The following is a 57,671-nucleotide window of genomic DNA, read 5'->3' on the forward strand; positions in this document are numbered from 1 at the left end:
TTTCGACCAGCCGCGTCATTTCAGCGAGCCGCGCGCCAAAACGCGCGAACACGAATTCGGAAAACGCCCCGGAGTCGCGCATCAGCCGCTTGAACAGCGGCGGCGGGATCACGACCAGGCGCAAATCGGCTTCGGCGACGCCCTCGGCGGTATAATCGAGCGCGCCCATCAGGCACAGAGTGGTCTGCACGCAAGTCTCGCCCGGCGCGATCCGGTAGAGCACGAGACGGCGGCCATTTTCGCCGGTGACGCCAACGCGCACACAGCCTTCGAGCAGGATGACAAAGCCCTGGCAGGGCGAGCCCGCCGAAAACAGGATCTTGCCCTTAGGAATCTTAACCTCGGGCAGCCGCGCCAGGTTTTCGCGCGCGAACAGGTCAAGGGCTTGAAAGGGCGCAAAATCGTCAAGCCACATGGGTCACACAGACGCGTTGGCGACCAAAAAGTCCCGAAAAGCCTGGATGCGCGCGACATTCTTCATTTCGCCGGGATAGGCCAGCCAGCAGTCGAACACCGGCATATCGAGATGCAGGTCGAGCCGGGTCAACGGCGAGGAGGCGTCGATGACATAATCGGGCAGGATGGCGACGCCGGCGCCGCGCTCCACCGCCTGGCGCACGGCGAACAGATTGTTGATCGAAATCGAGGGCTCGCGCGGCTTTTTCGCGTCGCGGCCGGCATAGAGCAGCAGGTTGAGATTGTTGAGATAGGCCGGGCCGGAGACGCCGAAGGCGAGGATGCGGTGGCCGTCGAGATCGGCGGCGCTCTGCGGCTGGCCGAAGCGCTGGATATAGGCCCGCGACGCATAGGCCGAATAGGTCAGCGAAAACAGTTTTCGGCGAATCAGGTCGCTCTGGGTGGGCTCGCGCAGGCGCAAGGCGACATCGGCCTCGCGCATCGACAGGTCGAGTTCGTCGTCGCTGAGGATCACGGTGACGGTGATGTCGGGGTAAAGCTCGCGGAATTCGGCGAGGCGCGGGGCGAGCCAGGAGGCGCCAAACCCGGTATTGGCGGTGACGCGCAACTCGCCGCGCGGTTTTTCGCGCGAATCGGAGAGGCGCAGACGCGCGCCCTCGAGCTTGGCCAAAACCTCCTGAACCGTGCGGTACAGCATCTCGCCCTGTTCGGTGAGCAGCAGGCCGCGCGCGTGGCGGTGAAACAGCGTGGTCTTGAGATCGTATTCGAGAGCGCTTACCTGACGGCTGACGGCGGACTGGCTCAGATGCAACGCTTCACCCGCATGGGTGAATGAGCCGGCCGAGGCGGCGGCGTGAAAGATGCGTAGCTTGTCCCAGTCCATAGGTCCGCCCCGTCATGACGCCCCAGCATGGGAGTCATGCGTTCATTGCAGTCCGGTAACGCTATAGGAGGCGTCGATGTTTGCCTACGGAAAAAAGCTGAAACTGCCCAGCGCAGCGGAGGCGCTTCCGGGCCGTGCGCAAGCGATAGACCCGGGCCCGCGACATTTTGTCTTGGGGATGCCGCTGCAGCCGCCCTATCCCAGGGACACGCAGATCATCCAGTTTGGTTTGGGCTGTTTTTGGGGCGCCGAGCGCAAGTTCTGGCAGGCCCGGGGCGTCCATGTCACCGCGGTCGGCTATTCCGGCGGTCACACGCCGAACCCCACCTATGAGGAGGTCTGTTCCGGCATGACCGGCCATGCGGAGACCGTGCAGGTGGTGTTCGACCCCGAACGAATCTCCCTGGCGCAGCTGCTGAAGATTTTTTGGGAATCCCACGACCCCACCCAGGGCATGCGCCAGGGCAATGACATGGGAACGCAATATCGCTCGGCCATCTATTACACCAGCGAGGCGCAGCACGTCGCGGCGGAAGCCTCGAAGGCGGCCTATCAGTCGGCTCTGTCGCGGCACGGCTACGGGCCGATCACCACGGAGATCGCGGCGGCGGGGCCGTTCTATTTCGCGGAGGACTATCATCAGCAATATCTCGCCAAAAATCCCAGCGGCTATTGCGGCCTGGGCGGCAGCGGGGTTTCCTGCCCGATTGGGCTTGAGGCCTGAACAAAAATCCGAATAGATACGGGCGGGCGACCGCCCGCTGAATTTCGTCGAAGACGTTTTCGAAAGGTTTGGGCATGAGTTTTGGCAAGGTTGAGAAGGCGCTCGAAACGCTGCTGTTTGCCAGCCGCTGGCTGCTGGCGCCCTTCTTCCTGGCGCTGATTCTCTGCCTGCTGGCGCTGCTGGTCCAGGCCGAGATGCATGTCTATCATGTCGTCTCGACGGTGTTCCGCGCCACCGAAACCTCGGTGGTGCTCGATTCGCTCAGCCTGATCGACCTGACCTTCACCGGCGCCCTGGTGGTGCTGGTGATCTTCGCCGGCTACGAGAATTTCGTCTCCCGCATCGACCACCTCGACGAGCCCGACGGCGGCGCCGAAGCCACCAAACAACAGGCCTCCTGGCCGACATGGATGCGCACCATCGATTTCAACGGGCTCAAACTCAAGCTCATGTCGTCGATCGTCGCCATTTCGGCGATCCAGACCCTGCGCGTGCTGCTCGACATGAACAACCGCACCAACCAGGAACTGGCCTGGACGGTGGGCATCCACATGACCTTCGTGCTCTCTGCGGTGCTGCTGGCCTGGATGGATCGGATTTCCAGCCACGGCGAAGGGCATTGACCTTTACGCGCGCCTTGGTCTATCGCCGACCCGATAGATCAAGGAGAATTCCATGAGCCTGAAAAGACTTCACCCTGGCAAGCGCATGAGCCAGGGCGTTGCGCGCAGCGACATCGTTTACCTCGCGGGCCAGGTGGCGGAAACCAAGGCGGGCTCCTCCGTCGCGGAGCAGACCAAGGAAATTTTGGGCCAGATCGACAAGCTGCTCGCCGAGGCCGGCACCGACAAGACCAAGATCATGATGGCGACGATCTATCTCGCCGACATCAAGACCTTCGCCGACATGAATCTGGCCTGGGACGCCTGGGTGGCCGAAGGCGCCACGCCGGCCCGCGCCACGGTCGAGGCCAAGCTGGTCGCGCCGGAATACAAGGTCGAAATCGCGGTGGTCGCGTCGATCTGAGCGGAACAAGCAGCGGGGCCTCTCCTTCTCCCTTGCGGGAGAAGGTGGCCCCGAAGGGGCCGGATGAGGGGTTCGTCCCTGCGACCGGCGCCCCCTCATCCGGCGCTACGCGCCACCTTCTCCCGCAAGGGGAGAAGGGCGCGTCCCGTTCAGCGGGTTGTCCTCGTCCCAGCCATAGCTCAGCGTCTCGAAACGCATATTGGCGAGGTCGAACAAGGCCAGACGCCCCACCATCGAGCGGCCGAAGCCGACAATCTCCCGGATCACCTCCAGCGCCATCAGCGCCCCGACCATGCCAGTGAGCGCGCCCAGCACCCCGGCTTCGGCGCAGCTCGGAATCGCGCCCGGCGGCGGCTTTTGCGGGAACAGGCAGCGATAGGTCGGATTCGGCGTCCCGTCCGGCCCCGTCTCGAACGGACGCAAGGTGGTGAGCGACCCGTCGAACTGCCCGACCGCCGCGGTCACCAGCGGCTTTTTCGCGTAAAAACAGGCGTCCGACACGAGATAGCGCGTGTCAAAATTATCGGAGCCGTCGGCAACAATGTCGCAGTCTTCGATCAGCGCGCCCGCGTTCAACGCGGTCAGCCTGACGGCCTCGACCTCGCAGGCGACATTGGGATTGAGCCGCTTCACCGCCTCCGCGGCCAACAAAGCCTTGCCCGCGCCGACATCCTCGTCGGCGAACAGGATTTGCCGTTGCAGGTTGGACAGCGACACCTTGTCGTCGTCGATGATTTTCAGCCGCCCGATCCCCGCCGCCGCAAGATAGAGCAAAAGCGGCGCGCCGAGTCCGCCCGCGCCGATGACGGCGACCTTCGCCGCCTTGAGCTTGCGCTGACCCGGGCTGCCGACATCGCGCAACAAGATGTGGCGCGCATAGCGTTCGATTTCCTCGGGCGTGAGTTCCGGCAACGGCATTATGGGCGTTCCAAAGAGAGCTTGCCGAAACCAAGCATGAATTCCTTGACGAATCCATTCCGGGCGTTCACGCCCGGCCGCGCCAGTCCAGCGCCTGTTCCAGCCGGTCGTCGCCCCAAAAAATCTCTCCGTCCGCCGCGACAAAACTCGGCGCGCCGAACAGGCCGATTTTCTTGGCCGTTTCGGTCTCCTCGCGCAGCAGCGCGCGAATGGGGTCGGATTTGGACTTTTCCAGCAGATCGGCGGGCAAGTCGAGCTCGGCGAGAACGCCAGCGAGCAAAGTCTCGTCGGAAATCACTTTGCCGAACCCGAATTGCGCAACAAAAACCGCGCGGGAGAAATCGGGACGGCGCGCCTCGGGCACGGCCAGCGCCAGACGCGCCGCATGCAACGAATTCTGCGGAAACCCGGGCGGGCGCGTGAACGGCTGCCCCCGCGCGGCGCAGATGCGTTCGAGATCGCGCCACATGTAACGGCCCTTGGCGGGATAAAGGTTGAAGGGGGAGTTCAGCCAGCCCTGGGCGGAAAAAATCGGACCGAGCAGGAACGGCCGCCAACGCAGCGCGACGCCCGCCTCGCGCGCCAGCGCCTCGATCCGTAGAACCGCAAGATAGGAATAAGTGCTCGCAAATTCGTACCAAAAATCCAGGTGGCGCAATTTCAACTCCTCTCAAGGGGTTACGAAGATTTGCGTCTCCAAGGGTGGAACTTGACCTAAAACACGGCTAGAGGCTAGTCGTTCCAAAAGAGGGGAAGACGTGCCGCCGCCATCGACGAACCGCCTCGTCATCATCCTCACGCTCGTTTGCATGGGACTGTTCGCGTTCGCGCCGGAGCTGGACCTGTCGGTCTCCCGGATGTTTTTTCGCGACGGCGGCTTTGTCGGCGCCGCCACCGCGACCGGAGACGCCGCGCGGCGCTTGTTCTGGGACGCGCCCTATCTCGTTCTCGCCGGCTTCCTGGTCGCCTACGCCCTGCGGCGCCTGGGGCGCCTCCGCAGGGGGCCCGACGGCCGCGCGATCGTCTTTCTCGTCGCCACCCTGGCGCTCGGCCCGGGGCTGCTGCTCAATGGCGCGCTCAAGGAGAATTCGGGCCGCCCGCGCCCGGTGCTGAGCAAAGAGTTCGGCGGCGCCTGGGACTTCCGCCCCTGGTACGATTTCCGCGGCCAATGCGAGACCAATTGCTCCTTCGCCTCGGGCGAAGCCGGCGCCTCCGCCTGGACGCTCGCGCCCGCCCTGCTGGCGCCGCCGCCGGCGCGCCCTTACGCGGTCGCCGCGGCGCTGCTGCTCACCGCCGCGACCGCCGCATTGCGCATCGCCTATGGCGGACACTATCTGTCCGACGTCACGCTCGCCGCGCTGTTCACCATTCTGGTCGTGCTCGCGGGCTATCGCTGGTATTCTCGCGGGTCCAAAACCTGGATCTGACGCATGTTTTTCGACCTGCTGCTCGATGACGCCGCCTTTTTGTTGCGCTGGCTGCATGTGGTCGCCGCCATGGTCTGGGTGGGCTCGGCCTTCGCCCTGCTGCGGCTCGATCTGGCGCTGCGAAAGGGCGAGGGCGCGCTGTTCCTCAACGGCGGCGCCTCCTTCCGCCTGTCGCGCACGACGCAGGCCGAGGCGGACGAGCCGGCGCTCACCTTCAAATTCGAGGCCTATGCCACCTGGTTCAGCGGTTTCGCGCTGATCTGCATGATTTTTTGTGCGGAGCCACGGCTCTATCTGATCGACCCGCAACTCTGGGACGCCGCGCCCTGGGCGGCGATCACCGTCGCGCTGGCCATGCTGCCGGCGGTCCTGCTCGTCTATGAACTCTTTTTCCGGCTGACGCGGCTCGAGGGCGACGCCGGGCTTTTCGCTTTGTTCGGATTTTGCGCGGCGCTCTGCGCGCTGATGTGCCTGCTGTTCGCCGGACGCGCCGCCTTCCCGCTGATCGGCGCGAATCTGGCCACTCTGATGGCCGGCAACATCGCCCATATCATCGCCCCGGCGCAGCGCCGCCGATTGAAGGCGCTGCGCGCCGGCGAGGCGCCCGACGAGTCCGAGGCGAAAAAGGCGGGCGCGCGCGCCCTGCACAACCAATATCTGGCGCTGCCCGTCGTCTTCTTCATGCTCGCGGGCCATGCGCCGCTGCTGTTTTCCGGGCCGCATCGCATCGGCGTCGCGATCTTCGCGCTCGCCGCCGGTTTCTTGGCGCGCCGGTTTTTCCTCAAGCGCGCGCGGCGCCGGCGCCGATTGGGCGCTCGCGGCGGCCGCCACCCTGGCGCTGGCGGCGCTGCTGGCGCTGGCCTGGCCCAGGGCGCCCGAGGAAAAGACGGCGCTCTCGGCGGGACAGGCGATCTCGCAACTGGTTCGCCCCGGCCCCGCGGCGGCGCATAGCCTGATCGAAGAGAAATGCGGCTGGTGCCATTCCGCGACGCCCGCCTGGCCCGGCCTGTCGCGGCCTCCCGCCGGCCTGGATTTTTCCGATCGCGCCACGGTCGAAAAAAACGCCGCCGCGATTCTTCGCGCTGCGGTGCTGACCTCGACCATGCCGCCGCCCGGCGCGGCCGCGCCGCTGGACGACGAGGACAAGCTTTTGCTGTGGCGGGCGCTGGGGAAATAAGCCCCCTCATCCGTCTCGGCGCTTCGCGCCGATCCACCTTCTCCCGCAAGGGGAGAAGGGTTCGCCTCCGCAGAGCGCGATTCAATAAAAAGCTCAAGGATTCAGCCTCTTCCCTTCTCCCCTTGCGGGAGAAGGTGGCCGCGCAGCGGCCGGATGAGGGGTTCTTCGCGCGACCGGCGCTAGAACTCGACGTCGAGCTCTTCCATCTCCTCGGGCTCGACCCGCGCGCCTTCGGCCCATTCGATCATCGGCGCCCAGTTCAAAATATGGTCGCGATAGCCGGCCGCATCGGAATCCAGCGCCACATGATAGGTGGCGAAGCGCGAGCACACCGGCGCGAACATGGCGTCGGCGACCGTCGGCTTGGCGCCGAACAGGAACGGGCCGCCATACTGGTCGAGGCATTCGTGGAAAATCTGCGTGATGCGGGCGATATCGGGCTTGGCGCCCGACCAGATGCGGAAATTGGGGAAATCCCCCTTGATGTTCATCGGCAGGGCCGAGCGCAGATTGGCGAAGCCGGAATGCATTTCGCCCGACACCGAGCGATTGTGGCTGCGCGCGGCGCGGTCCGCGGGCAGCAGGCCGGCCTTGGGGCGAACCTCCACCAGATATTCGGCGATGGCCAGGGTGTCCCAGACATGCACGCCGTCATGGTCGAGCGCCGGCGTGCGGAACGAGGGCGACAGCAACAACAATTCGGCGCGCGCGTCGGCGTCGTCGATCGGCACGCGCCGCTCCTCGACCTCGAGCCCGGCGATCTTGCACAGAAGCCATCCCCGCAGCGACCAGGACGAATAATTCTTGCTGCTGATGGTCAGGACCGGTTTGGCCATTGTCACGCTCCCTGCCCCAGCGAAGTTAAAGCAGGCGTTCCCGGCAAGCAATGTGCAAATTGCCGGACAGTGCTGGACCCGGCGGTCCGGGAAGACCGCAAGCCCTTGAGGCTTCGCCATTAGCCATTGGTATGCGACGATCTGTCAATTGTGACGCTTTTGCCCTGCAACAAAGATGTTAAGCTCCCGGTTCTCGGGATCGAGAGAAAGGGAAAAGTCCGCAAATGCTGTATCGCGCTTATCAAGCCCAGTCCGACCTCATGGCGCCGGTCAAGGCCTATGCGCGTATGGCCCTGGGGATGCTCAACGGGCATGCGGACGCCAATCCCCTGCTGCGCAACATCACGGCCGCCTATGAAATGGTGGAGCGCGCCGGCCTCACCCACGAGCGCCCGCCCTATGGCGTGCACAGCGTGACCGTCGGCAATGCCGAGGTGGAGATCGTCGAGGAGGCGGCGCTGGTCACCCCTTTCGCCACCCTGCTGCATTTTCGCAAGGATGTGGCGACGCCGCAGCCCCGGGTGCTGGTGATCGCGCCGCTGTCGGGCCATTTCGCCACGCTGCTGCGCTCGACCGTGCGCACGCTGCTGTCCGACCATGACGTCTACATCACCGACTGGCACAACGCCCGCGACGTGAGCGTCGACGACGGCCGGTTCGGCTTCGACGATTACGTCGCCCATGTGATCCGCTTCCTCGAACATATCGGCCCCGGCGCCCATATTGTCGCGGTGTGCCAGCCCTGCGTGCAGGCCATGGTCGCGGCCTCCGTGATGGCGGAGGACGACAATCCGGCCCAGCCGGCGTCGATGACGCTGATGGCCGGCCCGATCGACACGCGCATCGCCCCGACCAAGGTCAACGACCTCGCCCGGGAAAAGCCGATGTCCTGGTTCGAGAACAATCTCATCGCCCGCGTGCCCTGGCGCTACAAGGGCGCGCGCCGGCGCGTCTATCCCGGTTTCGTCCAGCTCTCCGCCTTCATGGCGATGAACATCGACCGCCATGTGAAGGCCCATGTCGACCTGTTCCACCATCTCGCCGGCGGCGAGGTGGAAAAGGCCAACCAGACCAAGGCGTTCTACGACGAATATTTCGCCGTGCTCGATCTGCCCGCAGAATTCTACCTGGAAACCGTGCAATGGGTGTTCCAGGACCACCAATTGCCGCTGGGAACGCTGCAATATAAGGGTCGGACGGTGAACCCGAAGGCGATCCGCAAGACCGCGCTGCTGACGGTCGAAGGCGAGCGCGACGACATTTGCGCGGTGGGCCAGACCATGGCGGCCCATGATCTCGCCTCGACGCTCAAACCGTTCCGCAAGCGGCACCACCTCCAGGCCGGCGTCGGGCATTACGGCGTCTTCAGCGGCAAGAGGTGGGAAAATCAGGTTTATCCGATCGTCCGCAACATGATTTTGCAGAACGATTGAGGCGCGCCGCCCGGGCGGCGCGCTGATCACCCGCATCGCTACGCCGCGCGCACCGAGGTCAGGAATTTCTGCACTTCCTCTTGGAGTTCCTCGGACTGTGCGGCGAGCCGCCCCGCCGCGTCCAGCACTTGCATCGAGGCTTCCGAGGAATTGGACGCCGCCTGCGCCACCCCGGCGATATTGTTCGACACATCCGCCGTGCCGGCCGACGCCTGGGAGACGCTGTGGGCGATTTCGTTGGTCGCCGCGCCCTGCTGCTCGACCGCCGTGGCGATGGAGGCGGAAATCTGGTCCATCCGCTGGATCGTGTCGGTGATGGCGCCGATCGCCTGGGTGGAGTCCGCGGTGGCGCCCTGAATCTGCTCGACCTGGGCTGAAATCTCCGCGGCGGCTTTGGCCGTCTGCTCGGCGAGCGTCTTCACCTCGTTGGCGACCACCGCAAACCCCTTGCCCGCGTCGCCCGCGCGCGCCGCCTCGATGGTGGCGTTGAGCGCCAGCAGGTTGGTTTGGCCGGCGATGCTGGTGATCAGCCCGACGAAATCGCCGATATTCCTGGCGCCCTCCGACAGGCGCGACACTTTTGTGGCGGCGCCCTCGGCGTCGCGCGCCGCCGAAGCCGCGATGGTCGCGGATTCATTGACGCGTTGACCGATCTCGGCCACCGAGGCGGACAGCTCCTCGGCCGCCGAAGCCGCGGTCTGGACATTGGCGGAGGCCTGCTCGGAGGCCGAGGCCACCGCCAGAGATTGCTGGCTGGTCTGTTCGGCGGCGGCGGACATGGTTTGCGCGGCGTCCTGCAACTGGGTCGCCGCCGATGAAACAGCGCCGATCGCGCCCTCGGTCACGCGCTCGAAAGCCTGGATCAAGCCTTCGATCCGCTCGGCGCGCTGCCGGCGCAGCGCCTCCTGCTCGGCATGAGCCTGCTCCAGCTTGCGGCGCTCGACGGCATGCTCTTGAAACACGCTCAGGGCGCGGGCGAGATCGCCGATATCGTCGCTGAGGGTGGTGTGGGGAATCGCGACATCCAGTCGATCGTCCGCGAGCAAGGCGACGCTCTTGTTGACGTCGCCCAGCGGCTTGAACAGCCGGTTGAAGGCGATCGCGCCGATCAGGGACAGGATGACCAAGGTCAAGGTCGCGGCGACGACCATTCCCATCATCAGGCTCTGGCGCGTCTCCACAAAATATTTTTTCTCGACGCCGACGAAGAGAACCCCGATGACCTTGCCGCCCGGGCCGAACACGGGGTCGTATTGGGTGTAATAAGGCCGCCCGAACAGCGTCGCCTCGCCGCGGAACATCCGCCCGGCCATCAATGCGGCGAAGGCCGGATGGTCTTTGCCGAGCGTCGTGCCGATGGCGCGCTCGCCCTTTTCGTTGGTGATCGAGGTCGTGCGCCGGACGAAATCGCCCTGGGCCTCATCCCAGAGGAAAACGGTGGCGACGCCGCCCGTCACCGTCGAAACCTTGTCGACGACATCGTGGCCGTTGAATTCCGGGATCCGCTGCGTCTGAACCTTGCGCACCACGCCATCCGTGATTTCAACGGTTTCATGGGTGTCCACGTCCGCGAATGCGGTTGCGATCACCCGCGCTTGCAGCTTGAGGTCCTCGTTCAGCTTGGCGTCGAGGCTTTCGGACGCGAGCCACATGACGGAAGCCGTCACCGCGGCCGCGACCAGGACGAGGCCAGGAACAAAAAGCGCCAGCGCCTTGCCGCGCAGGTGAAGTTTTGGAAGGGTCATGGAGAATGTCTCGGGTGTCGTCGCAAGGTTGTGCGAAACAGCCAGCACAACCTAAGCGAGAGACTTGAATCGACTCTTAAAATCGTGTCCCCATCCGCTCGCCCAGCATCGCCCGGACACCCTCGCTGGTGACGCCGGCGTCGCGCAGCGCCTGAAGGCTTGTGGACCCCTTGCTCTTCGCCAGTTTTTTGCCGTCCTCGTCCAGCACCAGCCGGTGATGGCGATAGTCGGGGGTGGGCAGACCCAGCAGGGCCTGGAGCAGCACATGCAGGCCGGTCGCGGCTTCAAGGTCGGCGCCGCGCATCACATCCGTCACCCCCTGCGCGGAATCGTCGTGGACGCAGGCCAGATGATAGGAGGCGGGAATGTCGCGGCGCCCGATCAAGGCGTCGCCCCAAAGCTCCGGCCGCGCCGCCATCCCCTGCGGCGTCTCGCCTTCGTAAAACTCGCGATAGCTCAGCGGACGGTCGATCTCCGCCAGCGCCCGCGCCATGTCGAGCCGCACGGCGAATTTTTCCCCGGCCGCGATTTTTTGCGCACGCAAACCGGGCGACATATCCCGACAGGAGCCGGGATAGAGCGGGGAGCCATCGGGATCGCGCGCGCCATCGGCCACCACCTTTGCGGCGATGGCGCCGCGCGTGCAAAAACAGGGATAGGCCAGCCCGCGCGCCAGCAACTTTTCCAGCAACGCGCGGTAGGCGTCAAAAAACTCCGATTGCCGGCGCTCGGGCCGCGGCCAGTCCAGGCCGAGCCAGGCGAGGTCTTCGCGCATCGCCTGCTCGAACTCAGGCTTTGAACGCTCGCGGTCGATATCTTCGATCCGCAGCAACAAGAGCCCGCCGTGAGCGCGCGCCAGCCGCGCGTTCATCAAGGCGGAATAGGCGTGCCCCAGATGCAAAAAACCATTGGGCGAGGGCGCGAAGCGACAGATCAAGTCAAAAATCGCTGGCTATGCCCTTGCGCTCCCAATCGCCGTAGCGCACCGGCTCGGGCCCGGACGGCCCCCAGAATTCCTGGGGGCGCTCCGGCGCAGGCGGGGCGGCGCGGCGGCGCGCCTCGGCCTCGGCGAGCGCGCGCTGCGCCTCGGGCGAGAGTTTCTTCGCCGGGACGGGCTTTTCGTCACTTGCTGGCCGCGCATCGCTCATTTTATTCAACCCATCGCTGTGATAGACAGAATTTCGGCCGATTCATAATGGAAACCCGCCGGCGCGCAACTCCCACCACCACGAGCGCATGAACAAAGACAAGGCAAGTTTCGGCCGATCGAAACCGGGTCCGGGAAAGACGGGCAGGGCCAAACCGCAAACCGCCGAACAGGCCGCCGCCGAGGCGCTGGCCCATCCCGGCCTCGCCGCGCGCGTCGCGGCGGCCGCGATCATCGGCGACGTCATCCAGGGCGGCCACACCCTGGACGAGAAATTCGCCGCCGAGGCCGCGCCGTCGCGGCTCGCCGGCCTCGCCGAGCGCGACAGGGGCCTCGCCCGCTCCATCGCCACCGCCGCCCTGCGCCGCCTCGGCACCATCCGGCTGGCGCTGAGCCAATTGGTGGAAAAGGGCCTGCCGCGCAATTGCGGCTCGCTCGAATGGATTCTGATCGCCGGCGCCGCGCAAATCCTGTTCCTCGACATTCCCGACCATGCCGCGGTCGATCTCGCCGTCCGCGCCGCGCGCCTCGATCCGAAAAGCGCCGGATTCGCCAATCTGGTCAACGGCGTGCTGCGCAATCTGATCCGCCGGCGCGAGGAATTTCTGGAACAGTCCGACCCGCTGGAAGACGACACCCCGCATTGGCTGGCGGCGCGCTGGCGGCGCGTCTATGGCGAGGAGCGGGCGCAGATGATCGCCGCCGCGCATCGCGACGAGCCGACGCTCGACCTCACCGTGAAGAGCGACGCGCAAGCCTGGGCGGAAAAGCTCGGCGGCCGCGTGCTGCCCACGGGCTCGGTGCGGCTGGCGGCGCATACGCCGATCCCCGAGCTGCCGGGGTTTTCGGAGGGCGAATGGTGGGTGCAGGACGCCTCCGCCGCCCTCCCCGCCCGCGTGCTCGATGTAAAGCCCGGCGAACGCGTCCTCGATCTCTGCGCCGCGCCCGGCGGCAAGACCGCGCAACTCGCCAGCGCCGGCGGAAAAGTGACCGCGCTCGACCGCTCCGCCGAGCGTCTCAAAATTCTCGCGGCCAATCTGGCCCGCCTGCGCCTGGAAGCCTCCATCGCCGTGGGCGACGCCGCGCAATTCAAGGCCGAGCCGTTCGACGCCATTCTGGTCGACGCCCCCTGCTCCGCCACCGGCACCGCCCGGCGCTGTCCCGACGTGCCCTGGATCAAGAAGCCGGGGGACATTGCGGCGCTCGCCGCCATCCAGGCGCGCATTCTCGACCACGCCTTGACCCTGCTGAAACGCGGCGGGCGGCTGGTCTATTGCACCTGCTCGCTGGAGCCCGAGGAGGGCGAAGCCCAGATCGCGGCCTTGCTGCGGCGCAATCCCGACGTCTCCCACGAAAAGATCGATCCGATCGCGCTCGGCCTGCCCCCGCAAGCCGCGACGCCGGACGGCGACCTGCGCCTGCTGCCGGACTTGTTGCCGGATCCCGATCCGCGCCAGCGCGGGCTCGACGGATTCTTCATCGCCAGCCTGAAGAAGCTCGGCTAGCGGCCTCACGCAAAAGGCTGAATCATGAAGGTGTTGGCCATCCAACGCTTTCATGATTAACGACTCCTTAACATTGATCGGCGAACGTGTGGCGTTGGGCAAACCAGTCCTACGTCTTGAGTTCAATAGCCTTTGACGCAAACGAGCGCCCCCGCCCCCCTTGTCCTTCTGCGCCTGCTCGCCGGGCGCGGCGTCAGGACCGCGCGCGCCGGGCTGATGGCGCCCCTGCATCTGGTGTCGCGCTGGGGCGCGCCGGCCCCGGAACGGCTGCTCATCGCCCCGCAGGACCTGCGCACCGGCGACGCCACCATCGCCGCCGACATTTACGCCGGCTTCTTCACCTTTGCCGGCAAGATCGTCGACAGCCGCGGCGTCTCGCCCTTCGCGCTCAAACCGCCCTCCGCCGAATGGGCGCGCGTGCTCTACGGTTTCAGCTGGCTGCGGCACATGCGCGCCGCGGATTCGGCGCTGGCGCGCGCCAACGCCCGCGCCTTGGTCAAGGAATTCATCACGCTGCTGGGCGAGCCCTCGGGGCATCTGGCCTGGAGCCCGGATGTGGTGGCGCGGCGCGCCCTGTCCTGGCTCAGCCAGTCGCCCATGCTGCTGGAGAATGTCGAATACGAGGATTATCGAAGTTTCATCGACGTGCTGGTCAAGGGCCACAAGCTGTTGCAGCGCTGTCTCGATGTCGGGCTGGCCGGCGAAACCCAGCTGTTCGCCGCGACCGCCATGACCTCGTTCGCACTGTGCTCGCAAGGCGCCGCGCCGCAATTGAAAGCCGCCTCGGCCGCCCTGGCGGAGCAGTTGAAACTGCAAATCCTGCCCGATGGCGGGCCGCTGTCGCGCAACCCGCAGACCCTGGTCAACCTGCTGTTCGAATTGCTGCCGCTGCGCCAGGCTTTTGCCGCGCGCGGCCTGCCGCCGCCCGAAGACTTGCTGAACGCCATCGACCGGATGACGCCGGCTTTGCGCATGTTCCGCCACGGCGACGGCGCGCTGGCTTTGTTCAACGGCATGAGCGTCACCGCGCCGGACCGCGTCGCCACCCTGCTCGCCTATCAGGATTCGCGCTCAGGCCCGTTGGTCAGCGCGCCGCATGCCGGCTACCAGCGGCTGGCGGCCGGCGAAAGCGTGGCGATCATCGACGTCGGCGCGCCGCCGCCGCCGCTGTTTTCGCGCGCCGCCCATGCGGGCTGCCTGTCCTTTGAATATTCGCTGGGACGCGAGCGCGTCGTGGTCAATTGCGGCGCGCCCAACCGCCACCGGGCGGATCTCCGCGCCACCGCGCGCCTGACCGCCGCCCATTCCACTCTGACCCTCGACAACACCTCCTCCTGCATCATCGCGGGCAAACAGGGGCTGGAGCGCAGATTTTCAGGCGAAATCCTGGCCGGCCCCCATGTCGCCTGCGAACGCGAGGAGCGCCCCGATGAAATCGCGGTGACGGCGAGCCATGACGGCTATCTCAAGCGTTACGGGCTGCGCCACGAACGCCGGCTCGCCCTGAGCGCCGACGGAACGGTGCTGCACGGCCACGACCGGCTGATCGGCGCCGGCGCGCCCCCGGACATTCCCTACGCCCTGCGCTTCCATCTCCATCCCCGCATCACCGCCTCGCCGCTCCACAATGGGCGGGGCGCGCTGCTGGTCGGCGCCGAGGGGGTTTTGGCCTTCGAGGCGGGCGGGCTGCCGGTCTCGATCGAAGAGAGCATTTTCTTCGCCGCGCCCGAGGGGCCGCGCCCCTGCGCTCAATTGGTGATCCATGGACACGCCGCCGACATTGCGGAGGTCTCCTGGTCGTTCCGCAAGCAGGGCGCGTAGAAGTTTCGACGCATTTTCTTCACGCGAACCGGCCTCCGCTTCGCTCGAAAATGCGCTCGTCCGTCACACCCGCCGGATCGCCGTGATCTCGGAAAAATTGTTGGAGCGGATGCGGTCGCGCGCGGTTTGCAGCGGCTCGATCATCACCGTCATCGAATGGGCGGTGGCGTGGATGATGGTCTGCTCGTCGCGCATGATGGCGACATGGCCGCGCCAGAAAATCAGGTCGCCCCGCCGCAATCCGCGCAGGCGGTCGTCGACCTCGACGGGACGGCCAAGCCCTGATTCCATCATGTCGGCGTCGCGCGGCGCGGGAACGCCGATGGCGTGGAGCGTGAGCTGCGCCAGGCCGGAACAGTCGATGCCCATGTCGGTCTTGCCGCCCCAGAGATAGGGCGTGTGCAAGAACATTTCGGCGAGGCCGACAAAATCGCTCAAGGGACGCGCGGTCGGCGCGAGGTGCCGGCTGAAGACGAAGCCGCCGTTGTGAAGCTCGGAAAAATCCTTGCTCGCGGAGACCACATGAACCTCCGCGCCGAACGGCAAGGCCTCGACGGGCGGCGATTTGATGTTGGCTTGCGAATAGACCATCGTGTGCCGCGCGCGCACGCGATGGTCCGGCCGAAAACTCTTTTCGGCCAAAGCGGTCTCGCCGATATAGCCGACATAATGGTCGCGATCGAGCTGCGCCCAGCAATAGCCGTTCTTCTGCTCGTAGACGATCAGCGTCTCGCCGAACAAAGCCTGGGTCTCGGTCGGCGCGGTCTCGTCGGGCGCGCGCTTCACGTCGACGAAGGCGCGGACCACCTGCATGCGCCGGCCCGGCGCATAGGCCTTGGCCTCAATCGTTTCCCGGAGGTGTTCGGCGGCGAGATCGGGCCGCGCCGGCGTCAGTCGCGTGTCGTAGGTCAAGGTTGGGCTCGTTTTTCTATCCCTTTGTAACCCTGCGAGATTACGAAAGCTTTGCCAAACCGAATTTTTCCCGGGCGAGACTGTAGATCAGCCGCGCCGCCTGCGCTTCGCCGCCCTCGGGACGGCCGGGACGCGCGGCCGGGTTCCAGGCGTAAATGTCGAAATGCGCCCAGGAGACGCCCGGCGACACGAAGCGTTTGAGAAACAGCGCCGCCATGATCGACCCGGCCATGCCGCCGGCCGGCGCATTGTTGAGATCGGCGATCTTGCCGTCGAGTTTTGATTCGTAGGCCTTCCACAGCGGCAGCCGCCAGACCGGATCGTTGCTCTGCGCGCCATGGCGGGCGATGGCCTCGGCGAGCGCCTCGTCCTCGGTGTAGAAGGGCGGCAGGTCCGGGCCGAGCGCCACGCGCGCCGCGCCGGTCAGCGTGGCGAAATCGACGAGCAGGTCGGGTTTGTCTTCATCGGCCAGCGCCAGCGCATCGGCCAGAATCAGCCGTCCCTCGGCGTCGGTGTTGCCGATCTCCACCGTCAGCCCTTTGCGGCTGGGATAGATGTCGCCAGGCCGAAACGCCTCGCCCGACACCGAATTCTCGACGATGGGCAGCAACAGCCGAAGCGAAACGTCGAGGTTTGCCGCCATGATCATGGCGCTCGCCGCCAGCGCCGCCGCCGCCCCGCCCATATCCTTCTTCATCAGCCCCATGGCGCTCTCGGGCTTGATGTCGAGGCCGCCGGAATCGAAACAGACCCCCTTGCCGACCAGGGCCAATTTTTGCGCCCGCTCCGGCTTCCAGCGCAATTCGACCAGGCGCGGCGCCCGCGGCGAGCCCTTTCCCACCGCATAGATCAGCGGAAAATCGCGCTCCAGCGCCTCGCCCTTGACGACATTGATCGCGGCCCCAAATTTTTCGGCGACCGCGCGGGCGAAAGATTCGAGCTCATCCGGCCCGAGATCATTGGCGGGCGTGTTGACGAGATCGCGGGCGAGCGCCACCGCAGAGGCCTCAGCCTCGACTTCCGCGCGCAAAACGCCCTCGGGCGCGACAAGGCGCGGCCCCGGCTTGGCGCTCTTGTAGCGGGAAAAACGATAGGAGCCGAGCAGAAAGCCCAGCGCGGCGAGCGCCGCCTTGTCGAGCGACCCGACCAGCCGATAGACCCCTTCGGGCAAACCGGACAAGGCGCCGAGCTGAAAGGGCTCGCCATCCTCGTCCAGACAGAACAGCACGCCGGCGGCGCCGCTCGCCTGAACGAAAAACAGATGCTTTCCGGCGCGAGGCTCAAAACCGCTGGCGCGGGCGAGCGCCACGGCCTCGGCGGGCAGGTCGCCCCCCTCCCCGGCCAAAGCCGCCTTGATCGTGGCGGCCGGCGCGATCCAGACCGGCGTCGCGGTCGCGTCGTCGCCGGCGAAAGTGAGTTCGGGAAGCTCTGGCATGGAACGGTCTTTCCGACGAAGCAGCGGGCATTAACAGTCCGTTAGGGTTAACGAATTATTCGTTACGTTAGAAGTCCGAATTTGTGGGGATGCGCCGTGAACACCCGATCATCTCAGCGTTTTCTCGCCGGCATCGCCTTGAGCGTCCTGGTCGCCCTGGGCGGCTGCAAGAGCATGGGCGACGTCACCAGCTCCATCGCCATGCCCTCGGCGCCCGAGTCCAATTCGCCGGAAGACATGCGCCGTTATTCCGAGAACCTGCAGCAGCGCTACGAAGCCCATCCCGACAACAAGATGGTCGCGCTGGCCTACGCGAAGTCGCTGCGCTCCCGCGAGCTGAACGACCAGGCGGCGGCGGTGCTGCAGAACGCCGCGATCAAATATCCCAAAGACCGCGAAGTGCTCGCCGCCTATGGCAAGGCGCTCGCCGACGCCGGCCGCCTCCAGGAGGCGAGCGCCGCGCTGGAGCAGGCCGACGCCCCGGACAGCCCGAACTGGTCGGTGATTTCGACGCGCGGCTCGATCGCCGACCAGATGGGCGACCACCGGCAGGCGCAGGCCCTTTACGAGACGGCGCTGAAACTCGCCCCCGACGAGCCCTCCGTGCTCTCCAATCTCGGCCTGTCCTACGCCCTGTCGAACAATTTGCGCCAGGCCGAACAGGTTTTGCGAGAGGCCGCCGCCAGTCCGCGCGCCGACATGCGGGTGCGCCAGAATCTCGCGCTGGTGCTGGCGCTGCAAGGCAAGTTTGCGGAAGCCGAGCAGGTTTCCGAGCGCGACCTCTCGCCCCAGCAGGCGCGCGAAAACGTCGCCTCGATCCGCCAGATGATTTCGCAGAACAACGGCTGGCGCGACATCCAGGCCGCGGCGACCCGCAACAAGTCGGTCGTGCGCTGATCTTTTCGCGCGCATAAAAAAAGGGGCCGAAGCCATTCGCTTCGGCCCTTTCCTTTGTGGACCAACAAACAAAGTAGCCCTCATGCTGAGGAGGCGCGAAAGCGCCGTCTCGAAGCACGAGGGCGGTCCACGGGTTTGCCCCTATTGCGAGGCCATCACCTGGATGACCGCGGGCGTCATGATCACCGCGAACAGCACGGGCAGGAAGCAGACGATCATCGGCACGGTCAGCTTGGGCGGCAGCGAAGCCGCCTTCTTCTCCGCCTCCATCATGCGGGTGTCGCGGGCCTCCTGCGACACCGTGCGCAGCGCCGTGCCGAGCGGCGTGCCGTATTTCTCCGCCTGGACCAGCGAGGTCACCACATTCTTGACGTCGTCGAGACCGGTGCGCAGGTAAAAATTGTCATAAGCCGTGCGCCGGTCGGGCAGGTAGGACAATTCCGCCGTGGTCAGGGTGAATTCCTCGGCGAGCGCCAGCGAGCGCACGCCGATTTCCTGGCTCACCCGGCGGAAGCCGTGTTCGATGGACATGCCGGATTCGATGCAGATCAACAGCAGGTCGAGCGCGTCGGGAAAGGCGCGGCGCATTTCCGCCTGGCGCTTGGTGATGGTGTTGGTCAGATAGATTTCCGGCACTTTCAAGCCCATGTAGAGCAGCAGCACCACCACCGCCAGCTTCTGCAACAACCCGATCTGCAGATCGAGCACCAGAAAGGCGTAGAGCGACCCGAACACCGCGAGGCCGATCGGCGACACGAGACGGAAGAACAGAAAGCCGATCTCCGCCTGGGGCCCACGGAAGCCCGCTTTGGCCAGCTTGCCCTTGGCCTCGTCGGCCCCCAGCCATTTCGACAGGCTGAACCGCTCGACGACATCCTTCATATAGGTCTTGGACGTGTGCCTCAGGCCCTGCTTGTTGTTGGCCCGGGCGGCGAGTTTTTCGCGCTCGCGCGCGCGGATGCGCTCGCGTTCGACCGCCACCGACTTCATCCGCTCTTCCAGCGAATCGCCCTGGAGAAACGGCATGGCGATGACGATCAGGCTGGCGACGGTGATGATGCCGATGACCAGCGCCACGATGAAGCGGGGATCGGCGAGCTTGTTGAATAGCAGCGTGAACATGCTGGGCGCCCTGGTGGCGTTTTCAAGCGAAGCGGATTCCGGTTCGCGTGAAGAAAACGCGTCAAAACAAAAACAAGCTCAGTCAGCTGAGCGGAAGCTCAGAGGACTGCGCTAGATGTCGAAGCTGATCATCTTGTTCATGACGAACACGCCCACGCCCATCAGGCAGGCGCAGCAGAACAGGACGACGCGCCCGGCCTCCTTGATCCACAGCTGCTCGATATATTGCGGGCTGGTGAGATAGACGAGACCGGCGACGATCAGCGGCAGCGAGGCGATGATATAGGCGGAGGCGCGCGCCTCCGACGACATCGCCCTGACCTTGTCGGCCATTTTCTTGCGCTCGCGCAGCACGCGCGACAGATTGCTGAGGGCCTCGCCGAGATTGCCGCCCGCCTTCTGCTGGATCGAGATGACGATGGCGAAGAAATTGGCTTCGGCGGTCGGAATGCGTTCAGGCAGGCGCTCCACCGCCTCCGAGACCGACATGCCCAGCGTCTGCGCCTCGACGATCTGGCGGAATTCGCCGCGCACCGGCTCGGGCGCCTCGGAGGCGATGATGCGCAGGCAATCGTTGAGCGGCAGGCCCGCCTTGACGCCGCGGATGATCACATCGACGGCGCCGGGGAATTCCAGCGTGAATTTCTTCAGCCGGCTTTTGGTCATGCGCGTCAGCCACATGCTCGGCAGGCCGAGGCCGCCGATGACGAAGCCCGCGACGCCGAAAGCCGGATTGCCGGTGAAGGAGAACAGCATCAAGGCGACAAAAACGCCGGCGCAAGCGGATGCGATGTAGTAGATCGACTTCGACATCGACAGGCCCGCCTGGGCGATGCGGGTCTCGAGCGACAGCTTCGCCTTTTTGGCGTTGCGCTGCTCGAGCTCCTTCAAACTGTCCGCCACCTGCTTGCGGCGCGCGCTCGCGTCGACCTGGCGCTCGCGCGACACGCCGGAACGCTTGGCGAGCAATTGCGCCTGACGCTTTTCGCCTTTCACATCGCCGCTGAGATAGGGGTAGATGAGAAAGGCCACGCCGCCGGAGGCCGCGAAGACGAGGGCGAGGATCAGCAGCGATCTGGCGTCCAAGGCAAAAACTCCTATTCGCGCAGTTCGGAGGCGTCGAGCGCCGCCGCGAGGCGCCCTTCCTCGTTGAAGTAGCGGGCGCGCTCCCAGAAGCGCGGACGTCCGATGCCGGTGGAGCGGTGGCGTCCCTTGAGCTTGCCGTTGGCGTCCTCGCCGACGATGTCATAGAGGAACAGGTCCTGGGTGATGACGGTCTCGCCTTCCAGGCCCATGACCTCGGTGATGTGGGTGATGCGGCGCGAGCCGTCGCGCAGGCGCGCCGCCTGGATGATCACGTCGATGGAGGAGACGATCATCTCGCGGATGGTGCGCGGCGGCAGAGCGAAGCCGCCCATGGTGATCATGGATTCGAGACGGCTCAGCGCCTCGCGCGGCGAGTTGGCGTGCAGCGTGCCCATCGAGCCGTCGTGACCCGTGTTCATCGCCTGCAACAGATCAAAAGCCTCGGGTCCGCGGACTTCGCCGACGATGATGCGTTCGGGGCGCATACGCAGGCAGTTCTTCACGAGATCGCGCATGGTGATCGCGCCCTGCCCTTCGAGATTGGGCGGGCGCGTTTCCAGGCGCACCACATGGGGCTGCTGCAATTGCAATTCCGCCGCGTCCTCGCAGGTGATGACGCGCTCATCATGATCGATGTAATTGGTGAGACAATTGAGCAAGGTCGTCTTGCCCGAGCCCGTGCCGCCGGAGATCAGGACGTTGCAACGCACGCGGCCGATGATTTTCAGGATCTCCGCGCCTTCGGGCGAAATGGCGCCGAACCTGGTGATCTGGTCGAGGGTCAGCTTGTCCTTCTTGAACTTGCGGATGGTGAGCGCGGGCCCGTCGATGGCGAGCGGCGGCCCGATCACGTTGACACGCGAGCCGTCCAACAGGCGCGCGTCGCAGATCGGCGAGGCTTCGTCGACGCGGCGGCCGACCTGGCTGACGATGCGCTGGCAGATGTTCATCAGCTGGGCATTGTCGCGGAAGCGGACGCTGGTGAGCTGAATCTTGCCCTGCACTTCGATATAGGTCTTGTTGGCGCCGTTCACCATGATGTCGGCGATGTCGTCGCGCGCCAGCAGCGGCTCCAGCGGGCCATAGCCGAGCACGTCGTTGCAAATGTCCTCGAGCAGGTCCTCCTGCTCGGCGATCGACAGCACGACATTCTTGATGGCGATGATTTCATTGACGATGTCGCGGATTTCCTCGCGCGCGCTCTCGGCGTCGAGCTTCGACAGCTGCGACAGGTCGATCGCCTCGATCAGCGCGCCGAAGATCGTGCTCTTCGTCATGTAATATTCGTCGGAGCGCCGCACCTCCGGCGGGGGCGCGAGCGACGGCGCGACCGTCGGCTGCGGCGTCATGGCGACCGGCGCGGCGATCGCCTCGACGACCGTGGACGACGGACCCTGGCTGGCGCGCGGCGCGGCGGCGTTGGCGGAACGCTTTCCGAACATCTCCGTCTATAGTCCTTTCGAGGATCCGGCTTCATGCCGGGAAAAACCTTGCCGGAAAAAACCTTGGGGGTGGCGCGTCAGCCCTTCAGCACCGCGAGCAGCGGCTCCAGAAAACTCTTCCGCTCGCGCTTGACCGGCGCGCGCCCGGTGACCGCCCGGGCGATGTCGCCGAAAATGGGCGCGACCTTTTCGCCCTCGTCCAGCTCCGCGATCATCTGCCCATTGTTGGAGGCCGCGCCGAACAGTTTCGCGTCGAACGGCACTTGCGCGAGCGGCTCGGCCTCGACGGCGCGGGCGAAATCGGCGGCGGCGATTTCCGGGCGCTTGGGCATGCCGACGCCATTGAGCACGAAGCGCGGGACCGGATCGTTCCTGCGGGCGGCGCGCAGCGCGTCGAGCAGGCTCTTGGTGTTGCGCAGGCCGGCGAGATCGGGGGCGGAGACCAGCAGCGCCTCGTCGGCGGTCACCATCATCCGCCGCGACCAGGCCGTCCACATGTGCGGCGTATCGAGAATGATGTAGGGCGTCGTCGCGCGCAACAATTCGAGCAGCGCGTCGAAGGCGGTCTCCTGGAAATCGTAGCAGCGCTCCACCGTCGCCGGCGCCGCCAGGATCGACAGCTTGTCGCTGCATTTCGACAGCAGGCGATCGACGAGATTGGCGTCGAGGCGATCGGGCGCGAACACCGCTTCGGCGATGCCCTGCGGCGGGTCCTGGTTGAAGTCGAGCCCGGCGGTGCCGAAGGGCAGGTCGAGATCGACGATCACCGTGGCGGCGTCGAGATCGCGGGAAATGGCCCAGGCGAGATTATGCGCGACGCAGGAGGCGCCGACGCCGCCCTTGCAGCCGGTCACCGCAATGACGCGGCCGAGCGGCGGAGCGGAGTCGTGATGGTATTGCGCCGACAAAGCCGCGATGAAATCCATCACGCCGAACGGCTTGACGAGATAGTCCGACACGCCGCGCGAAATCAGCTCGCGATAGAGCGTGATGTCGTTGAGCTTGCCGATCACGATCACCTTGGTGCCGGAATCGCAGAATTCCGCGAGGGCCTCCAATTGGTCGATCAAATCGGTTCGCGACGCCGAGGTCTCGAGCACGATGACATTCGGCGTCGGCGAGGTGCGGTAGGCCTCGATCGCCGCCTGGGCGCCGCCCATGTTCACCTTGACATGGGCTTTCTCCATGCGCCGGTCGAGGGCGGCCTCGCCGATCAGCTGCGCCAGGTCCTGCGTCTCGCAGAACGCCTGGAGCGAGATGCGCGGCGCCGGCGCGATCTGTGGGTATTGCGAGGGTTCCAGGTGCTCGTGCATCGAATCCATCATGAAAGGAGTCCTTGGATCAGTTGCCGACGGCGCTGATGCTGCTGTTCTGGACCTTCCAGTCCGTTCCCGGGTCCTTGCCCTGGCGGACGGCGACGATGCCGCGCGAGCGCATCTGCGAATCGGGCGGCGTGGTCGCCGCGGGACCCAAGAGGTCGCGCGGGTCCGCCGTTTGCGCCGCGATCATCTGCTGGTTCGCGCAGCCCAGATTCCAGTAAGGCGTATTGTTCCAGCCCTCCGCCGACGAACCGGAAGCGAGATCGTTGGGCCACTGGCCGCAGCGAGTGCGGGTGCGGGCGATCACGGTGGCGTAGGACAGGCGGATCGGCGCGGCGACGCTCGGGTCGGCGATCGGATAGGAGGAAATGGCGACATAGCTGCGCGCGCCGCCGGCGGCGAGGGCCGCGCGCACCGCGGGAACCGCCGCGCGCGCCTCGGCCGCGCCCGGTCCGCCCTGCGGCAGCGCCAAAGCGATCTCGCCCTCGCCGGATTGCGCATAGTCCGAGGCGAATTGCTTGATCTGGCTCTTCGAACGGGCGTCGAGCGCGCCGGCGTGAACATAGGGGATCACGTCGAGGGTCGCGCGGCTGTTGGCCAGTTCGATCGGGTGGCGGGCGTGGAAATCCTGGCTCGGGATCGTGGTGGCGACGATCCGGTCGGCGCCGCCGCTCGAGCAGGCGGCGAGCGGGACAGCGACGAGCAGGGCCGCCGCCCGCGCCCAGCGCTTCAGGCCGGCGGGTTCCGAGGTCTTGATCAGGCGGAGATGCGGCATGGTCCTGTCCATCGTTTCAGTGTCTTGCGCTTCAGTGTCTTGCGCTGGGTCCGGCTCAGTCGTGGATGAAGCCGACGCGGCCGTTGAAATGGCGGGCGGCCGCGGGATTGTCGGCGGTCGAGTAGAGCTTGTTGACGCGTCCGAGCAGCCAGCCCTGGGGATCGGTGGAATCGGCGTAATTGTCGTCGGGCCGGGCCAGAGCGTTGGGCGAGACGGATTTGGCGATATAGGGCGTGACGATGATCATCAGCTCGGTTTCCTGGCGCTGGTAGTCGCGCGAGCGGAACAGCGAGCCGAGGATCGGCAGGTTCATCAGCCCGGGGACGCCGTTGATCGCCTGGTTGGAATTGGCCTGGATCAGGCCGGCGGTGGCGATGGAGCCGCCGGTCGGCAGTTCGACGGTGGTCTCGTGGCGGCGGGTGCGGAAGCCGGGCGCCGAGAGCGTCTGGCTGGAGACGCTGGTGGCGGGATCGATGTCGGCGACCTCGGTGGCGAGGCGCAGCGAAATCCGTCCGGCCGACAGCACGACCGGGGTGAAGTTGAGCGTCACGCCGTAGGTCTTGTAGGTGACGCCGACGGTGCAGAGGCTGGCCGCTCCCGAGCCCTGGCAGTTCGTGCCCGAGGACACCGGCACTTCGCCGCCGACCGTGAATTTGGCGCTTTCTCCCGAGACCGCGGTGACCGTCGGCTCCGCCATGATGCGGGCGACGCCGTTGCGTTCGAAGGCCTGCAAGGTCTGGGTCAGCGTGTTGCCGCCGCCGAAATTGCTGAAGGTCTTGAGCGCGCCGGTGCTGTAGGACTGACCATTGAGCGCGAAGGGATTGTCCTGGATGAACTTGCCCCAGTTGCCCGCGAGCGTCGAAGCGGTGATGCCAAGCTGCTTGGTTACGACGCGCTGGACTTCGGCGATGGTCACCTTGATCATCACCTGATCCTTGCCGCGGATGGTGATGGCGTTGACGACGATGCCGGTTCCGGAGCCGCCCGCCTTGCCCATGGCGTCGACGAAGCTCTTGGCGATGTCCATCGCCGTCTGCATGTCGGCGGCGGAGTCGACATCACCGGTCAGGATGATCGAATCGTTCACCGTGCGCGCGGTGATCCGGGAATTGGGCAAAGCCGTCTGGAGGATGCTGTTGAGTTCGCCGATGTCGCGGCCGATCGACAGCTCGAGCGTGGCGATGCGCCGCCCCTGCTTGTCCATGGCGAAAATGGTGGTCTGGCCCGTCGCCTGGCCGATCACGTAGATCTTGCGCGCCGTGCGCACCACCGCATTGGCCACGGCGGGATTGCCAACGAAGATTTCGCCGGCGTCCGCGGGCAGGTCGAGGATGACCGACTTGCCGACGCCCATGGTCAGGCGCCGCGTCGCATTCTCTCCCAGGAAGCGGAGGGTTTCGCCGTCGCCCGCGGCGCGGGCCGGCGCGAGCGCCAGAGCGCTCAAGGTCAGAAGAACAGACAGTCCGCCAACAAGCCAGGGGCGCGTCCTCATGTGCATTTTCCTCAACTCCAAAAGGCAAGGCTCGCGGCGCGCGGGGCTGTGCGCACGAAGGGACGCGAACGGGCGGATCATTTGCCGCGCGACTGGGTGGCGACGCCGGCGCGCACGATGGTGACGCCGCGTTCGCGAATTTGCTGGGCCATCGACACGGAGCCGCCGACCTGCTTGGCGCTGTCCTGCATCGAGCGAAGCACCAGCGAGAGCTGGCCGACGCGCTGCGCCAGGATGACGGTCTCGGCCTGGTGCGGGTCGAGTTCGAGCGTAGCGGTGGAGCCGCCGGCGGTGGGCGGACCGGCCTTGTCATTGGCGTTCTGACCGATGGCGAGCACGCGCACATTGGTGACCAGAGTCTCGGAGACGAAGGAATCGCCGCCGCCGTTCTTGGCGGCGTCCTCGTCGCGGTAGATGTGAATCACGTCGACGCGGTCGTTGGGCAGGATGAAATTGCCGGCGGTGGTGGCGCCGCTGCCTTCGATGTTGATGGCGACGGCGCGATAGCCGGGCGCGAGCACGGCCGAGAGAAAGCCGGACGACGTTCCCTTGAACAGCCGGTCCGGGCGCAGCGGCTCGCCGATGGAGAAGGTCCCGCGAACGACGGAATCCTTGAGTTCGTCGATGGCGTTGGGGCGCTCCGACTTGCGGATCACGCCCTGGATCGGCGAATCCTTCGGCCAGTCCTGCCAGGTCATGTCGGTCGGCTGGATCACATAGCCGAAATTCAGCTCATGCGAGGCCACGAGGATCTGGTCCTTGGCGACCGGCGGCGGCGCGGCGACCACGGGCGCGGGCGCCGGGGGCTCGGGCTTGTCCAACACCAGATAGATCGCGGTCAGACCGCAAACCGCGACAAATCCGAGGGAAATGAGCCGGGCTTTCTTCATGGCTTTTCAACGATCCACGCTTCCGCTCCGGATGGAGCGCCTTGATGAATTCAAGCAGTGAAAGGTCAAATTAAGGTTAATGGATCGTGTCGAAATTTACGCTTCGTCAGAAAGCCCCTGCGTTCCGCCGCGCGGAAAAGAAAAGGGCCGGTCGTCGCGACCGGCCCTTGCATCAGCTCGAAACGCCGTTGCGCTCAGGCGCCCAGGGTCTGCGTGAACAGCAGCGAATCCGGATAGAGCAGGATGCCGGTGATGGCGAGGGTGATGCCATAGGGCGCGCCGACCTTCTTGTCGTGCAGCCGGTCGATCCATGCGCGGCCCTGCGCCCAGGCGGGGAGCGGCAGTTTGCGGAACCCGAGCAGGCCGACGGTCAGGACGCCGCCGAGCAGCGAGGCGATCAGGCCATATTCGGCGAGATGCTCGAACCCCAGCCAGACCGCGGTGGTCGCGGCGAATTTCGCGTCGCCGCCGCCGACCTGTCCGAAGGCGAACAGGACGAAAGTGATCGCCAGAACGGCGAGCCCGCAGGCGAGATGCAGGAGAATGGTCGTGGCCGGCAGGCCCATGAACAGCGCCAGGACGACAAAGGCCGCCACCAGGACGATCGAAATCCAATTCGCGATGGTCATGGTAAACAGGTCGGAGAAGGCCGCATAGGCCATCAGCGCGGGAAAAACGACGAGGACAGGTAAATCGAGCATGGCGAGTCCGGAGTGAAATCGGCGCGGACATGATCGCCGTGCAGAGTGAACCGACCGTTAACTCCTGCGGATTTTCAGGCGGCGGCGCCCAAATCGAAAAAGGAAGCGCGGCGCGCTCACGGGCGCGTCAGTGCGGAAACGTGACGCGCGAGCGGCATGGGCATCGCCCTGGCTTTCGCGCGTCCACGGGAAGACGGAGCGCGCGCTCAGTTCAGACCGTTGGAAATGGCGGTGAACTTGGCGTTCAGGCGGGCGCCGACCGTGGTCAGCGTGGTGATGGCGGCGACGGCGATCAGAGCGGCGATCAGGCCATATTCAATGGCGGTGGCGCCGGACTGATCCTTGGCGAAGCGGATGAGCAGCGACTTCATGGGGCACTCCAATTGGCATTCGAGTCGACGCACAAAGTCTTGAGCATCCGCGACGACCATATAAGACATAGTCGCCGCCCGTTTCGATCAAGTTAAGATAAACAAGGCGCGTAACACACTGACTTGACGAATATCTTAAGTAATTACCCGCGTAAATTAGATTACTATACGTAATGCCACATCTCAAGAATGACGTGAAACAGCGGACCTCGCCCGGCGCGCGAGCGGTCCCCGCCGCTGGCGCGGGGCGCACAGGGACGGGATCGCATTGCGCGCGGCCTTCGTGGTTATCGCAGGTTTAGGGGGCGCAATGCGTTCCTGTCCCGGCGCCGCGGGATTGATATGGTCTGGAGCGAGATCGAGAGGGCGCCGCGCGACCGGTCAGTCGGGCGCGCGTCATGCGCAAGACTTCGACTCAATGAGGCGCGCAGCCCCCTGCACGGAAGAGACCCGGCCGGCCAGCGCTGCGCGGGCGCGCGAAACACAGACAAAAAAAACGGCCCCCGGCGAACCGGAGGCCGCGTGTTCCAGCCGCGAAGGCGGCGGGTCTTGCTCAGTTCAGGCCGTTGGAAATGGCGGTGAACTTGGAGTTCAGCTTGTTGCCGACGGTGGTCAGGGTGGTGATGGCGACCACGGAGATGAGGGCGGCGATCAGGCCATATTCGATGGCGGTGGCGCCGGACTCGTCCTTGGCGAAACGGAGGAAAAGCGACTTCATCTGAAACTCTCCTGGTTCTTTGCACGTCAGCCCCTGGAACTGCTCGGGACCGGCGCTGACCACCGGAAATTAGCCGCCTATCCATTGCCGTTGCGTTAACGCGGAGCACAAATTCAGCCTCAGTCTCCACACGGTTACCAAAACTATACTTGCGATTTGGACATTTATTGGAATGCCGGCGCAGCCGCCTTCCGGCCCCGAAAAACGAGGCCCGCGCCGCCCCCTGACGTATGAGCACGCCCGAAGCCTCTCTTTAGTAATCGTTCACCAAATTCGGTTTTACTGGGGCAAGAGGCGTTCCAGCGGGTGGAGAGATCGAGATGCGTTTTGACGCGGCGGCGCGGGTGTTCGGCAAGGCGGCGATCCTCGCAGGCCTGATGGCGCCCGCCCTTCTCATGTCGGCTCCCTCGCCCGCCGCGGCGGCGGGCCAGCGCGACCTGGTGGTGGTGACGATCGATCGCGCCCGCATCGCGCGCATCCCCGAAAAGACCCAGACGCTTGTCATCGGCCAGCCGGGCATCGCCGACGTCACTATGCTCAAAAACAACGGCATGGGCGTGATCACCGGCAAGAGTTTCGGCGAAACGAACCTGATCGCGCTCGACGGCGAAGGCAATTTGCTCGGCGAATGGATCATCCGCGTCGGCGCCGACAAGGCGGACCTTCTGGTGCAGAACGGCCTTAATCGCGAGAGCTACATCTGCGCGCCGGACTGCCTGCCCACCGTCGAACTCTCCGACAGCAAGACGATCGCCGGCGACCGCGCCGCCGCCGTCGCCGCGCATATGGGCTTCTCCACGGGAAAATGATGCTGACGTAGGGCAGTTTAATTACCCAAGGTAACCAAAGGGAAACGGCTCCCGGTCACACTGCGCTGTAAGAACGGGCGAGGCGCACGGCTTCGCTCCCCGCGTTGTAGATGTGGCGAGGATTGAACGTGGAAGCCCCCCTCGAAAAAGCCAGGCCCGCGGCCCGTCGAGGCCTGCTGGCGCGCTTCGCCAAGGACCGGCGCGGCGTCGCCGCCCTCGAATTCGGAATGATCTCCATTCCCTTCCTCGGCCTGCTCTGCGCGATCTTCGAAACGGCCTTCGTCTATTACAACCACGTCCTGTTCGACAATGCCGTCGCCAATGTGGCGCGGCAGATTCTGGTCGGCCAATATTCCACCAACCCGCAGGCCGCCTCGGACTTCAAGAGCGCGACGGGCGCCAACGGCCACAGCCTGTGCGGCGCCAACGGGCTGCCGAGCTATTTCAATTGCAACAATGTCATCTTGAACATCTCCACGCCCAGCGCCGACACGTTCAGCTCGCTCTCGGGAACGATCAGCAACAGCTTCATCAACAATCCCTCGACGAACATCACCGTTCCCGCGGCGGGCGCGATCGTCGTGCTCCAAGCCTATTATCCCATGCCGATCTATCTGTCGGTCCTGCTGGCCTCGGGCGCGAACGGCAATCGGGCGGCCAATCTCTACAGCCAGAGTTCGAGCACGGTCAGGACCAACCCGGTCAGCGGCGCCGGCATGGTGCATGACATCTATTCCGTCATGGTGTTCAGGAACGAGCCGCAATGATCCGGAGCCTGTTTTCGCGCGCGACGCGCGCGCTGCAGCGGTTCTGGCGCGCCCGCGCCGGCATCGCCGCCGTCGAGTTCGCCTTCATCATGCCGATGATGCTGGTGCTCTATTTCGGCATTTCCCTGCTCGGCCAGGGCCTCGAGATCAGCCGCAAGACGCAGCAGGCGTCGCGCACGATCGCGGACCTGACCACCCAGCAATTGCCGTCGAACAGCGGCGGGACGACCAGCAACGGATGCTCGACCCATGCCGCGGTCCCCTGCGTGTCCAACACCGAACTCGCCGATTTCTTCGCCGCCGCGCAACTGGTGATGACGCCCTTCCCCTCTGACGTCAGCGTGATGAGCGCCGCGATCAGCGAAATCGTCTTCGACAATGTCAGCAAGACCGACAAACGCTGCTGCCAGGCGCGCGTGGTCTGGAGCGTCGGCTTCGGGACCAATCCGCCGGTGCGCAGTTGCGGCGTGGCCGGCCTGACGCCGGTCGACAACGGGACCAACGGCGCCACGCTCATGCCCCTTGGCAATTATCCCACCGCCGCCGGCGACGTCACCCACAACAATTCCGTGCTGAACAACAGCAGCAGCAACACGACCGACTATTACCTGATCGTCGCCGACGTGACCTACAAGTACCAGCCGGGATATGATTTCAAGCTGTTCACCTGGGGCGGCAGCGGCGCGACCTATACGATCAGGCAGACGACCTACATGTCGCCCCGCTCCGGCAATGCGCTCGCTCAGACCAACACGCTGGACAGCGGCGCCCAGCAGACGCAAGCGATCTTGTGGAGCAACAGCGGAACCTCGACCGCCACCGTAACCAACAATTGCGCCGCGGGAACGGATTACTACCTGCCCTGAGCCCATCGCGACACGCGCGAACGTTAAATTTCTGTTAATCTGCGCGGCGCCGCCCCGATATGTTTTTATCGGCGCCTGCGCGTTACCGTCACAATCTTCGGATATAGCCTCGGCGTTCCTCGGACCCCCAGGGTGAAATTTATCGTGACGCTTTATCACTTCCATATCATCGACGCCGATGGCGGCCGGCGGGAGGCGCTGTCGCTGCGCCTGCCCGACATGCACGCCGTCTGGGCGAAAATCGCCGCGCTGGCCAGCGCGCGCGACGCGGAAGGGCGGCACATCCGCGTCACCAACGAAGCCGGCGGCATTGTCGTGCTGGTGGGCGCCTCCACCGCGCGCCGCCTGCAAAGCCTGCGCGCCGCCTGATTCGGCGGCGAAGTCTGAATTTGAGGCTCGACGGCGCGCGAGTCCTGAGGCAAATTTCCCTCATGTACAGCGCCGTCACCCAGAACGTCGAAGTGGTCGCCATCCCCCTCTACGCCCCCGAGCGCAGCGCGCCGGAGGAAGGGCGCTGGTTCTGGACCTACACGATCGAGATCGTCAATCACGGCCCGATCCAGGTGCAACTGGTCGAACGCTGCTGGACCATCACCGACGCCGCCGGCCGGGTCGAGACCGTGCGCGGCCCCGGCGTGGTCGGCGAAATGCCGATCCTCGATCCTGGCGCCACCTTTCGCTACACCTCCGGCTGCGCGCTGAACACGGCCTCCGGCATCATGTTCGGCGCCTATCGCATGGTGGACGCCAACGGCAACGCCTTTGACGCGGAAATTCCGGCCTTTTCGCTCGACAGCCCGGCCGAGAAGCGGGTGATCAACTGATGACCAGCGCCGACCCCGCGCTCGAACGCGCCATCGCCCTGCTCGACCGTCTCGTCTCCTTCGACACGGAGAGCGCGCGCAGCAATCTCGCTTTGATCGATTTCGTCGAGGATTATCTCCTCGCCCTGGGCGCCCGTTTCACCCGCATCCCCAATGCGGCCGGCGACAAGGCGGCGCTGTTCGCCACGTTCGGACCCGACGGCGACGGCGGCGTGGTCCTGTCCGGCCACACCGACGTGGTGCCGGTCAAGGACCAGCCCTGGAGCTCGCCGCCTTTCGTCCTGCGCCGCGACGGTTCGCGCCTTTATGGACGCGGAACCTGCGACATGAAGGGGTTTGACGCGCTGTGCCTCGCCATGGCGCCCGAGTTTTCGCAAGCCGCGCTGAAGACGCCGATCCATATTCTGCTGAGCTATGACGAGGAGACCACTTGCGCCGGCTGCCTCGACGCCATCGCCAAGCTCGGCCATGACCTGCCCCGCCCGGCGCTCGCCATTATCGGCGAGCCCACGCTGATGCAGGTGGCCGACGCCCACAAGAGCGTGGTCACCTATCGCACCATCGTCACCGGCCACGAGGCCCATTCCTCAAAACCCTGGCTCGGCGTCAGCGCCGTGCATGTCGCCTGCGAACTGGTCGGCGCGCTCGAAAAAATCGGCGAGGATTTGCGCGCGGAGGTCGATCCGCGCGGCCGCTTCGAACCCGCCTATTCCACCATCCATGTCGGCCAGATCTTTGGCGGCACCGCGCGCAATATCATGGCGCGCCAGTGCGAATTCGCCTGGGAGTTCCGCGGCCTGCCCGAAGTCCCCTATGACCGGGCGCTGAAGAAATTCGAAAGTGTGTGCGAAGAGGTGAGAAACCGCCGCATGAGCGGGTTCCCCGCGGCGAAGATAGAAACTTTTGTGGACACGATCGCGCCCGGCTTGCGGGCGGAGCCGGACTCCGCCGCCGCGACCCTCGCCCTGGCGCTGGCTCAGGCCAATCACACCATCGCCGTGCCCTACGCCACCGAAGCCGGACAGTTTCAAAAGGGCGGGCTGTCCTGCGTGATCTGCGGTCCCGGCAGCATCGACCAGGCGCACCAGCCCGACGAATTCATCGAAATTGCGCAGCTCGAAGCGGGACTCGCCTTCCTTCGACGGCTCGCCAACCAGCTTTCACGCTGAATCCGCCCGCAGGGCTGGCGCGCGCGCATCCGCTTCCACACATAGAGAAGATGGCCGGATCGGGCCGGCGGCATTGTTCGAGGTTTTCGAATGAAAATCGGTTTTATCGGGCTGGGCAATATGGGCGGCGCCATCGCCGGCCATCTGGTCGCCGCCGGACACGAGGTCACAGTCTGGAACCGCAGCGCGGACAAGGCCGCCCCGCTGGTCGAGCGCGGCGCGCGACAAGCCGCGACGCCAGCTGAAGCCGCCGAGGGCGACATCGTCTTCACCATGCTGGCCAATGACCAGGCCGTGGAGCGCGTGGTCTTCGCCGAGGACGGAATTGTTCGCGCCAAAACCCATGTGTCCAAAATCCATGTTTCCATGAGCACGATCAGCGTGGCGCTGGCCGAGCGCCTCACGGAAGCCCACGCCGCCTCGGGCGGAACTTTTGTCGCCGCGCCGGTGTTCGGCCGCCCCTTCGCCGCCCAGGCCGGCAAGCTTGCCGTGGTCGCGGCGGGCCCGAACGAGGCGCTGGACGCCTGCGAGCCCCTGTTCAAAACCTTCGCCCAGCACATTTTTCGCGTCGGCGACGCGCCGCGTCTCGCCAATGTGATCAAATTGTGCGGAAACTTCATGATCATGTCGGCGATCGAATCCCTGGCCGAGGCCATGACGCTCGCCGACAGGAGCGGCGTCGACAAGGCGGCGCTGCTGAATGTGCTGACCAGCACTTTGTTCGCCGCGCCGATCTTCAAAACCTATGGCGAGATCATCCTTCACGAAGAGTTCGAGCCCGCCGGCTTCGCCGCGCCGCTCGGCCTCAAGGACATGAATCTCGTCGACGCCGCCGCCCAGTCGGCAAGGGTCCCGATGCCCTTCCTCGGCGTGGTGCGCGAGCATCTGCTGGCCACCCTCGCCCGCCATGGCGACGCCGTGGACTGGTCGGCCATCGCCAAGATCGTTTCGGACAACAGCGGGGCCGGCCGTTGACCGTCGCCGCGCCGGCCCTTCAGGCGCCCGAGGCCGCGTCCGCCGCCCAAAAACTGCTGCGCGTCAGTCGCCTGACAAAGACCTATGAGACCCCTCAGGGCCGCATTCCCGTGCTCCGGGGCGTCGATCTCGCCCTGGCGCGCGGCGAGAGCATGGCGCTGATGGGCGAATCCGGCAGCGGCAAGAGCACGCTGCTGCATCTCGTCGGCGGCCTCGACGCCGCCGACTCCGGCGAGATTGTGATCGACGGCGTCGAGGTCACAAAACTGTCGGACGGCGGTCGGGCGGAGCTGCGCCGCGAAACCCTCGCCGTGGTGTTCCAGCAGTTCAACCTGATCCCGAGCCTCACCATTCGCGCCAATGTCGCCTTCCAGGCGCGGCTCGCCGGACGTTTCGACGCCGCCTGGACCGACGAGCTGATCCGCCGTCTCGGGCTCGAAAAACTGCTGGAGCGCTATCCCGAGCAGCTCTCCGGCGGCCAGCAGCAACGGGCGGCGATCGGCCGGGCGCTGGCGGTGCGGCCGCGCCTGCTGCTCGCCGACGAGCCCACCGGCAATCTCGACGAGGCCACGGCGGATGAATTCATGGCGCTGGCCCTCGACGTGGTCGCGGCGACCGGCTGCGGCTTTCTGATGGTGACCCACAGCGAAAGGCTGGCGGCAAAACTCCAGCAAAGGGTGCGGCTCAGTTCGGGAGTGATCGACGCGCCGTGAAGCTTATTCTCTGGACCCTCGCCGCCCTGCTCAGCCACTGGCGCCACCGCCCCGGCAATTTCCTGGCCTTGTTTGTCGGGCTGGCCATCGCCACGGCCTTGTGGACGGGGGTGCAGGCCCTCAACGCCCAGGCGCGCAAGTCCTACGACCGCGCGGCCTCCGTCTTCACGGGCGGCGGCGCCCAAACGCTTGCGCCCGCGAGCGGCGGCGCGATCCCGCAGGAGCTTTTCGTCAAGCTGCGGCTCGCCGGCTGGAAGGTCTCGCCGGTTCTCGAAGCCACCATTCTCATCCGCGGCGTTCCCTATCAGCTCCTGGGCGTCGAGCCGCTCACGCTGCCGCGCGGCGTCGCGGTCGGAGCGCCGGCGGCGGCGAGCGGGCTTGGCGCCTTTCTGACGCCGCCCGGACAAACCCTCGCTTCGCCAGAGGTATTGCGCGATCTCGGCGCGGCCGAAGGCGAAAGAATCGCGCTGGACAATAGCGGCAAAATCCTGCCGCCGATCCAGGCGAATCCGGACGCCCCCGCCGGCATGCTGACGGTCGACATTGGCGTGGCGCAAGACCTGCTCGGCCGCAACGGCCAGATTTCGCGGCTGATCCTGGAAAAACCGCCTGGTCCCGAGGCGCCCTCGCTCGACTCCCTCGCCGGCGCCGCCCTGCGCCTCGCGCCGCCGGGCGAGGAGGAGGCCGACCTCAAGCGCCTCACCGAAAGCTTTCATCTCAACCTCACCGCCTTCGGCTTGCTGGCTTTTCTCGTCGGACTGTTCATCGTCCACGCCGCCTTCGGCCTCGCCTTCGAACAGCGTCTCGGCATGATCCGAACCCTGCGCGCGGTCGGCGTGTCCACGCGCGCGCTGGCCGCGGCGCTGCTCGGCGAGGTGGTGCTGCTCGCCCTGATCGCGGGAAGCGTCGGCGTTTTCGGCGGCTTCCGCCTCGCCGCCGCCCTGCTGCCCAATGTGGCGGCCAGCCTCGACGCGCTCTACGGCGCGCGGGTGGCGGGCGGCCTGACCCTCGACCCGACCTGGATCGCGTCAGGGCTCGGCATCGCGCTGGTCGGCGCGCTGGTCGCGGCGGCGGGCGGCCTGACCAAGGCGCTGCGCCTGCCCGTGCTCGCCAGCGCGCAGCCCTTCGCCTGGCGCGACGCCCAGCAGCGTTTCCTCTGGCGACGCGCCCTGCTCGCGCTCGCCGCCTTCGCGGCCGCCCTCGCCGCCTATGCCTGGGGCCAAAACCTCTATTCGGGTTTTGCCGCGCTCGCCGGCCTGCTGCTCGGCGGCGCGCTGCTGCTGCCGGTCCTGCTCACCGGCGCGCTGCGCCTGGGCGAAGCCAGCGCCGGCGGTCCGCTGCAAAACTGGTTCTGGGCCGACAGCCGCCAACAACTTCCCGCCCTGTCGCTCGCCCTGACCGCCCTGCTGCTCGCCTTCGCCACCAATGTCGGCGTCGGCGGCATGGTCGAGGGTTTTAGACACACTTTTGTCGGCTGGCTCGACGGGCGGCTGGCGGCGGAAGTTTATCTGGAGGCGACGGGGACCGACGAAGCGAAGCGCATCGAAAGCTGGCTGTCGACGCGCCCCGATGTGCAAGCGGTGCTGCCGGGGGCGAGCGCCATGGTGCGGCTGTCGGGCTGGCCGACCGGGGTGATCGGCATGGCCGATCACCAAACCTATCGCGATCGCTTCCCGATGCTGGAGCAGACGCCGGACGCTTGGGACGAAATGAAGCGCGGCAATGGCGTTCTGGTCAGCGAACAGCTCGCGCGCCGGCTCAATTTCTCGCTCGGCGCGACGCTCGAGATTCCGACCCCGCGCGGAAACTGGCGCACAAAAATCGTCGGCGTCTTCCCCGATTATGGCAATCCCAAGGGCCAGCTGCGCGTCGACATTGACGCGCTGACAAATCATTGGCCGGACGCGCCGCGAACGAGTTTTGGCCTGCGGGTCGCGCCGCAGGAGGCGCCGCGCGTGATCGCGGCCCTGCAAAGCCAATTCGGCGCAAAAATCGCCCGCATCACCGACCAGGCCAATATTCGCAAGATTTCGACGCGCATTTTCGAGCACACCTTTGCGGTGACCGCCGCGCTCAACACGCTGACCCTGGTGGTTTCGGCGATCGCCCTGCTGGCGAGCCTGACGACGCTCGGCGACATGCGCCTCACCCAGGTCGCGCCGGTCTGGGCCAGCGGCGTGTCGCGCCGTCATCTCGCCCAACTCGAATTCTTGCGCATCCTCATGCTCACCGCGGCCACGGCCATTGTCGCGCTGCCGCTCGGCCTCGCGCTGGCCTGGTGCCTGGTGGCCGTGGTCAATGTGCAGGCTTTTGGCTGGCGGCTGCCTTATCAAATGTTTCCGTGGCAATGGGCGGAGATTTTGGCGCTGGCCCTGCTCACCGCCGCGCTCGCCGCGCTGCCGCCACTGCTGCGATTCGTGCGCACCACCCCCGCGCAACTCGCAAGGATCTTCGCCAATGAGCGCTAGCCGCCGCCACGAAACGATCGGACGCGCATCCTTCTCCCCTTGCGGGAGAAGGTGGCCCCGCAGGGGCCGGATGAGGGGTTCGTTCCTCGTCAGCTGTCTGATCGCGCTGCTTCTTGCCATGCCCGCGCTCGCTCAAGGTTTTGCCGGCCTCGGCAACGACACGACCGGCTTCGAAAAGCCGGTTCCCGGCAAGGGGCTGGTCTTCCCGCAGGACCTTGGCGCCCATCCCAAATTTCGCACGGAATGGTGGTATGTCACCGCCAATCTCACCGACGAGTCCGGCGCGGCCTATGGCGTGCAATGGACCCTGTTCCGGCAGGCGGGCGCGCCGGACGACGCGCGGCCGGGCTGGGCGAACGCAAATGTCTGGATGGGCCATGCGGCTGTGACCAGTGCGACCGACCACCTGTTCGCGGAAACCCTCGCCCGGGGCGGGATCGGGCAGGCCGGGGTCACAGCCGACCCGTTCCGCGCCTGGATCGACGATTGGGTTTTTGACGGCGCCAAACTTGTCGCCAGCGGTCCGGGCTTCCGCTACGCGTTCAATCTCAAGGCCGACGGCCCGCTCGTGCCCCAGGGCGACAACGGGTTCAGCCAAAAATCCGACGACGGCCGCGCCTCCTATTATTTCAGCCAGCCGTTTTACCGGATCGACGGCGTCCTGACGCTGCGTGGAAAAGAGATCAAGGTGAGTGGCCTCGCCTGGATGGACCGGGAATGGAGCACCCAATATCTGGCGGCGAGCCAGAAGGGCTGGGACTGGTTCTCGCTGCATTTTTCCAGCGGCGAAAAGCTGATGCTGTTTCGCATGCGCGACGCCAGCGCCCCCGATTTTCGCGCGGGAACCTGGATCGCCGCCGATGGCGCGCCACAAAAACTCGGTCGCGACGACATCACGCTGACGCCGTTGGCCGAAACAAAAGTCGCCGGCCGCACCCTGCCCACGCGTTGGCGGCTCCAGGTGAAAAGCCGCGGCCTCGATGTCGAGACGATTCCGGTGAACGCGGCGAGCTTCATGGCGACCAGCATCCCCTATTGGGAAGGCCCGATCACCGTCCAGGGCTCACACACAGGAAAAGGCTATCTGGAGATGACCGGCTACTGAGCCGCGCGCCTCATTTCGGTTTCCATAGGGCCGCGAGCATCTTCCGACGCTTGTTTTTCCGCCTCTTGCCGAAGGGAAAGAGGACATAGCTGATCATGCGGAACGAGCGGCTCAGGGATTGCAGGAAGCCGGAAGAATTCACGACCGGAGGCCGGTGCAGTTCGTCATGGAGGCGCTGGACTTCGGCAACAAGCTGCGCTTCCCGAGGCACGAACCAGGTCTCCTTTTCGCGCCACAGCGCATCCGAGACTTCCTTGACGCGACCAAGTTCGGCCGTCGTGGCGGCGAGTTCGCGCGCGTAGAACAGGGATTGTCGCTGATGGGTGGCCACCTGCCTGCGCAGGTTCTCCACCTGCGCGCGCAGATCCGCCGCCCTTTGCGCCGCCGCCAAGGCGTTCGCCTCCAGGCGTTGAACCTCCTCGACGCGCTGTTGAATCTCCTCCTGCGAACGCCGCGCCGCCTGGTCGCGAAGCATGATCACCTCCTCCAGATGCCGAGGCCGCCCCGCTTCGGCCGGCGGAGCGTCGGCCGCAACATCGTGGAACTCGACATTGGCGAAACGGCGCAGCGAATATTCGAACACGCCGGGAATCTTGTCGCCCCGAGAACCGGACAGGCGCGCCTGGCGCCCCAGCGCGGCCGCGAAAATTCCGAGATGGAGACGGTCGGTGGAGACCTTGGCATAGGTCGAGATCATGCCGCCGAGGAGGCGGCAGCGGTCCTCGACCTTGGCGGCGTCGCGCCAGATGTCTCCAGTCCACAGCAGGCTCAGGTCCAGGTTGCCGAACGGGATTTCGGCCTTCGCACGCTCTTCATCCGTGCGATAGGCCAACAATTCCCCCTCACGCTCATCTTTGCTGAGGCCCGAGTAAAAATCCGGCGAAACCGCAAAGGCGAGGTCATGACACAGGCTCGCGTGTTCAACGCCGGCCGCGCGGAGATTTTCCAACGTCTTGCGTTCACGCGCGAAAATCACGAGCTGGTCGGCATATTTGCTGAGCAATTCGCCAAAGCCGAACATCGTGCAAGGCAAGATGATCGCATGACCGCCGCGGTCCAGAAACGCGCGAAGCGCGCGCATGCGCTCATCCCGGACGCCCTCGATCATGGCGCCGCCGATCAACAGGGCCCAGCCTCGATCCGGTTCGTCGGCGAGACCCCGCTCTGAGGCGATGCGCGGCGACCAGTTCATATCATTAAGGAGCGCGAAAGCGCCGAGATGGATAAGCCCGTCTCCCGCGTTGCCGCTGCCGGGGACAAAGCAGGCCTCATTCCGCCGCGCCAGTTCGAGCGCGGCTTTGAGCTGCGCGTTCCCCAGAATCTCCTGATTCAGCTCCGCCAGGACCGCGGACACATTGCTGTTCATCGCGCGACTCTAACCGACGACCGGGGATTCACGGCCATCCGAGCCGTTCGTCTCGTCGGCCAGCATTCCGATGAAATCGGTCTTGATGTTAGGGTCAAGCTGAAAGAGCTCCGCCACCGATTCTCTGAAAAGGGTCTTGGTGTGGCGCGCGGCGATCACCGACAGCGCACCCTCCCGGAACGTCGCGATCCGGCCCGGGTCTTTGTAGCACTCCGCGATCGCTTCGGCATAGGCGCGCGCGGTGTCCCCGTCCGATGGCGCGGAATCGATCAACAGGCCGGCGCCGGGCGTGACGGCTTCATGAACGCCTCCGACATCTGCGGCGATCACCCCAAGTCCTGCGGCCATCGCCTCAAGAATGACGTTCGGCAAACCGTCAAACGCCGAGGTGTAAATGAACAGATCGTAGCGCTCCGGCCGCAATGCGGAAAAATTGTCGAAGGGACCGCAAAAGTTGAGATTGTCATGGCCCTCGAGACGGCCGGCGTCGAAACTCTTGAACACCGAGGTCCCCCAGACATCGATGACGATTTCGGGCGCGAGGCGCTCCAGTTCCGACGCGATCAGCGGAAGCAATTCGGGACGCTTCTGCGCATCAAGTCTGGACGCCCACAACACGCGACGCTGGACACCCCTCGCGACAGCGGGGCGGATCTCATCTTCGACGTAATTGTAAAGTCTCTTATATTTTTCGGCCAAGTGAGGAAGTAGCCGGAGGTCGCCGCGCTTCACCGTGTCGTTGTCCGTTACGATCTTGTGGAAATATTGGCCGCACTCCGACAGAAAATCGACTTCATAACCCGACCTCACCCACGAACCGTAGAACAGCCCATAGCCGTCGCAAAACCGATAAAAGATGATCTCGTGCTCATCGAGCACGGACGCGAACCGCCGCAGGAAGTCGAGCGCGAACGGGCAGCTCTTGACATGAATGCGCGCTCCCGGGCCGCAGGACTGGATCGTCCTCAGCGTCAAATTCTGTCGCTGCCGGGCGTCGAGATGGGCGCCGATCGCAAAAAGGTCGAGGAAGACCACGCTCGGCGGCAGACGATCGAGCCAGGCGTGAGCGGTGAAGGGTTCGCCGGAAATGATCAGAAGTCGCGCATGATCATTTTGTTCGAGCAAAGCCGTCACGACATGCAACACGTATTTTTCGCCGCCGCCCGAACTCAGAAAGGGCACGAGAAGGATTTCGTCGAATGTGTCGCCGCCCACCAACTGACAGATGGACTCGTAGACGACGCCGGCCTGACGACCGCAACTGAGGTTGGAAAAAGAATAGAGGTTTGGAATCTCGAGGGGATCGATGGCGGGCTCCAGCTCCGCCGCGGCTTTGGTCAATTCGCGGCAAACGGGGTTCTCCAGAAAGCGCCCGCGGATGACGTCGGCCTCGATCAGATGCGACGCCGGCGCCTCCTTGGCGGCCGCGCGCCAGCGCGCGCAACGGCGCAGGAAGGTCGGAGGATCGAACAGCGGCGCGTAAGCAGGCGCGCCGTTGGAAAGGTCGTCGGCGAGCCGCGGCAGACTTCCCTGCCGCTTTCGGTGGAACACGATCGTGTCGGGAACAACGCGCAGATCGAAGCCAGCGCCGACCGCCTGAAGGTTGAAGCGCCAGTCGTCACAGTCGAGGCCGGAGAACAGGCGATGATCGAGGAAAGCCAGACCGGACAGCTGTGATCGGCGCGCGAACAAGCGGGAAACGAAGGGATTTGAGCCGACCAGCGCATGCGGCGTGGTCACATCCAAGCTGTACATCTCGTAGAGGTGCGGTTCGGCGCCGAAAGCGAGATAGTATTGCGGAAAGAAAAGCGCGCGGTCGCCTTGCGCGCCGGCGGCGTGACAATTCTCGACGACAATGTTGAGTGAAACGAGATCGCCCGCATCCGCGGTCATGATGAACTCGCCCTGGGAGGCCGCGATTCCATCGTTGCGCGAAAGCCCGAGCGAGCCGTTGTCGACCTCGATGATCTTGTGCGCGACATAGGGCGAATAGTCGCGGCGGCGAAAAATGTCCCGCGTCGCCTCGTCGGGGCGATCCTGGACGACCACCAGTTCGCAGCTCATCCCATAGCCCTGGGCGTAACGAACGGCCTCGTCGAGCGACTCGAGCGTTCGCGGCAGGAAGGACGCCTCGCAATGCGCATTCAGAATGATGGAGACGTCAATCGGGTTGGGGGACAAGAAAGTCTCGACCTGCGATGCCTCGAAAGTGCCGGATCGGTCGGAATGCATCTAACGCAAAACCTTTGAGAGCGGAGAAAGCCGCCTCTTATAGACATGATCCCTCCACCTGTCGAGGTTAACGCCAATGGAGTGGAATGCGATCACCAAGAAGATCAACAGTTTGCAAGATAGCGACCCCGCAAGGTAGACTTCGCAGCCCATGCGCCGCAAAACAGTGCGACGCCCGACCGCTCTCGACCATGAGAATGCTTGACGCATGGTCGACCTTGCCGGTTTTACAAGGCGATGGTTCGTCACGATCGGCCCCTCATCGATCGATCATTTGACCGGACGCGAAATTCATCGCCATGCAGAGACATGAGTCGCCCCCGTCAACCAACGCGACTGTTGTAAAATCAGATTTTCCGCCCCCAACGACGGCGCTGCTCGGGGTCATTGCGACGCCTTGACGGCCGCCGTCCCGCTCTTGAAATCCCCCCGGCTCATCTGTAGGATTCCAGCCTCCAACGGCCGGTCGCGAACAGGATATTCACCGAGCGCCCCAGTGGAATCCCAGCCAGCGCCGCCGGAGAACGAAATGGCGATTGGACAAGATCGTATTTCCATTGTTGTTCCCTGCTACAATGAAGAAGACGTCATCGCCGAAACCATGAAACGGCTTTGCGCCTTCGCCAGGCAGGCGGAGGCCGACGTCGAAATCATTTTCATCGACGACGGCAGCAGCGACAGCACCCGCGAGCTGATCAAAGCCTTCGATTCCCAAGGCGTCCCGATCCGTCTGGTCGGCTTTTCCCGCAATTTCGGCCATCAGGTCGCGGTGACCGCCGGCATCAATCTGGCCCAAGGCGACGCCATCGTGCTGATCGACGCGGATTTGCAGGACCCGCCGGAGGTCATCCACGACATGATCAAGAAATGGCGCGAGGGTTTTGACGTCGTTTATGGCGTACGGACCGAACGCGCCGGCGAATCCGGCTTCAAGCGCGCCACGGCGCGCGGATTCTACCGGGTGCTGAACCGTCTGTCCGATGTGCCGATCCCGTTCGACACCGGCGATTTCCGCCTGATGAGCAAAGCCGTGGCCGACGTCCTGCGCGCCATGCCCGAAAAGGACCGTTTTCTGCGCGGGATGGTCAGCTGGGCGGGCTTCCGCCAGACGCCGCTCTTTTACAAGAGAGCGCCGCGCTATGCCGGCGTCAGCAAATATCCGCTCGCCAAAATGATTCGCTTCGCCGTCGACGGCATCCTGTCCTTCTCGATCAAACCGTTGCAGCTCTCGGTGACGCTCGGCATGGTCAGCGCGGGCGTGGCGCTGTGCGGGATCATCTACGCGCTGGTGCTGCGCATTTTCACCGACATCTGGGTCGAGGGCTGGACGGCCTTGATGATCGCGGTCCTGTTCATGGGCGGCGTTCAGCTCATCTCGATCGGCATTCTGGGCGAATATGTCGGGCGCATCTACAGCCAGTCGAAGGGACGGCCGCTTTACGTGGTCGATGAATATTTCGGCTTCCCCCCGCCGCTGTGACGGACATGAAGAAAAAACTGCTCCAGGGTGCTGTTGGGCTGGTCCTGACGATCTTTTTCGTCTGGCTGATCCTGCGGCGGCTGGACCTCCACGCGGTCGCGACGGCGATCGGCGCGGCGCGGCCGGGTCTCCTGCTGGCTGCGCTCGCCACATTCCTCGCCGGCTATGGCTGCCGGGTGGCGCGCTGGCGCATCATGCTGGCGGCGCATAATGGCGCATTGCGCTGGCGCGACTGCGCCGGTCCGCTGTTCGCCAGCGTCGCCGCGAACAATGTTCTGCCTTTTCGCATGGGCGACATCATCCGCTCCTTCGGCTTCTGCAAGCAGCTCGGCGTGTCCCAGGGCGTCTCGATCACGACCCTGTTCGTCGAACGCCTCCTGGACCTGTTGATGGTATTGCTGTTCCTCGCCGGCGCCCTGGCTTTCTTCCCCGGAGGCGATCTGGTGAAATGGAGCGGCCTCGCGCCGATCCTGGCCGTCGCCGCGCTGTCGCTGCTGCTGATCCATCCCACCCTGTTCGACTATTTCGCAACCCTCGCCGCCCGCCTGGTGCGGCGCCTGGCGCCGCGTTTCGGCGCGCTTTTGACGCGCGAGGTCCATCGCAGCGTCGAAACCATCACCCATGTCAGTTCCGCGCGCACCATGGCTGTCTTGATCGTCTGGTCCTTTCTCGCCTGGGCTTGCGAAGGCCTGGTGTTCTGGCTGTGCGCCTGCGCGCTTCCGGCGCTCGACGCGACCTCAGGGGCCTGGCTGGCGCTTCCCGTCGGCACGCTGGCGACGATCATTCCGAGCGCGCCCGGCTTCATCGGAACCTTCGACTTCTTCGTGGCCCAGGCCATGACCCAATCTGGAAACACCCCGGCCGCCGCGGCGGCTTTCGCCGTGCTCGTCCATCTGATGCTGTGGATTCCGCCGACCGTTCTGGGCGGCGCCTATCTGCTTTCGCATCCGGTGCGCGGCCTGATGAGGTTTGGGCCAAATGAGCAATGATGCAAAAAGCGTTTTGATCGTCGGGGCCGGATTTACCGGCCTCGCCGCGGCCTATGAACTGGCGCGCGCCGGCGTAAAGGTCACGATCGTCGAATGGGCGCGCGACATCGGCGGGCTCGCCTCGGCCTTCGACGTGGGCGGGACCAAGCTCGACCGGTTCTACCACCACTGGTTCACCAATGACGCCCATGTGATGGCGCTGATCGACGAACTGGGCCTGACCGATCAGGTGCGCATCAATCCGACCAACACCGGCGTCTATTACGCCAACAGTTTCTTCAAACTGTCGACGCCGCTCGACCTGCTGCGCTTTTCGCCGCTCGGCCTGTTCGACCGCATTCGCCTCGGCCTGCTCGCCCTGCGCGCGCGACGCGTGAAGGCCTGGATGGCGCTCGAGGACAAGACCGCCGCCGACTGGCTGCGCGAGCTCGGCGGCGAGCGGGTCTTCAAAATCGTCTGGCAACCGCTGCTGAAGGGCAAGTTCGGCCCCCATGCCGAAGAGGTCTCGGCGGTCTGGTTCTGGAACAAGATCAAGCTGCGCGGCGGCAGCCGCGGCAAAGCCGGAGAAGAGCGCCTCGCCTATTACAAGGGCGGTTTTGTCGCTCTGGCCGAGGCGATCGCGGCAAAGATTGTCGCCCTGGGCGGAACCATCCAATGCGGCGCCAAGATCGATTCGCTCGCGCCGGTCGAGGGAAAATGGCGGGCCACCTCCGGCGAACGCGTGTTCGAGGCCGATCGCGTCCTCGTCACCACCGCCCTGCCCGTCTATGCCGACCTGATCGCCGGCTGGGCCGCGCCGGACTATCTCGACTCGCTGCGGCGCATTTCCTACCTGGGCAATGTCTGCCTGGTGCTCGAACTCGACCGCAGCCTGTCCTCGACCTATTGGCTGAACGTCAACGACGCCTCCTTCCCCTTTGTCGGCGTGATCGAACACACCAATTTTGAGGGGCCGGAAAACTATGGCGGCCGCCACATCGTCTATTTATCCAAATATCTGCCGGAAACCGACCGTCTGTTCCTGATGAGCGACGACGAGATTTTCGACTACGCCCTGCCCTATCTCCAGGCCATGTTCCCGAAGCTGGAAAAGTCCTGGGTGCTGGCGCGCCATGTCTGGCGGGCGCGCTGGTCGCAGCCCGTGGTCGGCAAGCATTATAGCCGGCTCATCCCGGCGCAGGACGGTCCGCTGCCCGGGCTGCATCTGTGCACGATGGCGCAGATCTATCCCGAGGACCGCGGCACCAATTATGCGATTCGCGAGGGACGGGCGATCGGACGACGGCTGGCGGCGGAGATGTGACGCGGCTCAACCGCCGCGCGACGAAGCCAGGTCCGGCGCGACGAATCGCGTGTTCAGATGAAACAGGTTGGCGATCCAGGTCGAGACCTGGATGAAGCGCTGTCCCGCCGGCGTAATCTTAAAACCGTCGCCGCTCGCGGCAATGTTGCCGGTGACCACCTGCTCGTCGATGCGCCGCTGCATCGCGCCATATTTGCGCACATAGACGTCGTCGAACACGGTTTCGAGGCGCTGCGCCGTAAACGTCTCGTCCGAATGCGCGTTCATCACGCCGAGCAGGAACACGCTGACCGAACGGTCGAGGGTCACGGGGACGACGACGAGGAAGGACAGGTTCACGGCCACCGCGAGCGCGATCGCCGCGATCTGGTGGTGGATCGTGATCGCCGGCCGGGCGCGGCGCCGATTGAGGCCCCAGCGCAGCAGCAGGGTGACGCCGAACTGCACGACGGCGGCGAGGACCAGCAGCTTGAGTCCGCGATAGAACAGCACCTCGTCCGCCGAAAGCAGGTTTGTGGCGAAGGCGGCGACGAAGAGGGCCAGGCCGACCGGAAAGGCAAGGATGTAAAAGACCAGGGAGGCGACGAAGCCGCTGTCGCCCGCGCGCTGTTTTTTGGGTTTTTCCGACACCATCAATCCAACTCTCGTCTTGCGGGAGGCCCCGAGACGCTCTGGACGATTATGGGCCGAAAAGTGGTGCCCAGGGGCGGAATCGAACCACCGACACTGCGATTTTCAGTCTGGGCGTTTTCCCATACAGAACAAGCCAGTAGCGCTATTTTCGCCGCCTACGCATACACGTTAAATCAACAGGTTAAGAGCCTTTTGTCTACAATTATTTTCTTGCCCGCTTGAGTCCGGCAGTGGACTGGTCCCCGGCTGGGGTCCCACCTCTCCCATTTTCGGCGAGGCTTTTGGGCGTCAAGCTTCCGCAAAAGCACATGCAGCGCTTTATAATATACACCAATAATTCAGGTCTGAACAAACTAATAAACGCACCAGATCAGAGAGGGTTCATTAGTGAATAGAAAGCAATACCTCCAGCCATGCAATACAATTGCAAAGACGACTTTACACATTTGTTAACCATTTTTTAACATAGATACGTTACGTCTATGTAAGATCGGTATTTGGGCTACGCGGAGGTGCAGCACTGAGCGCCAGCGTGGATCTTTAAAAAAATTTGATTCAAAAATGAGAATTTGAAATGATACAAAAGTTTGGCAAGAAACACATAGAGGACAACATATTAAAATGTTGCTTGATAGCAACTTTATTGATGATCCCGTTAACCATCTACATTGCTGGACTAGAAGCCGACTCCACTCCGCCTTCGGCAGCCAAATCGTGCTTAAGCACGAAGCCCATTGGCATAGAAATCGATGCAAAATGCAAGCAACCCGACAAAAAATAGAATTACTATGTTAACAATATATTAACAAATTCGGAATACGGTGATAATTATCGCGCCCTTGTGAGTTCTGGTTTATATTATTCATCTGGGTGCGACAGTAGGCTTGCGCAAAGCTCTGGAATACTGGTTTTTTAGAACTGCTCCAATTGCAGCCCACTCCATTTTTAAAGAAATGGAGTGGTTTTTAAGTTCCTCCTCCATGCGGCGGTGCTGGCACACGCTAAATGCCGTCCAAATTAACCTGCTGAATCAACAGGACGGGCTGGCTCGGCTTCATCGCTGAAGCCGGCATGGGCGCGGTTCACCTCGCAAGGGGCCCTTATCGCGCCTGTAGGGATCGACCCTCGCCGAGAAAATTCCTCCCAAAATCTTCCTCCCACCGCATGCCGATGGATAGGGTCAATAATTTGGGTTTAATCCCACTTGCGAAACAGATATGATGTTTACTCCATCAACGACTGTCATCAAGTAAGCACCATTAGCGCCATGGTATTTTCTTACTGAATAGTCTCCTGACCTGCTTATTTCTTCAAATGAGCATATCGTCTCGTCTATGAACTGTCGCGCGTGAGCGCTGTGAGCATCAATTTCCTTGTCGTGAACAGTTATGATGTATTCGTGAAGTTGATCGGCGGAAAGGCGTCTAGTTCGCGCCTCAAGACTGCTTAAGTGCTTAGCCTCATTCATCAATTCAACTGCAAATTTATACGTTTCATACGTAATCGGCTTGCACTTGTCGCCAACTCCAGCCATTGCGGCAGCAGGCAAGAAAATTGATAGGCTGACCAATTTAAAGTAATTCATCTCAACAATCCTGAGATTAATGCAAGGGGTGATTTTACTCACCCCTTGCACTATTCTAATTAGCCTCAAACGAGGCGGATACGAATTCGCCCGGCACTGACCTTCCATCGCGCAACAATTTGCGGAGACCAGACGTTGGTATCAACGATGGTTCCGTCCTCATTCACGCAGCTTACCCGGACTAAGGGCCAGCTTTCGCCGGTCCTTCCCCTGTGGCGGAAAACCGCACGGTGGTAAGCACCCAGAATTTCTTCATCACTCGGATAGTACATGATCGATCCTCATTGCTGAAAGACCGCCATGTGTCGTGCTGTGCTGAGTAACAAGGAACCGGCTGGCGAAGCCTCAGCTCCTGTGCCTATGTCCTTACGAACACACCTAAAAGCATATGCGGCGCTTGATTGATAAGCAAGCACCGCATAACCATCACACCGCCCCCAAATTAACCTGCTTAATCAACGCCTTGATCTGCCCGCCCTGCTGAATGTTGTTCGCGATGTGGTGGACAATGTCATTCGGGCCGGGCGGTGGCACCTGGTCGGGCGCGGCCACCCAGACGTTGACGGGTGTGGCCGGCTTCATCGTTGAGGCCGGCAGGGGCGCGGGGGCGCTCTGGCTTATGCGAGCGTTCCCCAGCGCGTTGAGTGCGTCCAGCTTGTCCCGCCCAACCGCATTAACGGCGGATTGGCGAAGCACGTACTCGCCCGGCATGAGCAACGTAGGGACGCTATCGCGGTTGGGGTTATAGAGACCCGTAGCGGCCCGGACCAAGCCGCCAGTGGCCATGCCGCTGAACAGGCCACCGATGCTGCCCAGCAAGCCTGCGCCATCCTTGCCGGAGCCGTCCACCATGCCGCCGAACAGGCTCTTGAGGATTTGCTGCGATAGCGCCTTGGCAACGATTTGCTCCATCGTTCCCAAGATCGAAACGCCAAACTGCTGAAAGGCCTTCCCGGCGTTCATGGTGCCCGAAGCCCAGTTGGTGAAAAACTGCGTGCTGGCCTGTTCCATGCCGCCGAGAACGCCACTCCAGCTTTGGGCTATCTGCTGAGTGGTCGTCTGCCACTTGCCGTCCTTGCCCAACATGCCTTGCTGTTCAAAGAAGGACCGCGAACCGTTGGCCACGCCGGCCAAGGGGTCATCGGGCCGTTTCTTCAGCTCCTCATACTGGGCAAGCTCTCGCTCCAATTCGGCAATACGGCGCTTGAGGCCAAGTTCGGTCTGCGCCAGATCGGTCAGGCGGCTTTGGTCAAGTGCGCCGTCCTTCTGAGCCGCTGCAATTTGGTCCTCCAGAAATTTCAGCGCCGCCCGCTTGCCGTTCAGTTCGTCTTCAAACCGGACGCGCTTTTGAACAGCTTCCGTCTCTTTCTCCAGCCGGAACAGTTCTTGAGGGTTGGCCTTGTCGGAGTCAGCCAAGGCCTTGTGCTGCGCCTGAAGTTCTTTCAACCTGCGTTTGTCGGCGGCAAGGGCGCTGGCTTCGATAGCTTCCGCCCCCTGCTGGAGTGATGACAGGAATTCGCTTGTGGACTTTGCCTTGGTGCTGGAGCGCCCAACTTCGCGCTCCTTGCCGCTCTCGGTGTCGTTGATCGGCTGAGCATCGAACAGCGCTAGTTCCTTGGTGGCGCGTTCGCGGCGGAGCCGGGCAATTTCTGACGCATCGCGGACGGCTTCAGCGGGCGAAGCGTATTCATCGCGAGCGCCGGCCAAGAGAGTCTTAATCCGCTGTTCGTCGCCCTGTCCGGCCAACGTGTCATCGGCCTTGCGGTCCTTGTAGCGGCGCATGGCTTCGACACGGTCGTTCTCGGCGCGACGGTCCTTCGCCTCTTGCTCATTCCGGCGCAGATCGGCGCGGCGCTGATCCTCAAGGGTTTGGTCCGTCCCCACCGCATAGCGGCGCGTCCCCGCCGTGGAGCCGAAATACTCGGCGATGTAGTCGAGGAACTGCTGAGCGGTCATGTCCGCCGTGCCGCCGTTGCCGGTGACAGCTTTGCGAGCGGCGGCTTGGTTGCCGCCATAGGCCGGCGTCAGCGCGTCCACCGCGTTGGCCTGACGGTTTTTCATCAGGGCCAGCGCGCCAGCGCTGCCTTGCTGCCAAAGGGTATAAGTCTCCTGGTCGCTCGGCGCGCGTCCGAAAGCCTTGGTGAACTGGGCTTGAGCATCGGCGAGGTAGCGGAAGGCGGCGCTCACTTGATCGGACACGCTGGTGACGTTGCCGCTTGCTCCATAGCGCTTCCACGTGTCGGGCATGAACTGAAACAGGCCCTTCTCTGACGAAGGGTCGAACCCGCTTTCTTTCTCGCCGAGGCGCAACAGGAATGGGATCATGTCGGACCGCCCCGCCGCTGTCGCCGCGTCGATAATTCCGCGCTGGACAGAGCCAACGGACGCCGCATCGGTGGGGACGAAAGCCTTGGGAAGCGTAAGGCGGTCGCGTTGGTATTTGCTGTTGATTTCCTCCTCAACAAGCCGAACGCGCTGGTCAATGAGTTCGTCCAGCTTGCGCCGTAGCTCGGCGATCTTGTCGGCGGTCGTTTGCGGGCTGCGAATTTCCTTCTCCAAGCCTGCAATCTGTTCGTCCACCTCGCGTTTGCGGGCCTGAAGGTTGCGCTCTTGAACGCCGAATATCCGTTCCGCCATCCGCTGGCGTTCGGCAAGCAAGGTTTCTGAATAGCGCTCTCGGTGCGCGTCGATTTCCCGTAAGGCGGACGCCAGTTTTTCCCGCTCGTCATCGGACAGATGCTCGGGATTGCTGGCCTTCAGCGTCACAAGCTGCTGCTCAATCTCCTTTTCCCGTTCGGTGAAGGCGGCAATTTGCGTTTCGACCATGCCGACATCGGCGGGGTCATTGGACAGCTTCAGGCGCGACAGGGCCGCGCTGATCTTGGCTTGCATTTCTCGCCGCTGTTGCTCCAGCCGAGGGGCCTCCAGCTTGGCGCGAAGCTTGTTCGCATCCGCCTCGGCGCTGTTCGCGAGCGCCGTCAAGTTTTTCAGGCTGTCCGTCATGTCGCCGAAGGCCTGCTTGATCGCGTCGGCAGAGGTTCCGCGCTCAGCAAGGCGCTTCATTTCGGCTTCCACCTGCCGCAAGGCGTCTCCGCTGGCGTCCTTCGCGCGGGCCTTGGCGGCTTCGATGGCGGCGACGCGAGCGGCGGGCGTCCCCGAGGTGTCGCCGCTGATGCGCTGAATTTCGGCCTCAAAGTCGCCCTTGGCGTTTTCCTTCAGCGCCAAAAGGCGCTGATAGGCCGGCGTGGCGCGAACGCCCTCCACCTGCGACGCGAGGCGGAGTCGGTCCATCGCCAATCGGTTGCTTTGGAGATTTGACGCCCATTCCTGGGCCTTCCTAACCTCGGCCTCCAGCGTTCCGAGCTTTTCAAGCAGCTTGTCCAGTTCCGCGCCCCGGGCGGGCGTGGCGTTGACGCGCTCATTGCGGAGCGCCTCAGCCTTGCGGAAGAGCAAGCCCAACGCCGGGCCGGTGGCGCTGCGAACGTCGCCTTCTGGCAGACGGCCCCAGTTTTGCGCCAGAGTGGCGACAGCGCCGAATTCCTCGCCGAGTTGCACAGTGATGGCCCGACGCACTTGGCCGGGGCCGCGAGCGCTGAGCGGACCGGAGGAACTCAGGAAGGCGTCAGCGAGCTTGTCGCGGCTGTCACGCTCGCCGGTCTTCGCGCCCTTGCGGAGTTCGTCCAGAAATTTGGCGGTTTCCGAGAGCCGGAGAATGATCGGCTTGGCTGCGTCTTGCGCCATTTCCGAGCGCAGCCGGCGGAGCGCGTCAACGAGTTCGTCAATACTGCCGGCATTGGCCTTCACGGTTAAGCCGAGATCGGCGAAGGCTTTTTGCGCCTCAATGATCGCGTTGCGGCGCAAGAGCGGGTCGGCGTTGAGCTTCTCCCGTTTCAAAATAAGCTCGTCAATCGATTTGTCGATTTGCTGCGAGGAAACAGCGCCTTGCTGTATGCGAGAATCAAGCTCCTGCATGGAGGTCTTCAGGCGGTCGATTTTATCCGCGCCGGAGGCGCTGCTGTTCGCGAGATAGGCGACGCCGAGACCGGCGGCGGTCAATGCGCCAACCATGACGCCGAGGGGACCGAACGCCAAGGTTGCGCCCTCGGCGGCAACGCCAACGGAGAGGAACCCTTGGGCGATGGTCGCAAGCGACTGCCCCACCTGGGCCGCCTTGATGGCCGTGAGGCCGGCGGCGACGCTGGACACGCCGATGCCTACAGCAGGAAGAGCCGGCCCCAGCTTCAAGGCAGAATCGGACAAGAAGCTGAGGCCGGAGGCCGCGCCTTTCATGGCTTCGACCAACGGGGCGGCGGCATGATCGGTAACCGCCAACATTGCGTTTCCGGCCTGCGTCAGGCGAGCGGTAAGGCTTTCATTTGCCACCCGCGCGCCGTCCGCCGCGCCGTTGTAAAGCAAAAGCTCTTCCTGAAGCCGCTTGATCGTTCCAGACTGCACTTGCAAGGCGGCATACGCTGACACACCGCGCGTTTCGAGCGAGCGCATGGCGGCGGCGGTGTCGAAGCCCTTGGCCTTCAAATTGTCCAGTACGCCGGTCAACGTGTTGGTCTTCACGTCGATATCGGCGAGCGTGATCCCGAGGCGCTCCATCTCCGCCCGGAAGCGGGGCGTGGGGCTTTCCAATTCGCGCAACAGCAAGCGGACGCCGGTTCCGATGGTTGAGCCGGAGCGAATGCCGGCTTGCGCCAACCCGCCGAACACCGACGTGAGTTCGGTTATGGAAACGCCAACTTGGGCGGCAATGTCGGCGGCATATTGTAGGCCGAATGAGAGTTGCTCAATATTCAGTCTCGTGTTCGAAAGCGCGCCGCTCATGATGTTGGCGAGGTCGGCGGTACGGGTGGCCTCTTGGTTGTACGCGCCGAGCGTGGCGGTAAGAACTTCAGTTGCTTGGTGAAGGCTGGCCCCGGAGGACACGGCGAGATTGACCACGGCGGGAAGCGCGGTTGCGACTTCGCGGGCGGAAAGGCCGGTCTGCCCCAGGGTGGTGGCTACGTCGGCGAGTTCCTTGACAGCGACGCGGCTTCCCGATGCGAGGCCGAACATTTGCTCCTTCAGTTGAGCCGTCGTCTCGTTGGAACTGCCGGTGATGGCCTGAAACCGCTTCAAGGCGTCGTCCAGTTCGGTAACCGCGTGAACCGTGGACGCAATGCCGTTCAAGGCGAAGCCAGCGCCGACAACGCCGACAAGCGACGATTGAAGGTCGGAACCGAACGAACTCTTTTTTGCGGTCCGCGCCGCCTCGAATTCCTCCAGCGACTTGTCGCCGATCTGAGACGCGAGCCGCGCCCGGCGTTCTTGGCTCAGCCGGTAAACCGGATCAGTCGCGAGGCGGTATTCTTCAAGCGCGGCGTGGCCTTGCGCGGCCATGCGCTGACGCTCAAGAGAGCGCACCGCGTCCTGTTCGGCTGCCATCTGCCTTTGAAGGGCGCTCATCCGCTGGCGCTCCAAACTTTTCGCCGCCGACTCCTCCGCCTTCATCTGCTTCTGAAGCGCAGCCATACGTTGCCGCTCTAGCGCGCGGGCGGACTCGGCGGCCAAAACGTCTTCATAGGTCTGTGCGCCGCCGATCTGCACGCGGCGCTTCCCCTCGGCGATGATAGCGGAGCGCCATTGCAGGTCCGCCGCCTCGGCGGAGCCATACCGGAGCTGAAGTTTCTCCATGTTGATCTGCGCTCGGCGGAACGCAGCGGTCATTGCCTCTTCCACCTTGGCCGTCATCCGGCGGGCCGCATTCTCCGCCGCCTGAGCGACACGCGCCGAGGCGTCAACGGCGGACGCTTCGACTCCTGCGGCGATTGCGGCGGCGTCCAAGTGAGACATGCGGGTTGAAGTGGGGGCAGCAGCCGAGGCGCGGGACTGCGCCCGTTCTTTCCTCATTTCCGCCACCCAAGACTTGAAAGACCCGTTGAATTCTCCAACGGCCTTCTGAGTGTTCGTGGCAACATCGCCCATCGCAGATGCAATGGCGCGGGTGGCTGCCTCTGTTCCGTTGGCGGTGGCCTTCAGCCTTTCGAGCCCCGCGATGGCGGCGTTGACGCGCTCTATGGTTGCGTCGAAGGCAGAGAAGACGCCTTCTTCATTGGCGATGATGTCGATAAAAATTTCGCCGTCCGCATTCATAACGCCGTCCCGAAAAAGCTGTGTTTCCAAGGGGGATATGGGCGGGCGTGACGTAGCAGTTAATGTCTATTTCTTCAACTCATTAGCCCTCGGCTACCTTGGTGCATAGAGGTGCTATTACTACGCTAGAAGTCACCTTCGACGTTGTTGACGTTGGCGACCATTTTCCGGTTGCGCCCATGGGGGCGAAAATCGGAGCCGTTCACAATGCCAGAGGTTTTGCATACCATCGAACCGGAGGCTTGCGCCCCCGACACCTTCGTTTCTGCCCAAGAAATCGCAGCCGTTACCCGCCTGTCGGTCAACACGATTCGCGCTCATTTTCCAAGCGTACGCATCGGGCGGCGCTGGCTCTTCGACCGCGCCAAGGCTGAAGCCCTCTTGGGTTACAAGCTCTCGCTCTCCGGCAAGGGGGCTCAGTAATGCAGACCATCGCTGTTGCGCCCGTCCTGCGCTTTCTCGCTGGATCGCCGGAGGAGGTGGAAGTCGCGTGCCCATATTGCAACCACAGCCATTTCCATGGCGCGGGCGATGGGCAAGTGACTGCCCATTGCCGCCGCCATCGTACGCGGGGCTATTTCATCAGCGGGACCGAAGAGGCCCGCGACCGCTGGGGGCGGCGGGAAAATCCCTTCCGCTCCGACGCCGAATTGGCCCAGTGGCTCGGATGGCGGCCCGGTTGGGGCGCGGTCCCGGTGCCTGTTCTCGCCGACGCGCTGGGGGATTTCATCGCCGAGAAGAGCGCGGACCCTGTCGCCATCCGGTCCTTCAGCCGTGAAGAGTTCCTCAGCTGGACGAATGAGGCGGAGTTCAAGGCCTTCTGCGTCGCGAACGTCGCCAAGGTGGGCTGCAAATCCGTCGCCGACCTTTTGTTATACGTGCTGAGCTGGCGCTGGGTCAGCGCCCGCAACAAGGCGCTCAGTCTGGCGGCTTTCCGGGAGTTGAGCGCGTGACCGGCGATCTGCAAAAACTCTTGGACGCGCTGCCCGGCGCGCGGTTGATCGGCTGCCCGCCGATGACCAAAGGGCCACGCTCGGCGAAGTGGCAAATGAACAGCAGCCGAGACCCGGCTGCTATCATGCCGGGCGAAAACGTCGGCGTTCACATCGGAGGCGAATTGGTCGTGATCGATGTTGAAGGGCCGGGCAAGGCCAACGAAAAAGCCCGCGCGGGGCTGGAGAACCTCGCGCAGGCTGAAGAGCGGCTTGGAGCGCTGCCGCCGACTTTGGAAACATTGACACCTTCGGGAGGACGTCACCTCATTTATATGGTCCCGGCGGTTCGGGCTTTCCAGCCGAAGGCCAAACTTCTTCATATGGAAGGAGTTGAGCTTCGCACGGGGGATCAGATTGTCATGGCCCCGCCGTCTCGGGTCCGCAACGCTGCCGGCGATGTCGTGGCCTATCGCTTCGCCGAGGGCCATGCGCCGGGGGAAATCGCCGTTGCGGAACTTCCCGCCGCGTGGGTGGACGCCATTCTGAAGGATGGCACGCCGAAACCTTCGACCCCTCGCGCCGATGACGCCGGCCCGAAGGAAAAGCGTCTGGTCCCGTTCGCACCAATCCGTGCCGGCTGCGCCTTCGTGGATTGGGTCTGGGGTGAGGGCGCGGCGGTGGCAAGCGAACCGGAGTGGTACGCCGCGCTGTCTTTCCTGCCCTGTTGCGAGGGTGGACGGGGCTTGGCCCATGAACTGGGCAAGGTTCATCCGGGATACAGCGCTGCCGAGACTGATGCGAAGTTTGACCACGCCGCCGACTTCCCCCCGCGCCGCTGCGACTACATCGCCGGGGAACTCGGCTTTGCCGGTTGCCAGCGCTGCCCGCTTCGCGGGACGATCAACAGCCCCATAGCTTTGGGCTTCACGAAAGAACACCTCGCGCGCGTTCAACGCGGCGTCGTCTACATCGCCGAAACCCGCCAGTATTTCGAGTTGTCCACCCGCCGCCGTTGGGGGCATGCCGAATACGCGGACTGGATCAAACACCAAGTTGGTCGTGGTCCGCATGACCAACTCACGCTGTCGAAGACCACCGGCAGAGTGACGCGCGCGGACTTCATCGCTGGTGACGACCGCCTGATTGTCGAGACGCCGGAAGGCCACGCCGTGAACCTCTGGCAGCGCGACGGCGTGACGCCAGTTGGTGGCGATGCGTCGCCGATCCTCGGCTTTATCGATTATCTCATTCCCGATCCGGCTTCGCGCTCGCATATCTTGGACTATCTCGCGCACCTGCTGCAACGTCGTGGCGTCAAGATCATGCATGGACTGATTGTGACGGGCGGTTTCGGCTCGGGGAAATCGACGCTCGGTCGCATCATTTCGGCGCTGTTCGGTAGAAACGCACGGACGATTCAGGGTGAGAAGCTCGCCAGTCGTTGGAATACCGAACTCGTTGATTGCGAGGTCTTGATTGCTGAAGAGGCCGCGCACGGCGAGAAATTCGAAGTTTCGGAAAGGATCAAGGACCTTGTAACACGCGATTGGTTTCAAGTTGAACAAAAGCATGTCGCCACGTTTGAGGGGCGGACGCCGAGGGGAATTCTCGTTAACAGCAACCATGAAGCCGCGTTGGTCGTGGCGCAGGGCGATAGGCGATGGATGGTCGTTGAAACGGTCGCGCGCGAGGCGGTTGCGTCGCCGGATTTCTTTCGCGACCTGAACGCCAAGCTGAACGACGGTGAGACGCTGCCGGCGTTCGCGCATTGGCTCATGCAGCGCGATTTGGCGAAGTTCAATCCGAACGTGGACCCGCCGATAACGGAAGCCAAGCGCGTGGCTATTGCTGCCAGCCGCACGCCGTTGGCGCAAGTCATCGCCGAGGGTATCGAGAGCGAGGAGTTGCCGTTTCATAAGGACATCGTCACGGTGGATGAAGTCGTGACGTACCTCAGCCGTAGCCGCTGGACGGTTGCCGGCGTCTCGCCGGAAAAGGTGGCGGGGGCGCTGCGCTCCCTCGGCGCTGTTCGTCTCGGACAAATCCGGTTGGCGGGTGGCGGAAGAACGCGGCCTTGGGTCATTCGCAATCGTGAGAATTGGCGTCCCGACGACACGGAAGGCTTGCGGGCTGAGCTTTCGAGCTTTCCGGCCCACCTGCCGAACGTTTACGCTCTTCCGTCGCCCATTTCACCAGTTGTGGCGGAGGCGGCGCGGCCCTGATCCGTCACACGTCACAGCGTCACAGTTGTTTAAACTTCGTTTCGTGTTTCGATTTCTCTCATGCTCCCGCCGCTAGCCGCACTTCTCCCGATCATTCTCTTATTTCTAATTTCTCTATTCAAACTGTGACAGGGTGTGACAAGAGAGATTAGTCTTTGTTCTAGAATCATTTTTCGCTGTCCCAGTTCTGTCACGGTTGCTCTTGAGCAACCGTGACACGGCAAAAACCGTGACACCTCCGCCTCAACTGGAGCCCCGTTATTAGAATGGTTCGAGAGTTGCCGCCGTTCGATATAGAGAAGATAGCTAATCTTCGGCCGTGGACGATTCTTTCAACAAAAGCGCTGGCGGGATTGTGGAGCGTTGATCCGTCGCTTCTTATCGTCCGCAAATATCGCGGTGTCGGGCCGCAGCCCCTCCCTGGCGAATGGGTCCGGGGCAACGTGACCGCCTACATGATCAGCGACGTGCGCCGATGGCTCGGCGATGCGCGAACTGATGTCGAGATGTTCGCCGAAGCCCTCGCGCCGATCTTGACCGCTGAAGAATCTGCATGCGAATCTACCGTCCGGCTTTTCGCGTGCTCAGAAGCATCGTCAACCGATTGCATCATAGGCGCAAGGTTCAGCGCGACGGGCAAGAAACAATACCTCGAATATATCCGTCAGCAAAGTTCGTTGTAATGATCCTATAACGCGCAAGTTTGGTGCGCGTGAATCTTGCTAAGTGGCCGAAACGCTCCTTTTCTATTACAAAAAAAGTGTATACCCATCCCATATGACTTAAATTTAGCTCTTGACAGTGTGATTCGCTGGACTCAGGATCATGCACAACACCAGTGCTGCACAGTGCTGGGGGCATGAAAGGAAC

The 57,671-nt window shown here is 64.0% G+C and carries 51 protein-coding genes (1 of these 51 cut by a window edge); 26 read left to right on the plus strand and 25 right to left on the minus strand.

Translation table 11 applies throughout. The features are described 5' to 3' along the window. Both M2320_RS12105 and M2320_RS12110 read right to left on the minus strand, forming a co-directional pair. Positions 1-415 carry the 5' portion of a Crp/Fnr family transcriptional regulator gene (locus tag M2320_RS12105; RefSeq protein WP_264597495.1) on the minus strand. It extends 233 nt beyond the left edge of the window, so 415 of the gene's 648 nt are visible here — the first part of the coding sequence; its start codon is at positions 413-415; its stop codon lies off the left edge, out of view. Positions 416-418: 3 nt separating this feature from the next. Beyond that, on the minus strand, positions 419-1,300 hold the full coding sequence (locus tag M2320_RS12110) for a LysR family transcriptional regulator (RefSeq protein ID WP_184428336.1): 882 nt from the start codon (positions 1,298-1,300) through the stop codon (positions 419-421). Positions 1,301-1,376: 76 nt separating this feature from the next. Here M2320_RS12110 and msrA point away from each other — a divergent pair, with 76 nt between their 5' ends. From msrA to M2320_RS12125, 3 genes are all read left to right on the plus strand, one after another. Next, positions 1,377-2,024, plus strand: a complete 648-nt coding sequence (msrA, locus tag M2320_RS12115) for a peptide-methionine (S)-S-oxide reductase MsrA (RefSeq protein WP_264597496.1) — start codon at positions 1,377-1,379, stop codon at positions 2,022-2,024. Positions 2,025-2,098: 74 nt separating this feature from the next. Then, positions 2,099-2,647 (plus strand): TIGR00645 family protein, encoded by a 549-nt coding sequence (locus M2320_RS12120; RefSeq protein ID WP_264597497.1) that lies wholly within the window; start codon positions 2,099-2,101, stop codon positions 2,645-2,647. A gap of 52 nt (positions 2,648-2,699) precedes the next feature. Beyond that, positions 2,700-3,050, plus strand: coding sequence for a RidA family protein (locus M2320_RS12125; RefSeq protein ID WP_155446181.1), 351 nt, complete (start codon positions 2,700-2,702; stop codon positions 3,048-3,050). Between the two features lie 105 nt (positions 3,051-3,155). Here M2320_RS12125 and M2320_RS12130 read toward each other — a convergent pair whose 3' ends face one another. Next, complete coding sequence (locus tag M2320_RS12130; RefSeq protein WP_264597498.1) at positions 3,156-3,968, minus strand: HesA/MoeB/ThiF family protein; 813 nt, start codon at positions 3,966-3,968, stop codon at positions 3,156-3,158. Between the two features lie 67 nt (positions 3,969-4,035). Beyond that, on the minus strand, positions 4,036-4,626 hold the full coding sequence (locus M2320_RS12135) for a 2-hydroxychromene-2-carboxylate isomerase (protein WP_319801433.1): 591 nt from the start codon (positions 4,624-4,626) through the stop codon (positions 4,036-4,038). A 100-nt stretch (positions 4,627-4,726) separates the two neighbouring features. On the opposite strand from M2320_RS12135, the gene M2320_RS12140 reads away from it, so the two are divergent. Together M2320_RS12140 and M2320_RS12145 are read left to right on the plus strand one after the other, a co-directional pair. Continuing rightward, complete coding sequence (locus tag M2320_RS12140) at positions 4,727-5,395, plus strand: phosphatase PAP2 family protein (protein ID WP_264597500.1); 669 nt, start codon at positions 4,727-4,729, stop codon at positions 5,393-5,395. A gap of 3 nt (positions 5,396-5,398) precedes the next feature. After that, positions 5,399-6,346: a urate hydroxylase PuuD gene (locus M2320_RS12145; protein WP_264597501.1), complete on the plus strand. Its 948-nt coding sequence runs from the start codon at positions 5,399-5,401 to the stop codon at positions 6,344-6,346. Between the two features lie 405 nt (positions 6,347-6,751). On the opposite strand, the gene M2320_RS12150 is transcribed toward M2320_RS12145, so the two are convergent. Further along, positions 6,752-7,408: a glutathione S-transferase family protein gene (locus tag M2320_RS12150; protein WP_184428329.1), complete on the minus strand. Its 657-nt coding sequence runs from the start codon at positions 7,406-7,408 to the stop codon at positions 6,752-6,754. A 224-nt stretch (positions 7,409-7,632) separates the two neighbouring features. Here M2320_RS12150 and M2320_RS12155 point away from each other — a divergent pair, with 224 nt between their 5' ends. Then, positions 7,633-8,841 (plus strand): polyhydroxyalkanoate depolymerase, encoded by a 1,209-nt coding sequence (locus M2320_RS12155; RefSeq protein WP_264597502.1) that lies wholly within the window; start codon positions 7,633-7,635, stop codon positions 8,839-8,841. A 38-nt stretch (positions 8,842-8,879) separates the two neighbouring features. On the opposite strand, the gene M2320_RS12160 is transcribed toward M2320_RS12155, so the two are convergent. From M2320_RS12160 to M2320_RS12170, 3 genes are all read right to left on the minus strand, one after another. Next, positions 8,880-10,586, minus strand: a complete 1,707-nt coding sequence (locus M2320_RS12160; RefSeq protein ID WP_264597503.1) for a methyl-accepting chemotaxis protein — start codon at positions 10,584-10,586, stop codon at positions 8,880-8,882. A 76-nt stretch (positions 10,587-10,662) separates the two neighbouring features. Then, complete coding sequence (gene gluQRS / locus M2320_RS12165) at positions 10,663-11,523, minus strand: tRNA glutamyl-Q(34) synthetase GluQRS (RefSeq protein ID WP_425540678.1); 861 nt, start codon at positions 11,521-11,523, stop codon at positions 10,663-10,665. Between the two features lies 1 nt (position 11,524). After that, the gene (locus tag M2320_RS12170) at positions 11,525-11,734 is read right to left on the minus strand and encodes a DUF1674 domain-containing protein (RefSeq protein WP_184428326.1); all 210 of its coding nucleotides are present in this window, start codon (positions 11,732-11,734) and stop codon (positions 11,525-11,527) included. 88 nt (positions 11,735-11,822) lie between these two features. On the opposite strand from M2320_RS12170, the gene rsmB reads away from it, so the two are divergent. Together rsmB and M2320_RS12180 are read left to right on the plus strand one after the other, a co-directional pair. Further along, on the plus strand, positions 11,823-13,238 hold the full coding sequence (rsmB, locus tag M2320_RS12175) for a 16S rRNA (cytosine(967)-C(5))-methyltransferase RsmB (protein WP_264597504.1): 1,416 nt from the start codon (positions 11,823-11,825) through the stop codon (positions 13,236-13,238). 132 nt (positions 13,239-13,370) lie between these two features. Then, the gene (locus M2320_RS12180; RefSeq protein WP_264597505.1) at positions 13,371-15,059 is read left to right on the plus strand and encodes a heparinase II/III family protein; all 1,689 of its coding nucleotides are present in this window, start codon (positions 13,371-13,373) and stop codon (positions 15,057-15,059) included. Between the two features lie 63 nt (positions 15,060-15,122). On the opposite strand, the gene M2320_RS12185 is transcribed toward M2320_RS12180, so the two are convergent. Beyond that, positions 15,123-15,971, minus strand: coding sequence for an NlpC/P60 family protein (locus M2320_RS12185; protein ID WP_264597506.1), 849 nt, complete (start codon positions 15,969-15,971; stop codon positions 15,123-15,125). A gap of 40 nt (positions 15,972-16,011) precedes the next feature. Then, positions 16,012-17,406 carry a leucyl aminopeptidase family protein gene (locus M2320_RS12190; RefSeq protein WP_264597507.1) on the minus strand — a complete coding sequence of 465 codons (1,395 nt, stop codon included), beginning with the start codon at positions 17,404-17,406 and terminating at the stop codon, positions 16,012-16,014. A gap of 96 nt (positions 17,407-17,502) precedes the next feature. Between M2320_RS12190 and M2320_RS12195 the strand changes: the two genes are divergently transcribed. Then, a complete protein-coding gene (locus tag M2320_RS12195; RefSeq protein WP_264597508.1) occupies positions 17,503-18,303 on the plus strand; it encodes a tetratricopeptide repeat protein in 801 nt (266 codons plus the stop codon). Positions 18,304-18,444: 141 nt separating this feature from the next. On the opposite strand, the gene M2320_RS12200 is transcribed toward M2320_RS12195, so the two are convergent. The 10 genes from M2320_RS12200 to M2320_RS12245 form a co-directional block, all read right to left on the minus strand. After that, positions 18,445-19,425, minus strand: coding sequence for a type II secretion system F family protein (locus M2320_RS12200; protein WP_184428322.1), 981 nt, complete (start codon positions 19,423-19,425; stop codon positions 18,445-18,447). A 111-nt stretch (positions 19,426-19,536) separates the two neighbouring features. After that, on the minus strand, positions 19,537-20,511 hold the full coding sequence (locus M2320_RS12205) for a type II secretion system F family protein (RefSeq protein ID WP_264597509.1): 975 nt from the start codon (positions 20,509-20,511) through the stop codon (positions 19,537-19,539). Between the two features lie 11 nt (positions 20,512-20,522). Beyond that, entirely contained in the window at positions 20,523-21,953 is a 1,431-nt protein-coding gene (locus M2320_RS12210) for a CpaF family protein (RefSeq protein WP_264597510.1), read from the minus strand. Between the two features lie 77 nt (positions 21,954-22,030). Continuing rightward, a complete protein-coding gene (locus M2320_RS12215; RefSeq protein ID WP_264597511.1) occupies positions 22,031-23,266 on the minus strand; it encodes an AAA family ATPase in 1,236 nt (411 codons plus the stop codon). A gap of 28 nt (positions 23,267-23,294) precedes the next feature. Continuing rightward, positions 23,295-24,047, minus strand: a complete 753-nt coding sequence (locus tag M2320_RS12220; protein WP_264597512.1) for a CpaD family pilus assembly protein — start codon at positions 24,045-24,047, stop codon at positions 23,295-23,297. A 55-nt stretch (positions 24,048-24,102) separates the two neighbouring features. Further along, positions 24,103-25,539, minus strand: coding sequence for a type II and III secretion system protein family protein (locus M2320_RS12225; RefSeq protein WP_264597513.1), 1,437 nt, complete (start codon positions 25,537-25,539; stop codon positions 24,103-24,105). Between the two features lie 77 nt (positions 25,540-25,616). Next, positions 25,617-26,429: a Flp pilus assembly protein CpaB gene (gene cpaB, locus M2320_RS12230; protein ID WP_264597514.1), complete on the minus strand. Its 813-nt coding sequence runs from the start codon at positions 26,427-26,429 to the stop codon at positions 25,617-25,619. A gap of 194 nt (positions 26,430-26,623) precedes the next feature. After that, the gene (locus M2320_RS12235) at positions 26,624-27,130 is read right to left on the minus strand and encodes an A24 family peptidase (protein WP_264597515.1); all 507 of its coding nucleotides are present in this window, start codon (positions 27,128-27,130) and stop codon (positions 26,624-26,626) included. 206 nt (positions 27,131-27,336) lie between these two features. Then, positions 27,337-27,501 (minus strand): Flp family type IVb pilin, encoded by a 165-nt coding sequence (locus M2320_RS12240; RefSeq protein WP_264597516.1) that lies wholly within the window; start codon positions 27,499-27,501, stop codon positions 27,337-27,339. Positions 27,502-28,054: 553 nt separating this feature from the next. Then, positions 28,055-28,219, minus strand: coding sequence for a Flp family type IVb pilin (locus M2320_RS12245; protein WP_264597517.1), 165 nt, complete (start codon positions 28,217-28,219; stop codon positions 28,055-28,057). A 320-nt stretch (positions 28,220-28,539) separates the two neighbouring features. Between M2320_RS12245 and M2320_RS12250 the strand changes: the two genes are divergently transcribed. The 10 genes from M2320_RS12250 (at position 28,540) to M2320_RS12295 (ending at position 37,915) form a co-directional block, all read left to right on the plus strand. Next, entirely contained in the window at positions 28,540-29,028 is a 489-nt protein-coding gene (locus tag M2320_RS12250; protein WP_264597518.1) for a pilus assembly protein N-terminal domain-containing protein, read from the plus strand. A gap of 128 nt (positions 29,029-29,156) precedes the next feature. Further along, on the plus strand, positions 29,157-29,795 hold the full coding sequence (locus tag M2320_RS12255) for a TadE/TadG family type IV pilus assembly protein (protein ID WP_264597519.1): 639 nt from the start codon (positions 29,157-29,159) through the stop codon (positions 29,793-29,795). After that, positions 29,792-30,661: a TadE/TadG family type IV pilus assembly protein gene (locus tag M2320_RS12260; RefSeq protein WP_264597520.1), complete on the plus strand. Its 870-nt coding sequence runs from the start codon at positions 29,792-29,794 to the stop codon at positions 30,659-30,661. The genes M2320_RS12255 and M2320_RS12260 overlap by 4 nt, the downstream gene beginning before the upstream one ends. Positions 30,662-30,793: 132 nt before the next feature. After that, on the plus strand, positions 30,794-31,030 hold the full coding sequence (locus M2320_RS12265) for a hypothetical protein (protein WP_184428310.1): 237 nt from the start codon (positions 30,794-30,796) through the stop codon (positions 31,028-31,030). Positions 31,031-31,092: 62 nt separating this feature from the next. After that, complete coding sequence (apaG, locus tag M2320_RS12270) at positions 31,093-31,485, plus strand: Co2+/Mg2+ efflux protein ApaG (RefSeq protein ID WP_184428309.1); 393 nt, start codon at positions 31,093-31,095, stop codon at positions 31,483-31,485. Then, a complete protein-coding gene (gene argE, locus M2320_RS12275; RefSeq protein ID WP_264597521.1) occupies positions 31,485-32,654 on the plus strand; it encodes an acetylornithine deacetylase in 1,170 nt (389 codons plus the stop codon). Before apaG ends, argE begins: the two co-directional genes overlap by 1 nt. Positions 32,655-32,744: 90 nt before the next feature. Next, entirely contained in the window at positions 32,745-33,629 is an 885-nt protein-coding gene (locus M2320_RS12280) for an NAD(P)-dependent oxidoreductase (protein ID WP_264597522.1), read from the plus strand. After that, positions 33,626-34,342, plus strand: coding sequence for an ABC transporter ATP-binding protein (locus tag M2320_RS12285; protein ID WP_264597523.1), 717 nt, complete (start codon positions 33,626-33,628; stop codon positions 34,340-34,342). The genes M2320_RS12280 and M2320_RS12285 overlap by 4 nt, the downstream gene beginning before the upstream one ends. Next, positions 34,339-36,810, plus strand: coding sequence for an ABC transporter permease (locus M2320_RS12290; protein ID WP_264597524.1), 2,472 nt, complete (start codon positions 34,339-34,341; stop codon positions 36,808-36,810). Before M2320_RS12285 ends, M2320_RS12290 begins: the two co-directional genes overlap by 4 nt. Before the next feature lie 70 nt (positions 36,811-36,880). Continuing rightward, entirely contained in the window at positions 36,881-37,915 is a 1,035-nt protein-coding gene (locus M2320_RS12295) for a lipocalin-like domain-containing protein (RefSeq protein ID WP_264597525.1), read from the plus strand. A gap of 10 nt (positions 37,916-37,925) precedes the next feature. On the opposite strand, the gene M2320_RS12300 is transcribed toward M2320_RS12295, so the two are convergent. Both M2320_RS12300 and M2320_RS12305 read right to left on the minus strand, forming a co-directional pair. Further along, entirely contained in the window at positions 37,926-39,281 is a 1,356-nt protein-coding gene (locus M2320_RS12300; RefSeq protein ID WP_264597526.1) for a polysaccharide pyruvyl transferase family protein, read from the minus strand. Between the two features lie 9 nt (positions 39,282-39,290). Beyond that, on the minus strand, positions 39,291-41,462 hold the full coding sequence (locus M2320_RS12305) for a glycosyltransferase (protein WP_264597527.1): 2,172 nt from the start codon (positions 41,460-41,462) through the stop codon (positions 39,291-39,293). Positions 41,463-42,042: 580 nt separating this feature from the next. Here M2320_RS12305 and M2320_RS12310 point away from each other — a divergent pair. From M2320_RS12310 to M2320_RS12320, 3 genes are read left to right on the plus strand one after another with little or no spacing between them, the layout of a single operon-like run. Continuing rightward, positions 42,043-42,993: a glycosyltransferase family 2 protein gene (locus M2320_RS12310; protein WP_264597528.1), complete on the plus strand. Its 951-nt coding sequence runs from the start codon at positions 42,043-42,045 to the stop codon at positions 42,991-42,993. A 5-nt stretch (positions 42,994-42,998) separates the two neighbouring features. Next, positions 42,999-43,982 (plus strand): lysylphosphatidylglycerol synthase transmembrane domain-containing protein, encoded by a 984-nt coding sequence (locus M2320_RS12315; RefSeq protein WP_264597529.1) that lies wholly within the window; start codon positions 42,999-43,001, stop codon positions 43,980-43,982. Further along, on the plus strand, positions 43,972-45,285 hold the full coding sequence (locus M2320_RS12320; protein ID WP_264597530.1) for an NAD(P)/FAD-dependent oxidoreductase: 1,314 nt from the start codon (positions 43,972-43,974) through the stop codon (positions 45,283-45,285). Before M2320_RS12315 ends, M2320_RS12320 begins: the two co-directional genes overlap by 11 nt. A 6-nt stretch (positions 45,286-45,291) precedes the next feature. On the opposite strand, the gene M2320_RS12325 is transcribed toward M2320_RS12320, so the two are convergent. The 3 genes from M2320_RS12325 to M2320_RS12335 form a co-directional block, all read right to left on the minus strand. Further along, positions 45,292-45,918: a hypothetical protein gene (locus M2320_RS12325; RefSeq protein ID WP_264597531.1), complete on the minus strand. Its 627-nt coding sequence runs from the start codon at positions 45,916-45,918 to the stop codon at positions 45,292-45,294. Between the two features lie 1,180 nt (positions 45,919-47,098). Next, positions 47,099-47,503 (minus strand): hypothetical protein, encoded by a 405-nt coding sequence (locus tag M2320_RS12330; RefSeq protein ID WP_264597532.1) that lies wholly within the window; start codon positions 47,501-47,503, stop codon positions 47,099-47,101. 426 nt (positions 47,504-47,929) lie between these two features. Beyond that, a complete protein-coding gene (locus M2320_RS12335; protein WP_264597533.1) occupies positions 47,930-53,644 on the minus strand; it encodes a phage tail tape measure protein in 5,715 nt (1,904 codons plus the stop codon). A 207-nt stretch (positions 53,645-53,851) separates the two neighbouring features. Here M2320_RS12335 and M2320_RS12340 point away from each other — a divergent pair, with 207 nt between their 5' ends. The 4 genes from M2320_RS12340 to M2320_RS12355 all read left to right on the plus strand — a co-directional run bounded on the left by M2320_RS12340 (position 53,852) and on the right by M2320_RS12355 (position 57,484). After that, positions 53,852-54,067, plus strand: a complete 216-nt coding sequence (locus M2320_RS12340) for a helix-turn-helix domain-containing protein (RefSeq protein WP_264597534.1) — start codon at positions 53,852-53,854, stop codon at positions 54,065-54,067. Then, positions 54,067-54,597, plus strand: coding sequence for a hypothetical protein (locus M2320_RS12345; protein WP_264597535.1), 531 nt, complete (start codon positions 54,067-54,069; stop codon positions 54,595-54,597). Before M2320_RS12340 ends, M2320_RS12345 begins: the two co-directional genes overlap by 1 nt. Beyond that, complete coding sequence (locus tag M2320_RS12350) at positions 54,594-56,801, plus strand: bifunctional DNA primase/polymerase (protein WP_264597536.1); 2,208 nt, start codon at positions 54,594-54,596, stop codon at positions 56,799-56,801. The genes M2320_RS12345 and M2320_RS12350 overlap by 4 nt, the downstream gene beginning before the upstream one ends. Before the next feature lie 266 nt (positions 56,802-57,067). Beyond that, positions 57,068-57,484, plus strand: coding sequence for a hypothetical protein (locus tag M2320_RS12355; RefSeq protein ID WP_264597537.1), 417 nt, complete (start codon positions 57,068-57,070; stop codon positions 57,482-57,484). The last annotated feature ends 187 nt before the right edge of the window (positions 57,485-57,671 follow it).

Origin of the sequence: Rhodoblastus acidophilus, assembly GCF_025961575.1 — a bacterium.
In the GTDB taxonomy this organism is placed as follows: domain Bacteria; phylum Pseudomonadota; class Alphaproteobacteria; order Rhizobiales; family Beijerinckiaceae; genus Rhodoblastus; species Rhodoblastus acidophilus_C.

Coding starts and splice junctions, on each gene's coding strand:
- M2320_RS12110 (WP_184428336.1), bottom strand. CDS start 1,300: ATGGACTGGGACAAGCTACGCATCTTTCACGCCGCCGCCTCGGCCGGC.
- msrA (WP_264597496.1), top strand. CDS start 1,377: ATGTTTGCCTACGGAAAAAAGCTGAAACTGCCCAGCGCAGCGGAGGCG.
- M2320_RS12120 (WP_264597497.1), top strand. CDS start 2,099: ATGAGTTTTGGCAAGGTTGAGAAGGCGCTCGAAACGCTGCTGTTTGCC.
- M2320_RS12125 (WP_155446181.1), top strand. CDS start 2,700: ATGAGCCTGAAAAGACTTCACCCTGGCAAGCGCATGAGCCAGGGCGTT.
- M2320_RS12130 (WP_264597498.1), bottom strand. CDS start 3,968: ATGCCGTTGCCGGAACTCACGCCCGAGGAAATCGAACGCTATGCGCGC.
- M2320_RS12145 (WP_264597501.1), top strand. CDS start 5,399: ATGTTTTTCGACCTGCTGCTCGATGACGCCGCCTTTTTGTTGCGCTGG.
- M2320_RS12150 (WP_184428329.1), bottom strand. CDS start 7,408: ATGGCCAAACCGGTCCTGACCATCAGCAGCAAGAATTATTCGTCCTGG.
- M2320_RS12155 (WP_264597502.1), top strand. CDS start 7,633: ATGCTGTATCGCGCTTATCAAGCCCAGTCCGACCTCATGGCGCCGGTC.
- M2320_RS12160 (WP_264597503.1), bottom strand. CDS start 10,586: ATGACCCTTCCAAAACTTCACCTGCGCGGCAAGGCGCTGGCGCTTTTT.
- M2320_RS12170 (WP_184428326.1), bottom strand. CDS start 11,734: ATGAGCGATGCGCGGCCAGCAAGTGACGAAAAGCCCGTCCCGGCGAAG.
- rsmB (WP_264597504.1), top strand. CDS start 11,823: ATGAACAAAGACAAGGCAAGTTTCGGCCGATCGAAACCGGGTCCGGGA.
- M2320_RS12190 (WP_264597507.1), bottom strand. CDS start 17,406: ATGCCAGAGCTTCCCGAACTCACTTTCGCCGGCGACGACGCGACCGCG.
- M2320_RS12200 (WP_184428322.1), bottom strand. CDS start 19,425: ATGTTCACGCTGCTATTCAACAAGCTCGCCGATCCCCGCTTCATCGTG.
- M2320_RS12210 (WP_264597510.1), bottom strand. CDS start 21,953: ATGTTCGGAAAGCGTTCCGCCAACGCCGCCGCGCCGCGCGCCAGCCAG.
- M2320_RS12215 (WP_264597511.1), bottom strand. CDS start 23,266: ATGCACGAGCACCTGGAACCCTCGCAATACCCACAGATCGCGCCGGCG.
- M2320_RS12220 (WP_264597512.1), bottom strand. CDS start 24,047: ATGCCGCATCTCCGCCTGATCAAGACCTCGGAACCCGCCGGCCTGAAG.
- M2320_RS12225 (WP_264597513.1), bottom strand. CDS start 25,539: ATGAGGACGCGCCCCTGGCTTGTTGGCGGACTGTCTGTTCTTCTGACC.
- cpaB (WP_264597514.1), bottom strand. CDS start 26,429: ATGAAGAAAGCCCGGCTCATTTCCCTCGGATTTGTCGCGGTTTGCGGT.
- M2320_RS12235 (WP_264597515.1), bottom strand. CDS start 27,130: ATGCTCGATTTACCTGTCCTCGTCGTTTTTCCCGCGCTGATGGCCTAT.
- M2320_RS12240 (WP_264597516.1), bottom strand. CDS start 27,501: ATGAAGTCGCTGCTCATCCGCTTCGCCAAGGATCAGTCCGGCGCCACC.
- M2320_RS12245 (WP_264597517.1), bottom strand. CDS start 28,219: ATGAAGTCGCTTTTCCTCCGTTTCGCCAAGGACGAGTCCGGCGCCACC.
- M2320_RS12250 (WP_264597518.1), top strand. CDS start 28,540: ATGCGTTTTGACGCGGCGGCGCGGGTGTTCGGCAAGGCGGCGATCCTC.
- M2320_RS12260 (WP_264597520.1), top strand. CDS start 29,792: ATGATCCGGAGCCTGTTTTCGCGCGCGACGCGCGCGCTGCAGCGGTTC.
- apaG (WP_184428309.1), top strand. CDS start 31,093: ATGTACAGCGCCGTCACCCAGAACGTCGAAGTGGTCGCCATCCCCCTC.
- argE (WP_264597521.1), top strand. CDS start 31,485: ATGACCAGCGCCGACCCCGCGCTCGAACGCGCCATCGCCCTGCTCGAC.
- M2320_RS12280 (WP_264597522.1), top strand. CDS start 32,745: ATGAAAATCGGTTTTATCGGGCTGGGCAATATGGGCGGCGCCATCGCC.
- M2320_RS12295 (WP_264597525.1), top strand. CDS start 36,881: ATGAGGGGTTCGTTCCTCGTCAGCTGTCTGATCGCGCTGCTTCTTGCC.
- M2320_RS12300 (WP_264597526.1), bottom strand. CDS start 39,281: ATGAACAGCAATGTGTCCGCGGTCCTGGCGGAGCTGAATCAGGAGATT.
- M2320_RS12310 (WP_264597528.1), top strand. CDS start 42,043: ATGGCGATTGGACAAGATCGTATTTCCATTGTTGTTCCCTGCTACAAT.
- M2320_RS12315 (WP_264597529.1), top strand. CDS start 42,999: ATGAAGAAAAAACTGCTCCAGGGTGCTGTTGGGCTGGTCCTGACGATC.
- M2320_RS12320 (WP_264597530.1), top strand. CDS start 43,972: ATGAGCAATGATGCAAAAAGCGTTTTGATCGTCGGGGCCGGATTTACC.
- M2320_RS12325 (WP_264597531.1), bottom strand. CDS start 45,918: ATGGTGTCGGAAAAACCCAAAAAACAGCGCGCGGGCGACAGCGGCTTC.
- M2320_RS12330 (WP_264597532.1), bottom strand. CDS start 47,503: ATGAATTACTTTAAATTGGTCAGCCTATCAATTTTCTTGCCTGCTGCC.
- M2320_RS12335 (WP_264597533.1), bottom strand. CDS start 53,644: ATGAATGCGGACGGCGAAATTTTTATCGACATCATCGCCAATGAAGAA.
- M2320_RS12340 (WP_264597534.1), top strand. CDS start 53,852: ATGCCAGAGGTTTTGCATACCATCGAACCGGAGGCTTGCGCCCCCGAC.
- M2320_RS12345 (WP_264597535.1), top strand. CDS start 54,067: ATGCAGACCATCGCTGTTGCGCCCGTCCTGCGCTTTCTCGCTGGATCG.
- M2320_RS12355 (WP_264597537.1), top strand. CDS start 57,068: ATGGTTCGAGAGTTGCCGCCGTTCGATATAGAGAAGATAGCTAATCTT.